52 protein-coding genes and 3 tRNA genes (1 of these 55 cut by a window edge) are annotated in these 57,671 nt (G+C 53.5%); 45 read left to right on the top strand and 10 right to left on the bottom strand.

Features of this window, described 5'->3' with window-relative positions; translation table 11 throughout:
- Nucleotides 1-552 precede the first annotated feature (552 nt).
- Entirely contained in the window at nt 553-894 is a 342-nt protein-coding gene (locus MKX76_RS13660) for a DUF5665 domain-containing protein (RefSeq protein WP_007129485.1), read from the top strand.
- A 90-nt stretch (nt 895-984) separates the two neighbouring features.
- Here MKX76_RS13660 and MKX76_RS13655 read toward each other — a convergent pair whose 3' ends face one another.
- Nucleotides 985-1,725: a TraR/DksA C4-type zinc finger protein gene (locus MKX76_RS13655; protein ID WP_007129486.1), complete on the bottom strand. Its 741-nt coding sequence runs from the start codon at nt 1,723-1,725 to the stop codon at nt 985-987.
- A gap of 221 nt (nt 1,726-1,946) precedes the next feature.
- Between MKX76_RS13655 and lspA the strand changes: the two genes are divergently transcribed.
- The 21 genes from lspA to MKX76_RS13550 all read left to right on the top strand — a co-directional run bounded on the left by lspA (nt 1,947) and on the right by MKX76_RS13550 (nt 20,912).
- The gene (lspA, locus tag MKX76_RS13650) at nt 1,947-2,456 is read left to right on the top strand and encodes a signal peptidase II (RefSeq protein ID WP_007129487.1); all 510 of its coding nucleotides are present in this window, start codon (nt 1,947-1,949) and stop codon (nt 2,454-2,456) included.
- Entirely contained in the window at nt 2,456-3,424 is a 969-nt protein-coding gene (locus MKX76_RS13645) for an RluA family pseudouridine synthase (RefSeq protein ID WP_251536967.1), read from the top strand. Before lspA ends, MKX76_RS13645 begins: the two co-directional genes overlap by 1 nt.
- 188 nt (nt 3,425-3,612) lie before the next feature.
- Nucleotides 3,613-3,765: an RAxF-45 family protein gene (locus MKX76_RS13640; RefSeq protein ID WP_007129489.1), complete on the top strand. Its 153-nt coding sequence runs from the start codon at nt 3,613-3,615 to the stop codon at nt 3,763-3,765.
- A 150-nt stretch (nt 3,766-3,915) separates the two neighbouring features.
- Complete coding sequence (gene abc-f, locus MKX76_RS13635) at nt 3,916-5,880, top strand: ribosomal protection-like ABC-F family protein (protein WP_341033962.1); 1,965 nt, start codon at nt 3,916-3,918, stop codon at nt 5,878-5,880.
- 127 nt (nt 5,881-6,007) lie between these two features.
- On the top strand, nt 6,008-7,261 hold the full coding sequence (locus MKX76_RS13630) for an LL-diaminopimelate aminotransferase (RefSeq protein WP_341033961.1): 1,254 nt from the start codon (nt 6,008-6,010) through the stop codon (nt 7,259-7,261).
- Between the two features lie 320 nt (nt 7,262-7,581).
- On the top strand, nt 7,582-8,142 hold the full coding sequence (gene pyrR / locus MKX76_RS13625) for a bifunctional pyr operon transcriptional regulator/uracil phosphoribosyltransferase PyrR (RefSeq protein WP_007129492.1): 561 nt from the start codon (nt 7,582-7,584) through the stop codon (nt 8,140-8,142).
- Between the two features lie 2 nt (nt 8,143-8,144).
- Nucleotides 8,145-9,059 carry an aspartate carbamoyltransferase catalytic subunit gene (locus tag MKX76_RS13620; RefSeq protein WP_341033960.1) on the top strand — a complete coding sequence of 305 codons (915 nt, stop codon included), beginning with the start codon at nt 8,145-8,147 and terminating at the stop codon, nt 9,057-9,059.
- 123 nt (nt 9,060-9,182) lie between these two features.
- The gene (locus MKX76_RS13615; protein WP_341033959.1) at nt 9,183-10,481 is read left to right on the top strand and encodes a dihydroorotase; all 1,299 of its coding nucleotides are present in this window, start codon (nt 9,183-9,185) and stop codon (nt 10,479-10,481) included.
- Between the two features lie 59 nt (nt 10,482-10,540).
- Nucleotides 10,541-11,677, top strand: coding sequence for a carbamoyl phosphate synthase small subunit (locus MKX76_RS13610; protein WP_341033958.1), 1,137 nt, complete (start codon nt 10,541-10,543; stop codon nt 11,675-11,677).
- Between the two features lies 1 nt (nt 11,678).
- Nucleotides 11,679-14,885 (top strand): carbamoyl-phosphate synthase large subunit, encoded by a 3,207-nt coding sequence (carB, locus tag MKX76_RS13605; protein ID WP_341033957.1) that lies wholly within the window; start codon nt 11,679-11,681, stop codon nt 14,883-14,885.
- Between the two features lie 19 nt (nt 14,886-14,904).
- Nucleotides 14,905-15,642 (top strand): orotidine-5'-phosphate decarboxylase, encoded by a 738-nt coding sequence (gene pyrF / locus MKX76_RS13600; protein ID WP_007129497.1) that lies wholly within the window; start codon nt 14,905-14,907, stop codon nt 15,640-15,642.
- Nucleotides 15,639-16,280: an orotate phosphoribosyltransferase gene (gene pyrE / locus MKX76_RS13595; protein ID WP_007129498.1), complete on the top strand. Its 642-nt coding sequence runs from the start codon at nt 15,639-15,641 to the stop codon at nt 16,278-16,280. Before pyrF ends, pyrE begins: the two co-directional genes overlap by 4 nt.
- Before the next feature lie 242 nt (nt 16,281-16,522).
- Nucleotides 16,523-17,335, top strand: a complete 813-nt coding sequence (locus MKX76_RS13590) for an alpha/beta fold hydrolase (protein WP_341033955.1) — start codon at nt 16,523-16,525, stop codon at nt 17,333-17,335.
- A gap of 99 nt (nt 17,336-17,434) precedes the next feature.
- Complete coding sequence (locus tag MKX76_RS13585; RefSeq protein ID WP_028406168.1) at nt 17,435-18,016, top strand: TetR/AcrR family transcriptional regulator; 582 nt, start codon at nt 17,435-17,437, stop codon at nt 18,014-18,016.
- A 115-nt stretch (nt 18,017-18,131) separates the two neighbouring features.
- A complete protein-coding gene (locus MKX76_RS13580) occupies nt 18,132-18,281 on the top strand; it encodes a hypothetical protein (RefSeq protein ID WP_210095545.1) in 150 nt (49 codons plus the stop codon).
- 4 nt (nt 18,282-18,285) lie between these two features.
- Nucleotides 18,286-19,050 carry a hypothetical protein gene (locus tag MKX76_RS13575; protein WP_210095544.1) on the top strand — a complete coding sequence of 255 codons (765 nt, stop codon included), beginning with the start codon at nt 18,286-18,288 and terminating at the stop codon, nt 19,048-19,050.
- A 336-nt stretch (nt 19,051-19,386) separates the two neighbouring features.
- A complete protein-coding gene (locus tag MKX76_RS13570; RefSeq protein ID WP_007129503.1) occupies nt 19,387-19,551 on the top strand; it encodes a hypothetical protein in 165 nt (54 codons plus the stop codon).
- Nucleotides 19,552-19,633: 82 nt separating this feature from the next.
- A tRNA-Met gene (locus MKX76_RS13565) sits at nt 19,634-19,710 on the top strand.
- Nucleotides 19,711-19,764: 54 nt separating this feature from the next.
- Nucleotides 19,765-19,838, top strand: a tRNA-Ile gene (locus tag MKX76_RS13560).
- Nucleotides 19,839-20,452: 614 nt separating this feature from the next.
- A complete protein-coding gene (locus MKX76_RS13555) occupies nt 20,453-20,608 on the top strand; it encodes a hypothetical protein (RefSeq protein WP_007129505.1) in 156 nt (51 codons plus the stop codon).
- 115 nt (nt 20,609-20,723) lie between these two features.
- On the top strand, nt 20,724-20,912 hold the full coding sequence (locus tag MKX76_RS13550) for a hypothetical protein (RefSeq protein ID WP_028406165.1): 189 nt from the start codon (nt 20,724-20,726) through the stop codon (nt 20,910-20,912).
- Between the two features lie 140 nt (nt 20,913-21,052).
- Here the strand turns inward: MKX76_RS13550 and MKX76_RS13545 are convergent, their stop codons facing one another.
- The 3 genes from MKX76_RS13545 to MKX76_RS13535 form a co-directional block, all read right to left on the bottom strand.
- Entirely contained in the window at nt 21,053-22,261 is a 1,209-nt protein-coding gene (locus MKX76_RS13545) for an MFS transporter (RefSeq protein ID WP_007129507.1), read from the bottom strand.
- 174 nt (nt 22,262-22,435) lie between these two features.
- On the bottom strand, nt 22,436-23,032 hold the full coding sequence (locus MKX76_RS13540; protein WP_007129508.1) for a TetR/AcrR family transcriptional regulator: 597 nt from the start codon (nt 23,030-23,032) through the stop codon (nt 22,436-22,438).
- A gap of 173 nt (nt 23,033-23,205) precedes the next feature.
- Nucleotides 23,206-23,973: a polysaccharide deacetylase family protein gene (locus MKX76_RS13535; protein WP_028406164.1), complete on the bottom strand. Its 768-nt coding sequence runs from the start codon at nt 23,971-23,973 to the stop codon at nt 23,206-23,208.
- 191 nt (nt 23,974-24,164) lie between these two features.
- On the opposite strand from MKX76_RS13535, the gene MKX76_RS13530 reads away from it, so the two are divergent.
- The 4 genes from MKX76_RS13530 to MKX76_RS13515 all read left to right on the top strand — a co-directional run bounded on the left by MKX76_RS13530 (nt 24,165) and on the right by MKX76_RS13515 (nt 26,578).
- Nucleotides 24,165-25,046: a glycoside hydrolase family 25 protein gene (locus tag MKX76_RS13530; RefSeq protein WP_341033953.1), complete on the top strand. Its 882-nt coding sequence runs from the start codon at nt 24,165-24,167 to the stop codon at nt 25,044-25,046.
- Nucleotides 25,047-25,252: 206 nt separating this feature from the next.
- A tRNA-Leu gene (locus tag MKX76_RS13525) sits at nt 25,253-25,338 on the top strand.
- 130 nt (nt 25,339-25,468) lie between these two features.
- Nucleotides 25,469-26,155 (top strand): uracil-DNA glycosylase, encoded by a 687-nt coding sequence (locus MKX76_RS13520; protein ID WP_028406163.1) that lies wholly within the window; start codon nt 25,469-25,471, stop codon nt 26,153-26,155.
- Between the two features lie 27 nt (nt 26,156-26,182).
- Nucleotides 26,183-26,578 (top strand): hypothetical protein, encoded by a 396-nt coding sequence (locus MKX76_RS13515; RefSeq protein ID WP_007129512.1) that lies wholly within the window; start codon nt 26,183-26,185, stop codon nt 26,576-26,578.
- A 102-nt stretch (nt 26,579-26,680) separates the two neighbouring features.
- On the opposite strand, the gene MKX76_RS13510 is transcribed toward MKX76_RS13515, so the two are convergent.
- Nucleotides 26,681-27,757 (bottom strand): AI-2E family transporter, encoded by a 1,077-nt coding sequence (locus MKX76_RS13510; protein WP_007129513.1) that lies wholly within the window; start codon nt 27,755-27,757, stop codon nt 26,681-26,683.
- Nucleotides 27,758-27,873: 116 nt separating this feature from the next.
- The gene (locus tag MKX76_RS13505) at nt 27,874-28,212 is read right to left on the bottom strand and encodes a L,D-transpeptidase (RefSeq protein WP_007129514.1); all 339 of its coding nucleotides are present in this window, start codon (nt 28,210-28,212) and stop codon (nt 27,874-27,876) included.
- Between the two features lie 190 nt (nt 28,213-28,402).
- Between MKX76_RS13505 and MKX76_RS13500 the strand changes: the two genes are divergently transcribed.
- From MKX76_RS13500 to MKX76_RS13455, 10 genes are all read left to right on the top strand, one after another.
- Complete coding sequence (locus MKX76_RS13500; RefSeq protein WP_028406161.1) at nt 28,403-30,226, top strand: cache domain-containing sensor histidine kinase; 1,824 nt, start codon at nt 28,403-28,405, stop codon at nt 30,224-30,226.
- Nucleotides 30,219-31,730 (top strand): response regulator transcription factor, encoded by a 1,512-nt coding sequence (locus MKX76_RS13495; RefSeq protein WP_007129516.1) that lies wholly within the window; start codon nt 30,219-30,221, stop codon nt 31,728-31,730. The genes MKX76_RS13500 and MKX76_RS13495 overlap by 8 nt, the downstream gene beginning before the upstream one ends.
- 126 nt (nt 31,731-31,856) lie before the next feature.
- Complete coding sequence (locus MKX76_RS13490; RefSeq protein WP_028406160.1) at nt 31,857-33,338, top strand: extracellular solute-binding protein; 1,482 nt, start codon at nt 31,857-31,859, stop codon at nt 33,336-33,338.
- A 149-nt stretch (nt 33,339-33,487) separates the two neighbouring features.
- Entirely contained in the window at nt 33,488-34,417 is a 930-nt protein-coding gene (locus tag MKX76_RS13485) for an ABC transporter permease (RefSeq protein WP_167324103.1), read from the top strand.
- 54 nt (nt 34,418-34,471) lie between these two features.
- Nucleotides 34,472-35,368: a carbohydrate ABC transporter permease gene (locus MKX76_RS13480; RefSeq protein WP_034273797.1), complete on the top strand. Its 897-nt coding sequence runs from the start codon at nt 34,472-34,474 to the stop codon at nt 35,366-35,368.
- A gap of 28 nt (nt 35,369-35,396) precedes the next feature.
- Nucleotides 35,397-37,694, top strand: a complete 2,298-nt coding sequence (locus MKX76_RS13475) for a glycoside hydrolase family 3 N-terminal domain-containing protein (RefSeq protein WP_341033951.1) — start codon at nt 35,397-35,399, stop codon at nt 37,692-37,694.
- A 5-nt stretch (nt 37,695-37,699) separates the two neighbouring features.
- Nucleotides 37,700-40,918 (top strand): alpha-mannosidase, encoded by a 3,219-nt coding sequence (locus tag MKX76_RS13470; protein ID WP_341033950.1) that lies wholly within the window; start codon nt 37,700-37,702, stop codon nt 40,916-40,918.
- Between the two features lie 38 nt (nt 40,919-40,956).
- A complete protein-coding gene (locus MKX76_RS13465; RefSeq protein ID WP_007129522.1) occupies nt 40,957-42,276 on the top strand; it encodes a glycoside hydrolase family 125 protein in 1,320 nt (439 codons plus the stop codon).
- Entirely contained in the window at nt 42,273-45,410 is a 3,138-nt protein-coding gene (locus MKX76_RS13460) for an alpha-amylase family protein (protein ID WP_341033949.1), read from the top strand. Before MKX76_RS13465 ends, MKX76_RS13460 begins: the two co-directional genes overlap by 4 nt.
- 23 nt (nt 45,411-45,433) lie before the next feature.
- Nucleotides 45,434-48,172, top strand: a complete 2,739-nt coding sequence (locus tag MKX76_RS13455) for an alpha-mannosidase (protein ID WP_341033948.1) — start codon at nt 45,434-45,436, stop codon at nt 48,170-48,172.
- A 214-nt stretch (nt 48,173-48,386) separates the two neighbouring features.
- Here the strand turns inward: MKX76_RS13455 and MKX76_RS13450 are convergent, their stop codons facing one another.
- Nucleotides 48,387-48,548, bottom strand: a complete 162-nt coding sequence (locus MKX76_RS13450) for a hypothetical protein (RefSeq protein WP_007129525.1) — start codon at nt 48,546-48,548, stop codon at nt 48,387-48,389.
- Between the two features lie 113 nt (nt 48,549-48,661).
- Between MKX76_RS13450 and MKX76_RS13445 the strand changes: the two genes are divergently transcribed.
- Entirely contained in the window at nt 48,662-49,045 is a 384-nt protein-coding gene (locus MKX76_RS13445; protein WP_007129526.1) for a VOC family protein, read from the top strand.
- A gap of 98 nt (nt 49,046-49,143) precedes the next feature.
- Here MKX76_RS13445 and MKX76_RS13440 read toward each other — a convergent pair whose 3' ends face one another.
- The gene (locus MKX76_RS13440) at nt 49,144-49,620 is read right to left on the bottom strand and encodes a L,D-transpeptidase (RefSeq protein ID WP_007129527.1); all 477 of its coding nucleotides are present in this window, start codon (nt 49,618-49,620) and stop codon (nt 49,144-49,146) included.
- 227 nt (nt 49,621-49,847) lie between these two features.
- Between MKX76_RS13440 and MKX76_RS13435 the strand changes: the two genes are divergently transcribed.
- From MKX76_RS13435 to MKX76_RS13420, 4 genes are all read left to right on the top strand, one after another.
- Nucleotides 49,848-50,498 (top strand): TetR family transcriptional regulator, encoded by a 651-nt coding sequence (locus MKX76_RS13435; RefSeq protein WP_341033945.1) that lies wholly within the window; start codon nt 49,848-49,850, stop codon nt 50,496-50,498.
- Nucleotides 50,499-50,502: 4 nt separating this feature from the next.
- Nucleotides 50,503-51,042 (top strand): GNAT family N-acetyltransferase, encoded by a 540-nt coding sequence (locus MKX76_RS13430; RefSeq protein WP_341033943.1) that lies wholly within the window; start codon nt 50,503-50,505, stop codon nt 51,040-51,042.
- Between the two features lie 71 nt (nt 51,043-51,113).
- Nucleotides 51,114-51,899: an ABC transporter ATP-binding protein gene (locus tag MKX76_RS13425; RefSeq protein WP_341033942.1), complete on the top strand. Its 786-nt coding sequence runs from the start codon at nt 51,114-51,116 to the stop codon at nt 51,897-51,899.
- Between the two features lies 1 nt (nt 51,900).
- Complete coding sequence (locus tag MKX76_RS13420; RefSeq protein ID WP_341033941.1) at nt 51,901-53,562, top strand: hypothetical protein; 1,662 nt, start codon at nt 51,901-51,903, stop codon at nt 53,560-53,562.
- On the opposite strand, the gene MKX76_RS13415 is transcribed toward MKX76_RS13420, so the two are convergent.
- A complete protein-coding gene (locus tag MKX76_RS13415) occupies nt 53,528-53,818 on the bottom strand; it encodes a hypothetical protein (protein ID WP_144866490.1) in 291 nt (96 codons plus the stop codon). The two genes, MKX76_RS13420 and MKX76_RS13415, sit on opposite strands and share 35 nt — an antisense overlap.
- Nucleotides 53,819-54,621: 803 nt before the next feature.
- On the opposite strand from MKX76_RS13415, the gene MKX76_RS13410 reads away from it, so the two are divergent.
- From MKX76_RS13410 to MKX76_RS13400, 3 genes are read left to right on the top strand one after another with little or no spacing between them, the layout of a single operon-like run.
- Nucleotides 54,622-55,305 (top strand): hypothetical protein, encoded by a 684-nt coding sequence (locus MKX76_RS13410; RefSeq protein WP_144878385.1) that lies wholly within the window; start codon nt 54,622-54,624, stop codon nt 55,303-55,305.
- Nucleotides 55,241-55,804: an accessory gene regulator ArgB-like protein gene (locus tag MKX76_RS13405; RefSeq protein ID WP_186311185.1), complete on the top strand. Its 564-nt coding sequence runs from the start codon at nt 55,241-55,243 to the stop codon at nt 55,802-55,804. Before MKX76_RS13410 ends, MKX76_RS13405 begins: the two co-directional genes overlap by 65 nt.
- Nucleotides 55,767-55,907: a cyclic lactone autoinducer peptide gene (locus tag MKX76_RS13400; protein WP_077565134.1), complete on the top strand. Its 141-nt coding sequence runs from the start codon at nt 55,767-55,769 to the stop codon at nt 55,905-55,907. Before MKX76_RS13405 ends, MKX76_RS13400 begins: the two co-directional genes overlap by 38 nt.
- Before the next feature lie 169 nt (nt 55,908-56,076).
- Here MKX76_RS13400 and MKX76_RS13395 read toward each other — a convergent pair whose 3' ends face one another.
- Nucleotides 56,077-56,316, bottom strand: a complete 240-nt coding sequence (locus MKX76_RS13395) for a DUF5316 family protein (RefSeq protein ID WP_232239379.1) — start codon at nt 56,314-56,316, stop codon at nt 56,077-56,079.
- A gap of 927 nt (nt 56,317-57,243) precedes the next feature.
- On the opposite strand from MKX76_RS13395, the gene MKX76_RS13390 reads away from it, so the two are divergent.
- Nucleotides 57,244-57,671, top strand: partial view of an ATP-dependent DNA ligase gene (locus MKX76_RS13390; RefSeq protein ID WP_144866493.1) — the start only. The gene runs 430 nt beyond the window's last position; the window shows 428 of its 858 coding nt (coding positions 1-428); its start codon is at nt 57,244-57,246; its stop codon lies off the right edge, out of view.

The raw sequence follows: 57,671 nt of genomic DNA, 5'->3' as shown, positions 1-57,671 counted from the left end.
AAGTACCTAAAAGGGACTTGTTCCGGTCAGAGAGGGCGGTTTCCGCACCAGAAGTACCTAAAAGGGACTTGTTCCGGTCAGAGAGAGCAGTTTGCGCACCAGAAGTACCTAAAAGGGACTTGCTCGTTCCCGAGAGGGCAGTTTTCGTACCAGAAGTACCTAAAAGGGACTTGTTCCGGTCAGAGAGAGCAGTTTGCGCACCAGAAGTACCTAAAAGGGACTTGCTCGTTCCATAGAGGGCAGTTTTCGTACCAGAAGTACCTAAAAGGGACTTGTTCCGGTCAGAGAGGGCGGTTTGCGCACCAGAAGTACCTAAAAGGGACTTGCTCGAACAACGAAGGCGGTTTTCCCCTCCAGAAGTAACCTCTTGTTTTGGTTCGCTGCCGGCAATCTTTGAAGAATGATACGGTTGCAGCGGACGTATACTATCCATGTATTTTTTGTGGGATGCGACGAATACGACGAGCATGTTATGCACTATTTTGGGAAAAAGGGAAACGACTAAGCCCGCAATAGCCGAGGCTGTCCAGTGTATAAGGAGGTAGCGGTGTCATGGCGGAACGCAAGGATACGAAGGATCCAGCGGAGCATGCGGAAATGAACGAGGAGGAGCGCTTGAACGCCATCCACCGGATGCTTACGGATATCGCACAGCAGCTTGAAAAGTCGAGGATCGCGGATTATACGCAGCTTCTAAATCGGCCATGGCGGCTGATCGGAACCAACTTGCTGGCGGGGACGGCACGCGGGGTGGGAATTGCGCTTGGGTTTACATTTTTCGCCGCTACGATCATTTATGTGCTTCAAGCCCTTGGTGCGCTAAATCTCCCGATTATCGGGGACTATATAGCGGATATTGTGCGCATTGTGCAGCGGCAGCTGGAGCTTCGATAAGGCGGCGGGCATTTAGGAGGCTTGGGCGTATGTACAGACCGGCAGCCAGAGGTATTCCGTAAGCTTGCTGCCGGTCCCGCTCACGAGCAATTAGATAAGCGAATCGTCGTCGGACTCCGCATGAGGATCCAGCAGGTAGCTTCCTTCGCCCCGATTCAGGTAGTCGATGTACTGCGGACTGCGGACGATGAACACTTCCGACCCGTCGATGTTGGTGGCCACGAAGTTTTCATACACTTCAACAAAACCGCCCAAATCATCCTCATGCTCAATATCCATTTCGTTATAACTGTCAATATTATTCCCTTCCGCTAAAGCAGGCGAGTTTGAGTTCCCCCAGCTCTCAACGATCTGCCAGGCGTCCTCGCCGTCGAAGGCCGCATACTCATGCTCGTCCATGCTGGACTTGCCGAAGGCGGGAGCCAGCACCTCTTCTTCAACCGGGCGGTCTCTGGAAATTTCCGTTTTCGGTGTATGCTCGACGCAATATTTGGTATCGGGAAGCACTTCAAGCCGTTCATACGGAATCGGCTGACCGCAGGTCTCGCAAGTACCGTATCGCCCGTGATGGATGGCTTCTAGCGCGAAAATGACGCGCTGCAGCTCAAGATCCACCCTGTCCTGAAGCGCAAGGTCCTTCCCCCTTTCGTAGACCTCGGTGCCCAAGTCTCCGGGATGGTTGTCGATATGGGATAACTCGCCCGTATTATCCCGCTCCGATTCGCCGAGCCCATGCTGGTCGTTGTGTACCATCCGTGATTCGAGCTCAGCCTTCCGTTCCATCAGTTTCTGCTGCAGGGTCCTTAGTTGTTCCTGAGTAAGATGCGACATGTTAGGCTCCTCTCCGGTCCGAAGTTGACCTTCTTGTTCTTACCTATATAGTGCGCTGTGTGGGTTCGTTTTACTGACGGAAAATGTTCACCCCATTGGAGAGGAATGGACGTTGTCCGAGCCCCTGTGCTACAATAAGACGAGTTACTGTCCGGTCCTGCGGGGAGCTTGTCGACTCGGGGACGAACCGGCAGATGTAAAGATCGGAGTGACATAAACGAGTGGTATATTATTTGATTGCATTGGTAATGTTTCTTATCGATCAGGGCACTAAATATCTGATCGCCTCGAGGCTGGAAATGTATGAGCAGATCCCGGTTATCGGCAATTTCTTCTTGATTACATCCAGCCGGAACCGTGGAGCCGCATTCGGTATTCTACAGGACCAGCTGTGGTTTTTTATCGTCGTAACGATAGCTGTCGTGGCCGGTATTGTATGGTATCTGCGCAAAATGACGAAGGAAGGCCGCAAATTGCTGCCGACAGCGCTTGCGCTTGTGCTCGGCGGTGCCTTGGGGAATTTTATCGACCGTCTGCTGATGGGCGAGGTTGTCGATTTTCTGCAATTCAATTTCGGCAGCTACACCTTCCCGATATTCAACATTGCCGATTCCTGTATCGTGATTGGCGTTGGCCTGATTATTCTGGATACCATTCTGGATGGAAGACGGGAGAAGCTCAATAAGCTCAATACATCAAGAGAAGTTTCTGGCACGGAAGGGAATGAGTAATGTTGCAGGACGGGCAGCGTACAGATCATGTGGTAGATTCGGACGAGCAGGAGCAGGACGTTCAGGAATGGATCGTCGACGCCGAGTCCGCCAAGACCCGGATCGATAAATACATCACCGATGGACTGGCTGAAGATGTGTCGCGATCTCAGGTCCAGTTGTGGATTGCCGATGGGCATGTCCTAGTCAATGATTCGCCGGTGAAAGCCAATTACAAGGTAAGCCAAGGAGACCGGATTGCGCTGACCATACCGGCCCCATCGGTCGTCGAGATTGTTCCGGAGGATATTCCGCTCGACATTGCATATGAAGACCGTGACGTTATCGTGGTCAACAAGCCAAGAGGGATGGTGGTTCATCCGGCCCCCGGCCATGTATCAGGGACCTTGGTGAACGCACTGATGCATCACTGCAAGGATCTATCCGGCATTAACGGCGAGCTCCGTCCGGGGATCGTCCATCGGATCGATAAGGACACCACAGGGCTGATCATGGCCGCCAAGAATGATAAGGCGCACGCGTCTCTGGCCGCCCAGCTGAAGGAGCATAGCGTGAACCGGCGCTATCTCGCACTGGTGCATGGCAACATCAGCCACGATCAGGGAACGATCGATGCGCCGATCGGCCGGGATCCGCAGGATCGCAAAATGTATACGGTCACGGACCGGAACAGCAAGCATGCGGTGACGCACTTTACCGTTGTTGAGCGATTCGGCGATTACAGCCTGCTCGAGCTGAAGCTGGCGACGGGGAGAACGCACCAAATCCGGGTGCATATGAAATATATCGGCCATCCCCTTGTTGGAGATCCGGTATATGGCAAGAGCAAGGGAATCAAGCTGAACGGACAAGCGCTGCATGCGGCCGTGCTCGGCTTCGTCCACCCTGCAAGCGGACAATATTTGGAGTTCTCGGCACCTATGCCGGAGGACATGGAAGAACTGCTGACGATTTTAAAGAGCCGTTAGCGGTTCTTTTTTTGTTGGTTCCTGCGGTGCTCCCAAAAAAGCTCAAAAGGTCAATGACAGTACAGACGCTGCCGGGGTCAGTGTCCAGGCTTTTTACCCTAGTCGGGCAGCCGTTCATACACAGACTTGCGCTATCATTTGGCAATATGGTATATTGTCGATAACTTGAATGAAGGAGGTGAGGCAGGATGAATATCGAGATGGTGAACAACCGTATTAGCCAGCTACCTATGGCAATGGCTGGCATTGTTCATGCTTTTTCCGACAACGGGAGAGGTCTGTCCATTTTTAAGCATACGGAATTCACCATCGAGAAGTCACCTGCCTGCCTGTACGGATGAAGCCTGATTAATCGGGCTGTTTAGTATCCTTAGGTCTCGCGGAGCTTGCTCTGCGGGACCTTTTTGCATTCCGGGCGAGGTCTTCTCCAAAATACGGATTCGGCATGGCTTTATCATTACAGGTCATGCCGGTACAGGAGGAAGCCTAGAATGAATATGATTGATGCACAACAGTTAACTTATTACCACGGCGCCAATCTGGTGCTGGACCATATATCGTTTGAAGTCCGCGAAGGCGAGAAATTAGCGCTGATCGGACGAAACGGCAGCGGGAAGACAACCCTGATGCGTCTTCTGGCCGGAATCGAGCAGCCGAGTGAAGGGCGTTTAGCGATCAAGAAGGATGCAAAGGTAGGATACCTGGAGCAGATTCCAAAGGATACGAAGGATTGGGCGGTGTGGGATGTCCTGTCCTACGGCTTGCGGTCTTTGAAGGAATGCAAGTCGGCGATGGCCGAGCTGGAGTCTCGGATGAGCGATCCGGCGGCTGCCGGGGATGCCCAAGAGCTGGAGCGGCTGCTCCGACGGTATGCGGTGCTCCAGGAGCAGTTTGAACGCGGGGGCGGCTATGAGATGGAGGCGAGCATCGACAGAATCGCATCGGGGCTCGATATTTCCCAGTCGATTTATGATCTTCCATTCAGTGCCTTATCGGGCGGGGAGAAGACCCGGGTGATGCTGGCTTCCCAGCTTATCGTGAAGCCTGATTTGCTCCTGCTTGACGAGCCGACCAATCACCTGGATTTGCGGCGCACCGAATGGCTTGAATCATTTTTGCGTGATTATTCCGGCACCTGTGTCGTCATCTCGCATGATCGGTACTTTTTGGACCGCGTGGCGACGCGAACCATAGAGCTGGAAGACGGGGAGGCCTTTACGGCCGCTGGCGGCTATACGGCTTATATGGAAGCGAAGGAGGCAAGGCTGCTCCAGCAGTTTGAGCAGTACCAAGAGCAGCAAAAGGTCGTCAAGAAGATGAGGGAATCGATTCGGCAGCTGGAAGAGTGGGGACGGATCGGCGGAAACGAGAAGTTCTTCAAGCGGGCTGCCTCGATGCGCAAGGCACTGGAGCGGATGGAGCCGGTCAAACGGCCGGTACTGCAGCGCAGATCGGCCGATTTCGACCTGAATCCTGAGGAACGGACGGGACGCCGGGTGGTGAGCTTTGAGCAGGTTGTTCACGCTTATGGTGATGAGCCTGTACTGCAAGGCGTATCGGGGCTGTTGGAATTTGGGGAGAAAATCGTGCTCATGGGGGCGAACGGCAGCGGAAAAACGACACTGTTCCAGGTGCTGCTCGGCAAACTCACCCCTGCTCAGGGCTCCGTTGAGTTGGGGGCCCGCGTAGACGCAGGTTATCTTGCCCAGGAAGAGAAGCCGGAGAATCCGCAGGAAAGCGTCCTCGAATTCTTCCGGCAGCATGCCGGGATCGGTGAAGGGGAGGCACGCGGCAAGCTAGCCCGTTTCCTGTTCTACGGTCCGGCGGTTTTCAAGGCGGTGGGCCAGTTATCCGGAGGGGAATGGACGAGGCTGAGGCTGGCTGTACTGATCCATCGAAAGCCGAATCTGCTGCTCTTGGATGAGCCGACCAATCACCTCGACATCGAATCCCGGGAGGCGCTGGAGGATGCACTGCAGGAATTCACGGGCACCATTCTTGTCATCTCCCACGACCGGTATTTCGTCAATCGGATCGGCGAGAAGATATGGGAGCTGGAAAATGGCCGTTTGACTGCCTACCTAGGGGGCTACGATGATTTCCGTGCCAAGAAGGAGCAGCTTGCTTTGGTAAAAGCGGAAGGAACCTCAAAGACAGAGGCAAGCGATTCGGTGAAGCAGCCGGCGCAGCAGCTGTCCGCCGAGGATCGGCGCAGAAAGAAAGCTTCAACGGCTAATTCAATTATAGAGCCGTCTGCTATGGACCGAATGAAGCGGTTGGAGAAGGAAATCGCGGAGCTCGAAACGCGAATCCAGCGTCTGGATGAAGCGATTGAAGGAGAAGCTAATCCGGAGAGCGAGGAGGACTTCGCAACATTGGAGGAACGCTGGAAGGAGCGGGAGTCTTTATCGGCGATGCATGACCGTCTGCTGGCAGAATGGCTTGAGCTCTCGTGATGCTGAAGCATTTTCCCAATTAGAAAAAGTACAAATCATCTGATACAAAATACATGGCTCCAGCAGTCCATTTACGGCATATTTAAATTAAAAATTGGATTGTATGAGCAGGAGATGAGTACAAACGATGAGCATCGATAAATATCAGGAAACGTATATTCAACAAAACTTTGCCGATCGAATCGGCGGTGCTAACTACGGTAAAGACACAGCCATTTATAAATTCGAGAAGATCAAAAGAGCCAAAGCTGCCGCGAAGCTGGAGCATCCCGATACGGAGCTGATCGATATGGGCGTCGGCGAACCGGACGAGATGGCTGACGCGGGGATCGTAGCGAAGCTGGCCGAAGAAGCGGCTAAGCCGGAAAACCGCGGTTACGCCGATAACGGAATTGCCGAGTTCAAGGAAGCCGCTGTCCGCTATTTGAAAAACGTATTCGGTGTGGAAGGGATCGACCCGGCCACGGAGGTGCTGCATTCCATCGGCTCCAAGCCGGCGCTTGCCATGCTGCCGTCATGCTTTATCAATCCCGGCGACGTCACGATTATGACCGTTCCGGGATACCCTGTGCTCGGTACGCATACTAAATATTTGGGCGGCGAAGTATATAATGTAGAGCTGAAGAAGGAGAATGATTTCTTGCCGGACCTCAGCTCCATTCCGGAAGATATCGCACGCCGGGCGAAGCTGCTATATCTGAATTACCCGAATAATCCGACGGGGGCAAGCGCAACCTACGAATTTTTCGCCGAGGTCGTTGAGTGGGCCCGCAAATACGGCGTTGTCGTGGTGCATGACGCTCCATATGCTGCGCTGACCTTTGATGGCCTGAAGCCGCTCAGCTTCTTGTCGGTGCCGGGGGCGAAGGATGTCGGTGTGGAGCTGCATTCCTTGTCCAAATCCTATAACATGACCGGCTGGCGCATCGGATTTGTTGCCGGTAACCCGCTTGTCGTCAAAGCGTTTGGCGATGTAAAGGACAACAACGACTCCGGCCAGTTCATCGCGATTCAGAAGGCTGCCGCTTACGGCCTGGACAATCCGCAAATTACGGAGAAGATCGCAGAGAAGTATTCCCGCCGTCACGATATGCTGGTGGACATGCTGAACGAGCTTGGCTTTACGGCCGAGAAGCCGAAGGGCTCCTTCTTCCTATATGTTGAAGCCCCTAAAGGCATTAAAGGCGGACGCCGCTTTGAATCCGGCGAAGACTTCTCACAATACTTGATCCGCGAGAAGCTGATCTCGACGGTACCTTGGGATGATGCCGGCCATTTCGTACGGTTTTCCGTAACCTTTATCGCGAACGGGGAAGAGGAGGAACGGCGCGTCATCTCTGAAATCCGCAGAAGGCTCAGCGACGTCGAGTTTGAATTCTGATTGGTAAAATTTTGGGTTTGGTTCATGACTTTATTCGACATGATCGCAGTTGACAACTCTTATGGGGTCTGTCATAATGAGATCAATCGAATAGCACCTTTAAATCAGTCCCGTGAGGCTGGCAAGGTAACGTGAACCGAGGTTCATTTTTGTGGAGGCATAGCTCTGTCTGCGGACGGATGCTGCTGCTGCCTGCCTATCTCTGTGAGATCAACTCCTTGCCCAGCGGGCAAGGAGTTTTTTTTGTGGTGTATGAATCTGGTTAATTTCAACAGACTGGTTAAGGGCTAATCCAAGAAGTGAATAAGGAGGAAACAAGGATGAGCAGTGAACAGCATGTCATTATGGACGAGACGGCGATCCGCCGTGCGCTGACAAGAATTGCCCATGAAATATTGGAAAAGAACAAGGGGATTGAGGATTGCGTGCTGGTCGGTATCCGTACGCGCGGCGTTTTCCTGGCGCAGCGAATTGCTGAGCGGATGAACGACATTGAAGGCACCCCGATTCCTTGGGGGGAGATCGACGTTACCTCTTACCGGGATGACCGTGACAGCAAAGGAGCGGCTGCCGGCGCAGGCGAAGGGGCCAAGCAAAGTTTGGCGCATCTGGACATTCACGACAAGAAAGTGATTCTGTTTGACGATGTGCTGTACACCGGACGGACGATCCGGGCAGCGATGGACGCCTTGATGGATTGCGGCCGTCCGAGAATGATCCAGCTGGCGGTGCTGGCAGACCGCGGTCATCGCGAGCTGCCGATTAGACCGGATTATATCGGGAAGAATGTTCCGACCTCCAAGCAGGAGGAAATTACGGTGTCGCTGAGCGAAATCGACGGTAAGGACGAAGTGACCATCAGCCACAGAGAGGAACGATAATTATGACGACAACGGCCATTTCTTTGAAAGAACGCAGCCTGCTGGGATTAAAGGATATCAGCCGGGATGAGATCGCATCGATCCTGGACCGTGCAGCTTACTGGGAAGCGCAAACGGACAAAGTGATTCCGGTTCTCCAATCGAAATTTACAGTGAACATGTTCTTCGAAAACAGCACGAGAACGAGATTTTCCTTCGAAATGGCCGAGAAGCGTCTTGGGGCCGAGGTGATGAACTTCGCGGCGGCCGCTTCGAGCGTCGAGAAGGGAGAATCCATCTACGATACGGTACGCACGCTGGAGTCGATGGGCGTCGACGCGGGGGTGATCCGGCTGAAGCCTGCAGGCGTTCTGCAGGAGCTGGCCGAGCGGGTATCGATCCCGCTCGTCAATGCCGGCGACGGAAACAATGAGCATCCGACGCAGGCGCTGCTGGACCTGTATACGATGCGAAAGTGCTTCGGCGAGCTGAGAGGGCTGACCGTATCGATCATCGGCGACATCAAGCACAGCCGGGTGGCCCGCTCCGACCTATGGGCCCTGCAAAAATTCGGCGCGAGCGTACAGTTCTGCGCACCCGAGTCGATGCAGGCTCCGGAGCTCGCGCAATATGCGCCTTACGTTTCGATGGAAACGGCGCTGAAGGCCGACGTGGTCATGATGCTGCGGGTTCAGCTGGAGCGCCACAATGAAGGGCTGTTCAAGTCGAGCAGCGAATACCGGGAGCAATACGGGCTGACGGAAGAGCGGGCCGCGCAGCTGGCCGGCCATACCATTATCATGCACCCGGCACCGGTCAACCGGAATGTGGAGATCGACGATGCGGTGGTGGAAAGCCCGAGATCGATGATTTTCAAGCAGATGTCCAACGGGGTTCCGATCCGGATGGCGGTTATGGAACGGGCGATGAAAGGGTAATTGAAGCGGCATAAAACGGTAAGAAATGAAATCTGGATTAATAAATATACACAAATATGAATTTTTATTATACAATATACAAAGAAGCGAATCGAAGCTTCGCTTTCGGAGGGGAATCTTAAGATGCAGATGCAAGTCATTAAAAATGCAAATGTGATCAATGAGCAGGGGCAGCTGGAACTTAAACATATCGTAATTGCAGGCGGGTTGATTGAAGCGGTGGTCAGTGAACTGACGGATCTGCCGCAAGATTCCCGCGCACAAATCATCGATGCGGAGGGCAAGCTGGTCACGCCGGGATTCATCGATATGCATGTGCACTTAAGAGAGCCGGGCTATGAGCATAAGGAAACGATCGAAACCGGCAGCCGCTCGGCGGTTAAGGGCGGATTCACGACGATCGCCTGCATGCCGAATACAAGACCGGTAACCGATACGCCGGAGACGGTGAAGCTGATCCTCGATAAAGCGCGCGAAGCGAATCTGGCGAAGGTGCTGCCATACGCCGCCATCACGAAGAACGAGCTTGGACGCGAGCTGACGGATTTTGAAGCCTTGAAGGAAGCCGGGGCCATTGGATTTACGGATGACGGCGTCGGCGTTCAGAATGCGCAAATGATGAAGGATGCGATGAGAAAGGCCAAGGTGCTCGGCATGCCGGTCATCGCCCACTGCGAGGATGACTCGCTGGTGAAAGGCGCTTGCGTAACCGAAGGGAAGTTCGCTGAGCGCCACGGTTTGAAGGGAATCCCGAACGAATCGGAGGCGATTCACGTCGGGCGCGACATTTTGCTGACGGAAGCTACGGGCGTGCACTACCATGTGTGCCACGTGAGCACGGAGCAGTCGGTCAGACTGATCCGCCAGGCGAAAGCGATCGGCATTTCCGTAACGGCCGAGGTCTGCCCGCACCATCTGGTGCTGTCGGATGAAGATATTCCGGGCCTTGACGCGAACTGGAAAATGAATCCCCCGCTGCGCTCGCCGCGCGATGTAGAGGCTTGCATCGAAGGGCTTCTGGATGGAACGCTGGACATGATCGTAACCGATCATGCGCCGCACAGCGCCGAGGAGAAAGCGAAGGGGATGGAGCTGGCACCGTTCGGCATCGTCGGATTCGAAACAGCCTTCCCGCTGCTCTACACGAAGTTCGTCGCCACGGGGAAATGGGATCTGGCGCTCCTGGTACGCCGGATGACCAGCGACCCGGCTCGCGTGTTCGGACTGGACAGCGGCGTGCTGAAAGCCGGCGCCGCTGCGGACCTGACCATGATCGATCTGAATGCGGAGAAGGAAGTGAACCCTGACACGTTTGCGACGAAAGGCCGCAACACCCCGTTCACCGGATGGAAGCTGAAGGGCTGGCCGGTTATGACTTGGGTCGACGGCGAAGTGAAGTGGTCCGAACAAGGCGGGTTTTAGTAACACTTAGGCAATTGACCTATAAAATATATTACACATAGATGACAGGAGTGATCGGGATGCAGGCAAGATTGTTACTGGAGGATGGAACGCTGTTCGTCGGGAAGTCCTTCGGCGCGGATGCTGAGATGACCGGAGAGGTCGTATTCAATACAGGAATTACAGGATATCAGGAGGTGCTGAGCGATCCTTCGTACTGCGGACAGATCGTTACGATGACGTACCCACTGATCGGAAACTACGGCATAACGCGGGATGACTTTGAATCCATTCGGCCGTTCGTGCACGGATTCGTCGTTCGCCGACATGAGCCTGTTCCCAGCAACTGGCGTGCAGAGTACAGCGTCGATAATCTGTTGAAGGAATACGGCATCCCAGGGATCAGCGATATCGACACCCGGATGCTGACCCGGATTATCCGCCACCACGGTACGATGAAAGGGATTCTGACCACGTCTAGCAAATCGGTGGAAGAGCTGAAGGAAATGCTCGGACTCACCACGATCGATGAACTGCGGAATCAGGTAGCTAGAACATCCACGCCGCAAATGTTCTCGAGCCCGGGCTCCAAGGAGCGGATCGTCCTGGTCGACTTTGGGGCAAAAAGCGGGATCCTGCGCGAGCTGACCTCCCGCGGCTGCGATGTGATCGTGGTCCCTCATGACACGACCGCCGAGGAGATCCGCAGACTGCACCCGGACGGAATTCAGCTGTCCAACGGTCCTGGGGACCCGAAAGACGTTCCTTATGCCGTGAACATGGTGAAGGAGCTGCTCGGCGAATATCCGATCTTCGGCATCTGCCTGGGTCATCAGCTGTTCGCGCTGGCAGCCGGCGCCGATACCGAGAAGCTGAAGTTCGGGCATCGCGGCGGCAACCACCCGGTAAAAGATCTCGCCAGCGGTCGCTGCTACATCACATCGCAGAACCATGGCTACACGGTGAATGAAGAATCCGTCAAGAGCACGGAGCTCGAAGTGACTCACATCAACAATAACGACAAGACGATTGAAGGCTTGAAGCATAAGAAATTCCCGGCTTTCTCCGTACAATATCACCCGGAAGCTGCACCTGGCCCGCACGACAGCAGCTACTTATTCGATCAGTTTCTTGAGATGATTCGAGAGCACAAGCAGAATGAAGTCCGGAAACCGCGCCAGGCGATTCTGGCCGCAGCCGTGAAAGGAGCTCGCTAATATGCCAAAAAATGAATCCTTGAAAAAAATACTCGTCATCGGCTCCGGTCCGATCGTAATCGGTCAGGCCGCAGAATTCGACTATGCCGGCACACAAGCTTGCCAGGCGTTAAAGGAAGAGGGCATCGAGGTTGTGCTGATTAACAGCAACCCGGCCACGATCATGACGGATACCAACATGGCGGATAAAGTATACATCGAGCCGATCACGCTGGATTTTGTAACCCAAATCATCCGCCAGGAGCGTCCGGACGGCCTGCTGCCAACGCTGGGCGGCCAGACCGGCCTTAACATGGCGGTGGAGCTTGCACGCGCCGGTATTTTGGAACAGGAGAACGTGAAGCTGCTTGGAACGCAGCTGGAATCGATCGAGAAAGCGGAGGACCGCGACCTGTTCCGCGAGCTGATGCGCGAGCTGGAGCAGCCGGTGCCGGAAAGCATGATCGTCACGACGCTTGAAGAAGCGCTGGCATTTGCCGACGAGATCGGATACCCGGTCATCGTACGTCCGGCTTATACGCTTGGCGGCACGGGCGGCGGGATCTGCGCGAATGAGGAGGAGCTGCGGGAAACGGTGAGCTCCGGTCTTCGCTACAGCCCGATCAGCCAGTGCCTGATCGAGAAGAGCATCGCCGGCATGAAGGAAGTGGAGTATGAGGTTATGCGCGATGCGAACGATAACTGCATCGTCGTCTGCAACATGGAGAACTTCGACCCGGTCGGCGTTCATACGGGAGACAGCATCGTAGTTGCGCCGAGCCAGACGCTGTCAGACCGCGAGTATCAAATGCTCAGATCCGCTTCGCTTAAAATCATCCGCGCCTTGAACATTGAAGGCGGATGTAACGTACAGTTCGCGCTTGACCCGAACAGCTACCAATACTATGTCATCGAGGTTAATCCGCGGGTCAGCCGCTCCTCGGCGCTGGCTTCGAAAGCGACGGGCTATCCGATCGCGAAGATGGCGGCCAAAATTGCCATGGGTTATACGCTGGATGAGATCGTCAATCCGGTAACAGGACAAACCTATGCCTGCTTCGAGCCGACGCTTGACTACATCGTCAGCAAAATTCCGCGCTGGCCTTTCGATAAATTCACGCAAGCGAACCGGAAGCTTGGAACGCAGATGAAAGCAACGGGTGAGGTCATGGCGATCGGCCGTACCTTCGAGGAGTCGATTCATAAAGCGGTCCGCTCGCTTGAGATCGGCGTTCACCGCCTCTACCTGAAGGGTGCGGACGAGCTGAGCGACGATGTCCTGAAGCAGCGCCTCGTCAAGGCCGATGATGAACGTATATTCCTGATCGCGGAAGCGTTCCGCCGCGGCTACGGGCTGCAGGAAATTCAGGATCTGACCCATGTCGACTGGTGGTTCCTGGACAAAATCGAGCGCTTGATCAAATACGAAGACCATATCCGCCAGGAGGCTACGCTGACCTACGAAACCTTGTTTGAAGCGAAGCGTCTCGGCTTCACGGACCGCGCGATTGCAGAGCTTCGCGCCGAAGGCAAGGCGAGCACGCATACGACCGAGGAATCGATCCGCTTCCTGCGCCGTGAGCACGGACTGCGTCCGGTATACAAGATGGTTGACACCTGCGCAGCCGAGTTCGAAGCATCGACACCTTACTATTACTCGACGTACGAGACGGAGAACGAAGTGATCGAATCCTCCAAAGAGAAGGTAGTCGTTTTGGGCTCCGGCCCGATCCGTATCGGTCAAGGCATCGAGTTTGACTACTCCACGGTGCACGCCGTATGGGCGATCCAAAAGGCCGGTTACGAAGCCGTCATTATCAACAACAACCCGGAAACGGTATCCACGGACTTCAACACGTCCGACCGTCTCTACTTCGAGCCGCTCTTCTTCGAGGATGTCATGAATGTCATCGAGCAGGAGAAGCCGGTCGGCGTTATCGTGCAGTTCGGCGGACAAACGGCGATCAACCTGGCTGCTCCGCTCGCGAAAGCCGGCGTCAAAATTCTCGGCACAAGCCTCGAGAGCATCGATGAGGCCGAGGACCGCAAGAAATTCGAGGCGCTGCTGTCCAGACTGAACATTGCCCAGCCGAAAGGCAGCACGGTAACGTCGGTGGATGAAGCTGTAGGAACTGCCCAATCCCTTGGATATCCGGTTCTTGTTCGACCATCGTATGTACTAGGCGGACGCGCGATGGAGATCGTTTACTCCGACAGCGAGCTGCTGAGCTACATGGAGCAGGCCGTGAAGATCAATCCGGAGCATCCGGTTCTGATCGACCGCTACATGCTCGGCAAGGAAGTCGAAGTGGACGCGATCTGCGACGGCGACACGGTACTGATTCCGGGAATCATGGAGCATGTGGAGCGCGCAGGCGTTCACTCCGGCGACTCGATCGCGGTTTACCCGCCGCAATATTTGACGCAGGAACTGAAGGATAAGATTGCGGAAATTACGATCAAGATCGCGAAAGAATTGAATACCCGCGGATTGGTAAACATCCAGTTCGTTATCTATAAAAACGATGTGTACGTCATCGAAGTGAATCCGCGCTCTTCAAGAACGGTGCCTTTCCTGAGCAAGGTAACCGGCATCCCGATGGCTAACCTTGCAACCCAGGCTATCTTGGGCGGCAAGCTGAAGGATCTCGGCTACGAGGAAGGCATGTGGCCGGAGAGCGAGCATGTATCCGTTAAGGTACCGGTCTTCTCCTTCGCGAAGCTGCGCCGGGTTGAGCCTACGCTCGGTCCGGAAATGAAGTCGACCGGCGAGGTGATGGGCCGGGACGTGAAGTATGCCAAAGCGCTGTACAAGGGCTTGATCGGAGCCGGAATGAAGATTCCGTCCACCGGCGCGATCATCGCAACGATTGCAGACAAGGACAAAGCCGAAGCGGTAGATCTTCTGAAGGGCTTCCATAAGCTAGGTTACAAGATTGTGGCTACCGGAGGCACGGCAGCCGCACTGAAGGAAGCCGGACTTGATGTGACGACCATCAATAAGCTGTCCGAAGGCAATCCGAATATCCTTGACATGATCCGGACGGGCGAAGCGAACTTCGTCTTCAACACACTGACAAAGGGCAAGACGCCGGAACGTGACGGATTCCGGATCCGTCGGGAAGCCGTTGAGAACGGCGTAGTATGCATGACCTCGCTCGATACGGTTCGCGAGCTTCTGACGATGCTGGAGACGATCAACTTCTCCTCTGAAGCGATGCCGGTCTAAAGTCGGGAGGAGGAACTAGATGAACGCCAGCTATCAAGAAATGGCGGGCCGCCTGATGGTGGCCCTGGATTTTCCGGATGCCGCCCGCGCGATGGAACTGGTGCGCCGGTTGGAGGGAATTCCATGTTACATGAAGGTGGGCATGCAGCTCTTCTACGCTGCAGGTCCGGACTTCATAAGAGAGCTGAAGGCAGCAGGATACTCCGTGTTCCTGGATGTCAAGATGCATGATATTCCGAACACCGTTAAAGGCGGCTCGCACAGCGTTACCCGGCTTGGCGTGGATATGTTTAACGTCCATGCCGGCGGCGGGCTGGCGATGATGCAGGCGGCAATAGCCGGGGCGGAAGCCGCAGTGGCGGACACCCCGGGCCTTGCCATGCCTACGATCATCGCGGTAACGCAATTAACGAGCACGAGCCGGCAGGTGATGAACGAAGAGATCGGTATCGCAGGTCCGGTGGAAGACACCGTCGTCCGATACGCAGAGCTTGCCCGCCAAGCCGGACTTCACGGCGTTGTCGCTTCTTCGCTCGAAGTAGAGGCCATAGCCGCTGCCTGCGGGAAGGCGTTTAAGACCGTGATTCCGGGCATCCGGCCGGCAGGCTCGGATGTGGGCGATCAGAAGCGGGTGCTGACACCGGGAGAGGCGATCCGCAAGGGCAGCCACTATCTGGTTGTCGGCCGTCCGATTACGGCTGCTTCGGATCCGCGGCAAGCCGCCGAACAAATTATAGAGGAGATGATTCAAGCATGAGCACACTCGCGAATATTCCACAACAGATCGCATCCTATTTGCTGAAGATCGAGGCGGTATCGCTTCGTCCGCATCAGCCGTTCACATGGACATCGGGCATCAAATCCCCGATCTACTGCGACAACCGGCTGACGATGTCCTATCCAGAGATTCGCGAAACCATTGCTGAGTCATTCGCGGCGGTCATCCGGGAGCAGTATCCGGAGGCGGAAGCGATCGCGGGAACCGCAACGGCAGGCATTCCTCACGCTGCATGGGTATCCCAGAAGCTGAATCTCCCCATGTCCTATATTCGCGACAAAGCGAAAGGCCATGGCAAGGAGAATCTGATCGAAGGCCTGATCAAGCCCGGTCAAAAGATCGTTGTCATCGAAGACCTCATCTCCACCGGCGGCAGCTCGCTGAAAGCTGCGCAAGCGGTGAAAGATGCAGGCGCACAGCCGCTGGCTGTACTGGCTATCTTCAGCTATCAGCTGGATAAAGCGGTACAAGCCTTCGCCGAGGCAGACATTCCGATGCAGAGCTTATCGAACTACACGGCGCTGATCGATGTAGCGCTTAGCGAGAATCGGATTCAAAAGGAAGATGTGGAGCTGCTCAAGTCTTGGAGAGCGAATCCGTCGTCCTTCGGAGTATAAATGCAATCGTTAATGCCTTCAGGGGCTGTTCCGGGTCAGTAGACTTGGGGGCAGCCCTTTCTTTTGCTTTCACGATATTGAGCTCCTCTGTTTCAACGTTGCTCTACCCTTGTTGGAGTATTTTATAGCTAACGGAAATAGGCTATCATATTTAAAGAAGTATAAAATAATCGGAATTACTCGATGATTATTCGAAATAATTGTACTATAATTAAGTTATAAGTACATTTTTGGAGTTGGATATGGGGGTGGGGAGTCTGAACCTGTACGTTAAGGAAAGCGGCAACCAAGACGCTTCGCGGATGATGGTGTTCTTACATGGGGGCGGCGTAAGCGGGTGGATGTGGAACAAGCAGGTATCTTTTTTTAAGGACAGCTGGTGCTTGGTCCCTGATTTGCCCGGCCATGGCCGGAGCAGCGGAGATCATGTCTCTTTTTCCATAAAAGAAACCGCGGAACAGATCTGTGATCTCATTTCGGCAAAGGCGGACGGCAGAGAGGTTGTTGTTGTCGGCTTTTCATTAGGTGCGCAGATCCTTGTGGATATGATGTGCCAGAACCCTGAGCTTATCCATTATGCCGTCGTAAACAGCGCATTGCTGCGTCCGATGCCGGCAGCCCTTCGGATGATCGTACCGTCCGTCCGGCTCAGTTTCCCGTTGATGAGAAGAAGATGGTTTTCCAAGCTGCAGGCCGGTACGCTCTACGTTGGCGAGGATGATTTCGAGCAGTACTACGCCGAATCGCTTCAGATGAACCAGAAGCTGCTCGTTTCCGTGCTGACGGAGAATATGTCCTATTCGCTCTCGCCGCAGATCGCGGAGTCGAATGCGAGGCTGCTGGTTACCGTCGGGGAGAAGGAGCGGGGCATCATGAGAAAATCGGCGGAGGATCTGGTAGGGCACTCCGACCGTGCTGTCGGCGTCGTGTTTCCCGGCATCGGGCACGGCATACCGCTCGCCAATCCCGAGCTGTTTAACCATGTCGTTGACGGCTGGCTCGGCACGGGGGCCGTCTCTTCAGATGTAGACTCCATCCGGGCGAATCCGCGATAAGCACAGCCAGATGATATCTGGGTACCTAGAGGTCACTGAAGGCGTTAACTACGGGGAGTATTTTAAAGCGCATTACGAAAGAGGAGGACAAGCCACTTTATGAAGGCGAAGAAAGAAGCTGTGCTTGAAGCGGGGAAGCGGTTATTTTTAGAACAGGGGATCTTGCAGACGAGCATGGAGCAAATTGCCGAAGCCGTTCCGGTGTCCAAAATGACCCTCTATAACTATTACCACAGCAAAGAGGGGCTTCTGGATCAAGTCGTAGACCGGCTGATTGAGGAGATGATGACATTATACCGCGGCGTGATGGACCAGGCGGAGAATCCACTAGAGGCGTTGACAAGCTTGTATCAGGATCAGGAGGCATTCCGGAAGATTGCCTCGCAGAAGTTTGTGACCGACCTGGCCAAGTTTCCGGATCAAATGGAGAAGCTGAGGAAATTCAATGAGAAGCATGTTGTGCCGGAGTTTGAAATGCTGATCTTTAAAGGCCAGCAGCTGGGACAGATTCGGAAGGATATCTCGCCGCAGGTGCTTGTTGCTTTTCTGGCCTTCATTAAGGAGTTCTCCGCCCGTACGGAGTGGTACGCCGGTCTGGGCAGCTTGAACGCGATCAGCGAGCAGCTGATGACGATTCTGTATTACGGAATCATTCAGAGAGACGGGCCGCAAGAACATTGAACGAGCAAACATATTCCGGGTAGGTACTCTTCACGGGATGTTGTTTCGCGGCGTCTCGCGCTGGGCTCGTTAATCGACCGAGTGAAATGCTAGTTTCCTTGGAGGATTGTCCGAGATGGCGAAAATACGTGTAGGGCCTGAAATATTAAGCCGGCAAGGGGCGGAGACGGGAAGAAGATACCGTGACCGAAGGCTTGAAGAGGGGGGCGGAGAAGATCGGTTCAACGATGGCCGGCTGGTTCAAATAACTATGGGGAGTGGATGAGGAGATGAACATTTCAGAGGAGGAACGGTTTCATTTTCGGCTCATTCCGGCAGAGCAGATCCGTGGAGGCATCGTATGCTTTCTGTTCATTCTGCTTATTCCGGCTCTCGTAACGCTGGCGTCGCCGATAATGTCGCCTTACTTCTATGCGGCTTGTGCGATCTGGGCTGTGATGCTCATATGGGGAATCGGGATCGGGAGCAATCCTTACCGATCGGAGGTCGCGTTTGTGCTTTTCATGGGCGTATTCAGCCTGGCGCTGGCGTTTACCTGTCAAATTGCTGTTCTTAAAATGATGTACGATCTGGCCGGATTGACCGGCATCGGTTATGGCGCAAGTTCGCTTGGCGGTATGGTGCTGCTGTTCGGCGTGTTCTATACGCTGCACTTCAGGGCTCTACAGAAAGGTGCTTACCAATCGATGGAACGAAAGGGCGGAGTCGGCAAGGCGGGGAGAGTGGCTCTGCTGTGTGCGGGCATCGGCTATGCGGCTTACTATATCGCAGTCGCTGTCATCGGGGATATCGGCAGCTTTGTGATGGGGATGGCCGCCTTCACGGTGCTGCTGGTCCTTGGCATCTATATGGCGGTCGTCTTTATTCACCGCTATCTCTTTATCCGGCAGCATATGGATAAGCTGAAAGCCCACTACCCCGTTCTGGGAATGCCGAAAGAGCAGCGCACGGCGGCGCATTTGACGAAGATGAACGGCGGGAGCGGTCAGCAGCCGGCTCATCGTACACGCAAAAAAAGGAGGGGATCGAGATGAAGGAGCAATCGCTGCTTCCGAACGGCTCTATCGTCATTTTGAAGGAAGGCGAAGGCGGAGCCGATGAATTTGATAGCATGTTGCGTCCGTGGAACAGGAGCTGATGAGCATAGAAGCCTGGTTTTGCCGAGGCTGACGGTCAGCGATAGCGTAAACTAATGGAAAAGTCCTGAATTGCAGCCGTCATCCAATAATCGCGCAGTAAGGCATGTGCAGCGGTTGATGTGATGATGGTTTTGTCCATGCACTCGCTTTTGGCGGTAAAGCGGTTTTTTACAGGAATACTGGACATAATATACTTTGTCTAGATGATCTTGGGAAAAGGAGCAAGCGGAGATGAACTGGGTATATTATGGAAAGCTCTATACGAGCAAATTTCAGGCCGGCTGCTTTGCCAAACGGCTGGAGCAGGATGCATGGCTGTTCGGCTATAATGATCCCCGTATCGTTGAAGTGTATCGATCCAAAAAAGGCCGCTATGGGGTTCGCTTCCTCCCTTAATGAAAATTCCACCAAAACATACTTGACGAGCACCAGTGAAATAGTGTATATTTATTCTTGTCGCTGTTTATGACAGCATTGTCGCGGGGTGGAGCAGTCCGGTAGCTCGTCGGGCTCATAACCCGAAGGCCGCAGGTTCAAATCCTGCCCCCGCAACCAATTTATTTCATTCGATGTATGACGTCCTTATGAATACGTGTACATGATTACTCAGGGCCCTTAGCTCAGTTGGTTAGAGCGGTCGGCTCATAACCGATTGGTCACAGGTTCGAGTCCTGTAGGGCCCACTCACACAAAACCCTTGCGCAGCAAGGGTTTTTTTCTATTTACACAGATAACATTCATGGACTGACGTGTTGGCCTTTGCAGGATACAAGCAAGGAAGGCAATGGGCGAAAGGGATCGAGAAGACCTACTTTTTGAAGCCAAGATTTTATTCTGTATATGATGGGTTAGTTTGTATTTGAACAAATATTAAGTAATCCGTAAGCCAAAATACCGCATCCCACGATAAGATACAGCCAGCCGATCCTTCTAATCATTAGGATATATTCCGGGTCTGGCGACGTGTCCCCCTGCTTCAGCTTCCATGCTTTATACCTCGTGCTCCAGGCGGGGCGCCATATTCCCAACCAACCGCGAGCGATAAAAAAGATGGCAAACAGAATCATCGCGATAACAGACATGGTTCACCTCTCTATATAAAATGCAGCTTTAGCCTGCATAACGGCAATACAAAACCCAAGCGCATTTCTTATCTGAAATTATACCATGATCTGGAAGCCCCGCGGAGCTTTCGTGACAAGCGGGTCGTCTATGAATCGAAATCCTGCCGCCCGATGCAACGGTTGATCCCAATACTGCGTATAAACCATAAAGAAGCCTGAGGGAGGAGACTTTGATGGGCAATGAGTTTTATGTAGGCTGGGGCACGCTCGCCTTGATCAACGCCGGACTGGCCCAAGGGAAAAACCGAAGCGGCCTGAACTGGTTTCTTTTATCCTTATTCCTGGGACCTGTCGCAACTTTTCTTATTGTTATCATGGGTAAGGAATAACGGGTGTTTCATCCGCTCGCCGATACCCCCAAAAATTTGAAATTGTGGACAGCTTACGTTACATTTTAAAAGGGAAAATGGAAAATCATTCAATGAACGGGACGGGGGATCAAGCGTGTCAGAATGGCTGCTTAATCAATCGTGGGGGCTGCCGGTATTGGCGGCTTTCCTGGCGGTTGTGCTGGTGTTCGAGATAAGGAAGGCCATCAAGGCCTTTAAGGAGAAGAAACGATTTGAGCTCGGGATGGCGGTAGTGTTTGCGGTAGTCGCAGGCTTGGCCTTATTTGTTTTATTTTATTTCTAGGTTGTTCGGTTGTCCGATCAAGATCATATCGTTGCAAAAAAAAGCAAGCTGCCTGAGGATTTGTCCTCGGCAGCTTGCTTAGGTTTGATGTTATTTCGCTTCGGGTACCCCAAAGCTCCCGACAGGAAGCCTAGCCTGAGTCATCCGCGTTCCTGAACTGCGGTTTCTGTCGCCGTCCAGGCTCTTCCGGCTCTCATAGCAAGAATGAAGCATAGGATCAGGACAATCGATGCCGAAATATACGGATAATTGATATCAAGGTCGAATAAATAACCTGCGACCAGAGGCCCTGCAATATTGCCGAGACTGGTGTAGGCCGAGTTCAGACCGGCCACATAGCCTTGCTGGTCGCCGGCCAGCTTCGACATCTGCGTTCCGATGGCCGGACGCAAAATATCGATGGACAGGAATACAAGGAACGTCACCAGGAAAATGAGCCAGTACTTGTGCACAAACAGCGTGAGCAGGATGCAGATGCCGGCTGTAATCAGACTGATCGTAATAACTCTCTTCTCGCCGAACCGGTTCAGAATCCAGCCGAAGATGGTCGCCTGGACAACAGCCCCTGAGATCGATCCGAATGTAATGATCATGGCGATATCCGTCGGCGTGAAGCCGAACTTATGGTCGACGAACAATCCGAATACCGTTTCGTAGTTGGCAAGACCAAAAGACAGTACGAATACGATGATAAGACTCAGGAAATACGGCTCCCGGTAGGAACGCGCCAACTGGACCGCAAGGCTAGGCTGCTTTTGCCCAGGCGAGGCTTGTACCTGCTTCTGAGCGGCCGATTCCGGCAGCATCAGCAACGTGATCAAGGCGGCAACCGCGCCTGCAACGGCAGCGGCATAGAATGGTACGCGAATGCCGAATTCGGCGATAAAGCCGCCGATGCCGGGACCGATGATGAATCCGGTCGTAATGGCAGCGTTGATGAAGCCCATGCCTTTAGCCCGTTCTTCTTTCGATGTAACATCGGCCGTATAAGCCATAACGGCAGGCATAATCAGCGCTGCGCCAATCCCCCCCAGCATTCTCGAAGCAAACAGCAATACAGGCGAATTTGCGACCCCGAACAGCCATTCCGAAAGGGCGAACACGAGCATTCCGGCAATAATGATTCTTTTGCGGCCCATATTGTCGGACAGCCTTCCGGCGAGCGGAGAGAACAGCAGCTGTGTGAGTGAGAAGGCGGCAACGAGCATGCCTACCGTGCCTCCGCTGATATGCAGCTCCGACATGTAGGTCGGCATGATCGGGATGACAAGCCCGATGCCGGTAAAAACAAGAAAGATATTAAACATGAGGAGCAGAATGGCTCCATTATGACGTAGTAACAATGACATGATGACATTTCCTCCAAAAGTTGAAAATTCCAGTGTGCATAAAATGGTTCCTTTTTATATACTGACTGTTCGGTTTGTATGAATGTGTAACCGGGTGCCTGAAATAAACCGACTGTGCTTGTAAGAGACAGGGGAAGCAGCCCGCCTGTTTGACGGATCGCCGCAGCGGCAGAGCTATTTTTTGGCAATTCCGTGCAGAAATACATGCATGGCCGAGTGATATACCGGAAGCGCGTCGGACAGCTTGGTGATGCGGGTTAACTGGCACAAGCCGGCGAGCAGGCTTTCGAAAATGATGGACAGATGCTCGACATTATGTTTCTCGAACTCGCCCGACTCAATTCCCTGCAGCAGCAATTGTTGATTGAATTCCAGCCGCTTATTGAAAATATCGGAAATCTTCTGTTCAACGTCTTCGGTCGCAGCTTCATTATTCGTTATAAATTCATCGAGCGCCTTGGTGAAGGGATGGTTAAGGTCATCCTTCACCAGCTGCTCCGCCATGCGGAACAGTTTATCCATGGTGGTCGTGTACTGCTCTTCCGTGCTCATCCATTTCTGAAACCATTCCAAGTCCCATTCCTCTATAAGATGAAGAAAGAGGCCTTCCTTGCTCTTGAAATGATAATAGATATTTCCTTTGCTGCTTCCGGTCGCGTCAACAATATCCTCGATGGACGTGGATTTATATCCTTTTTGCATAAACAGGGCTTTTGCGGCTTCCGCAATCCGTCGCTTGGTATCTTCGCTTTGCTGCTGCTTTTTGTTCATTGGCGCCTCCCTGTATGAATTCAACGATTATTTTATTATACTGAACGTTCGTTCTGTATCTTATCACGAGGTACGGGGACATTCAAGAGAAAAGTGTGCGGCCAGCGTCCCGAATGTAAAAAACCGCCATCATGGATGGCAGCGTCACGGATTGCGGCATATCGTCCTTGGACTTAATGGTTTACCTCAATATGCTTATGCGATTTTTCGTGGTAGGACAACAGCTCGGTTACAGTAACAAACGAAAAGCCCCGTTCCTTAAGCTCCGGCAGAATCTTTTTGAGCGCTTCGACCGTCTGGTCGCTGCCCGGTACGAAATCATGCATGAGTACGATGTCGCCGTTGCGGGCGTTCTTCAAGACTGTCCGCACGATGGCATTCGCGCCAGGTTTGCGCCAATCCAGCGTATCCTGATGCCAGGACCACAGGACGGTAAGCATTCCGACCTCCTTGCTCGCGCTGACGATTGCATCGTTATATCGTCCTCCGGGCGGGCGAAACAAGACAGAGCGGATCCCCGTCGCTTGATAAATGGCATCCTGTGTCTTGGTCAATTCCTTCCTCAAGGCATCTGCCCCAATATTATAGAACGGAGGATGGGAGTAGGAATGGTTGCCGATCTCATGACCTTCATCCAGCGCACGGGCAACGATTTCGGGATGCTTCTCGACGCGGCTGCCCACCACGAAAAATGTCGCTCTGGCATCGTACTGCTTGAGCAGGTTGAGAATTTGTTCCGTATGCTCCTTATCAGGGCCGTCGTCAAAGGTAAGGGCGATTACTTTATTGCTGGTCGGCACCTCCCATACAATATCGCCGCGCTCCTCGTAGTAATCCCTCTTCTTGGCCGAGGAAGGCATTTGATTGGCATCGGCATGACCGTGAATAACGCCGAATGCTGCGATCAAGGTTAGAAGTAAAGCAATGGCTTGTCTGTTCATGATGTCCCGTTTCCTTTTCTATGCATGTATTCTTGGCATCTGGCAGCGGGCTGCAATTCCTCCTTATCCTTTGGAGAATCTGCTCAAAATATTCCGGCACCCGTCATAACCCGGCGGCAAAAAATCCCGAATGGTGCTCGCCCTATCCGGTGCTTCAGCATATGGTAATAGGAGAGAAGGAGTGATGACCGATGCAATCCAGAAGCGTTTCGCATGCGCGAGGAATCGATGTAAGCCGGTGGCAGGGAAGCATTGATTGGAAGCAGGTTCGGGAAGCTGGGATATCATTTGTTTTCATCAAGGCCTCTCAAGGGAGCTCGCTGGAGGACCCGAAATTTGCAGAAAATGTGCAGGGAGCTAAGGCCGCGGGCTTGCTGGTCGGTGCCTATCATTTTCTAGGGGCGGCGAGCGCTGCGGCGGCAAGGCAGGAGGCGAAGCATTTTGTGGAAACGATGAAAAAAGCAGGCCCGCTAGCCTGGTTCGATCTCCCGCCGGTGCTTGATTATGAGAATAATCCGGCAGGGATCAGCCGCGCAGCCATCAATCAAGCTGCCGCTGCCTTCCTTGAAGAAGTGGAACGATTGACAGGAAGGCAGCCCATTCTATATACCGGCAACGCGTTTGCGGCCAATTTCGATGAGTCTTTGGGCAGGTATGACCTGTGGATTGCAAGGTACAGTGAAACCCGAGTCCCGGATGACCGTCCCGCTTGGAACAAGTGGACCTTCTGGCAATACACCGATTCCGGACGGATTAACGGCATAACGGGAAAGGTCGACCTCAATGTTTATGCCGGCACCTTGTCAGATCTGAAAGCGTACGCCTCCCAGGGGAACACTGGAAATGGCGCGGCAGGCTCGTCTGGAGGGATTCGTGAAGTCAGTCCTTGGGCTGAAGCGAGCTGGCGGGAAGCGGTGGAGAACGGCTTTTTCGACGATGCCCGTCCCGGTGACCCGATGACGCGTGAAGAGGCAGCCGTTCTGGTGAACCGGCTGCTGCGCGAGCTGCGGCAGCGGATTGAGGCACAGGAGAGACGCATCGAGTCGCTTAAACGGGGAACAGTCATATTATAAGGAAAACATCGTTGAAAAGCAGGTGATGCGTAAAATAATAGAGTTCATATATTGACATCATATGGTTAGGCATGGTATTATCATTTTTGTCGCTGAGACGAAAAACTCGCACGAATAATGTATGAAACTTCCGTTGTTCGGCATGAATCCCATGCGGTGATTCGGCATTAAGCGAAGTTAAATCGCTTGACAGCGCAGCAATATTTGCCGGGGTGGCGGAATTGGCAGACGCACAGGACTTAAAATCCTGCGGTAGGTGACTACCGTACGGGTTCGACCCCCGTCCTCGGCATTATGACTCAACGCCCGAGTATTTATGAGAATAAGTCGGCCCCCTGCAGGGTGCCGGCTTATTTTTTAAGATACCCATACACATATTTCGAAGTCCAGCCCAGGGATGTAGGGAGAGTAGGAGCATGCGGTTGTTTAATAATGATTGGGACCTGATCCTGCAGGAAGAGACGGACAAGCCGTATTTCAAAGAACTGCTTGAACGGATCGACGAGGAGTATCGGCTGCATACGGTCTATCCGCCGAGGGATGAAATTTTTCGTGCACTTCAGGAGACGCCATATCAGTCCACCAAAGTGGTCATTCTCGGACAAGATCCATATCACGGACGGGGACAGGCGCAAGGACTTAGCTTTTCGGTCCGGCCAGGAGTTACAATCCCCCCATCACTGCGCAACATTTACAAAGAGCTGGCAGCCGATCTGGATGCCCCGATTCCGGATCATGGATCCCTGATCGCTTGGGCCAAGCAGGGCGTTCTATTGTTGAACGCCGTGCTCACCGTCAAGGAAGGAGAGCCCAACTCCCATAAAGGGCTAGGTTGGGAACAGTTCACGGACGCGGTCATTTCGAAATTGAATGAACGGGAGCAGCCAACGGTTTTCATTCTTTGGGGAAGCTATGCGCAGAAGAAAGGGGCGTTTATCGACCGAAGCCGGCACCTCGTTCTGGAGAGCGCCCATCCGAGCCCCTTTGCTGCACGTAAAGGTTTTTTCGGTAGCCGTCCATTCTCAGCTTCAAACGCATATTTAATCCAGCACGGGATGGCCCCGGTCGATTGGGTCATTCCTAGCACCACGGACATTGGGGATGAATAATCCGTAAGAGATGAAGAGGTGACCTTCATGAAGCATTGGATTGGCCGTCATGTAGTCATTGAGCGTTTAGATGGGGGCAGAACGACGGTGGAAGGCATTCTGAAGGGGTGGGATCCGGTGCAGGAGAAGGCGATCCTTGGACCGGACGAGCTCGCGATTCCGTTTCGCGCCATTCACCGTATCATGCCCAAAACAGCTTATCCGGTATTGAATTCCATCGGGTATTCGGTGCATCATACCATTCAATTCGATAATGCCGTATACTTCGGATCATGCGTCATGGTGTGGAGAGGGAACCGGCTGATCCATCCGAAGGCCGTTCTCGCATCCCATGACGAGGAAACCGTGACGCTCACAAGCGGACAGCGGCTCCGCAAGGACGAGCATCACTTTGTTGTCCGCTCTCTCCGGGGCAACGCGTAAGCGGTACGCAGATTACGAAATGAAACGAAAAGATGTCCCCCAGGCCCTGATTTCCTAAGTGGAATAAGACCTGAGGACATCTTTTTTTGCGTGCGCGGGGCTCTATAATTCATCCACTTTCTCGGCCAAGAACATTTCATAAATCCGCACCACAATGATCTTGATGATCATATAGGCTGGGATGGCGAGCAGAATGCCGAGGATGCCGAAGAAGTCGCCGCCGACGAGTATAAGAACAATGGTTGTCAGCGGATGGATATCGAGCTGCTTGCCATAGATCACCGGCGTCAAAATATTATCCTGAATCTGTTGAGCAATAATAATGACGACAAGGGACCAGATGGCAATGGAGGGCGATTCGATAAAACCGATAATGACGACGGGGATGCTTGCAAGCACCGCGCCGATGTATGGAATGAAATTCAGGAAGAACGAAACGACCGTCAAGAGCAGCGAATAAGGAAGACCGATGATCAAAAATCCGATATACATGAGCAGGCTCAGAATAAGATTCAAAATCACTTTACCGATAATAAAGCTGCTGAGCGCGCCGTCGATCTCGACAAGAACCTCCTGCCCGTCGCGCCGGTAGCGTCTTGGCAGCACGCTGAGCAGTTTAGGGGGGAGCTTCCCGCCTTCCTTCAGCATGTAATACAGAATAATCGGGATCGTTGCAATGATGACAAGCACGCTGGACACAACGGTAACCAGATGATTGACAGAATTGCTGACCCAATTAATGATTCGGTTCATGTATTCGGTCAAGGATGTCGCGAGCTCCGATTCGGTCGGGATAAAGCGGGACCAGTACGGCGCCTGCTGCAGCTGGTCAAGCTGATCCTGCATGTCCTCGACCAGAAACGGCATATGGCTGATGAAATTCTCGATCTGCTCCCGCAATGTCGGCCATACGACGATGCCGAAGATGGCCATCAGGCCGGCGAATACGAAGTACAGCATGAGCACGCCGATCGATCGTTTGATTTTTCGCCGTTCCAGGTAGTCCACAATCGGCCTAAGCAGGTAGTAGAAGAAGCCGGCGATTGCCACCGGAAAGATCAGCATATTGAACATGGAAACGATCGGGCGGAACAGGAAGCTGACTTTGGAGCCCAAGTAAATGATCAAGAGCAGGGCGATTATACCGAGGCATGTACGAAAATATTTGCTCTGCATCATGGCAATCCCTCCATAACGGCGAATAATAGTTAAGGTAAAGTACCGTTTAACAGTTGTATTTAACCCATTTGGCGGGATTTGAAATCATCGGAGGATTGCCGCTTGTTATTCGTAAGCTATTTTCGAATGGTGACACGGGTATGGACAGGCACGAGGGAAGCGAGCTCAAGCACATCCTTGTTATACATACGCACACAGCCGTGGGAAACCGATCTGCCGATGGATGAGGGATCGTTCGTCCCGTGGATGCCGTAATGCGGCTTGGACAGTCCGAGCCAGTAGGCGCCATAGGGCCCGCCGGGATTGGGCTGCTTGTTCACGATCGTATAATTGCCCGGGGGCGTCTGGGTTGCCAGCTTTCCGAGAGCCACCGGGTACGTATGCACGACGATATCTCCGTCCAGCAGATGCAGCCGGTAATCGGATATATCCACGATAATGCGATATTTCGGCATCAGCATTCTCCTTTCTTCTGATCATGCTATGAGAGCAAGGGTGCATCCGCCCCTCGAAGCCCCAAAATAGGCAAATGCTGACTTCACCGAATTGGCGAATATTTCAATTATTGCGCTTCCCCTGCCGATGTTATAGTAAGTACAGATAGACCATGCAAAGGCGCTAATTTCACAGGAAGGGGATCACCTCATGTCTCCTGCAGGATTGTACCGGAAATATATTAAAAACAATATGTTCACCAAAATATTGCTGCTGATCGCCGTGATTGCGGTCATTACGATCGTGGCCTTATCTTATTTAATGTACTATTTCTTGTTTCAGTCTGCTGTCCGCAGCGAGCTGGACGTTCAGCGTGGAGCTGTGGAGCGGGTCGAGCGGTATGTCGATCAAAAGTACGAGAACGTGCAGTCCTATGTTAATGAGCTGTACCGGAACAGCTCGCTCGGTCTGGACGCTTCCTATTTCCTCATGAGTTCGTTTAACGAGTACATGGCGAAGCGGATGGACCGGATCGTCGACAGCACCCAGTCCAATACGGACAGCGTGCTGGCATACTTCAAGCAGAGGCTCGACGATGATCCGGATATCCAGAACATCATGCTGTACAGTGCCGAGGAGCAGTATGTATACGTCTACAAGCAGGGGAGCATGACCCGGCTATATCAGGCCAACGCTACGCGATCCTATATTCCTGATGTGATGGCGATGGAGACCCAGAGCGTCACGCTGCCGAATCTGTGGCTGCGGAAGCTGACCGGAGATGCCAGCGTGCCTTTGATATCCATTCGCAGTCCGATCAATGACATGACGACTTACAAGAATCTGGGCCAGCTGCTTGTGCTGTATCGGACGGAGGCGCTGGATAAGGTCCTGCGAAGCAATGAAACCGAGATGAAGGGCTATGTCATGATCCTGTCGGGGGACGGCCAGGTCATGTTCGACTCTTCGGGAAAATATTACGGACAGAAATATCCTTACACGGACCAATTGGGGAAAGTGAAAGATACCGCTGCGCTGGAAGAGGAATCGTATGTGACCACAGCCGTGCACAGTCAAGCGGGATACACGGTCGTCGGCATTACGCCCAAACGCGAAATTGCCGGTGCCTTCGAAGGACTGCGGAACACGATCATTGCGACGGCGCTGCTGTGCATTGTGGTTGCCGTGTCCATTCCGTCGCTCATGATCGTCAACTACTCGAAGCGCACCAATAACATCATCCGGTTCATGCGCAAGGTCGAGAAGGGCGATTTTGTGGCCCGGATCCAGGATGCGAAGGAGGATCAGCTCGGACAGATTTCCAGCAGCTTCAACGAAATGCTAGACAAGCTGACGAGGTATATCGACCAGGTCTATAAAGCGGAGATCAACCAGAAGAACGCCGAGCTGTCGGCGCTGCAGGCGAGAATCAATCCGCATTTTCTATACAATACGCTTGAAGTGATCCGGATGAGGGCCTTGTCGCAAGGGGCTCAGGATGTCGGGGACATGATCTACAGCCTGTCTATGCTGTTCAAGAATATCGTTCAGCATAAAACCAGATACACGCTCAAGGATGAATTGGAGGCATGCCGGCTCTATTTGGAGCTGTTCCGCATACGGTACAAGGACAAATACATTTATAAAATGTACTGTGACGAGCAGATCAAGGATGTGCCGATGATCAAAATGTCGCTGCAGCCTCTGATCGAAAATTATATTGTCCACGGCCTCCGGAGCGAGCGGGACGACAATGTCCTCTCAATATCCGCGGAGCTGAAGGATCAGGAGATTTGGATCGAGATTCGGGATAACGGTAAAGGAATAGAGCCGGAGCAGCTCGAGGAGATCAGATCCCGGCTTGCGCTGGCCGAATCGAGCGGGGAGTCATTCGGTCTGCGGAGCGTGAACGATCGTTTGAAGCTGACGTATGGACAAGCCTACGAATTGGACATCCAAAGCGAGCCGGACGAAGGTACGGTCGTAACGATCCGTATTCCGGTTACAGAAGAGGAGCTGAACCGAGTTGTATAAAGTTTTTATCGTCGATGATGAGCCGTTTATTATTGAAGGATTATATGATGTCGTGGATTGGTCGAAGTATGGAATTGAGATTGTAGGGCATGCGGAGAACGGGCGCCAAGCGCTGGACAAAATGATGATTATCCCGGTCGACATCCTGATCACGGACATATCCATGCCCGTAATGACCGGACTTCAGCTCATCGAGGAGGCCAGAAAGCTCAATCGTAATCTGAAAGTCATCATCCTAAGCGGCTTTGACGATTTCGCTTACTTGAAGGAAGGGATGCGGCTCGGCATCGAAAACTACTTGCTGAAGCCGATCAATCTGAAGGAGCTGGAGGAGACGATTGCCAGCACGATCGACAAGATGAACAACGCCCGCAGGGAGATGCGGCTTGACGAATATGATATGAACATCCTGCGAAGCAATATATTGTATCGCTGGATTACGGATCGCATCGAGCCGGAGGAGCTAAACGAGCGGGCAACCCTGCTCGGTTTGAACCTGAATATGCCTTACCTGATGGTATCCATCCTAAGGGCGGATTTCCCTCCGCTGGAGACGATGCTTCGCGATTTGATGGAACGGGAACAGGGCGTGATGTACTTCCGCGACAATGACGGGGACCATGTCTTGATCTTCATGATGAGAGACCCGGATACGGAAAAGGCAAGGGCGGTCCGGCTGCTTCAGCAGGTGCGGGAGCAGTGCTACGACGAGGAAATCTGCATCTCGCTGGGGAGCGTGCAAAGCCTCGGCGCAAATTACCCGGACAGCTATCTCCATGCCAAGGAGGCGCAGGAATACTATTTGCTGCTGGAGCAGCCGGCTTATGTGGACTACGTGGATGTTCAGCTGAAGAAAGGAGAGGCCTCCGAATCTTATAACGTGCAGTGGCCGGAGTATGCCAAGGGCATCGCGGCAAGGGATAAGGATACGCTGTTCCGTCTGATCGACACGGATTTTGAAGGGCTCCGTCACACGCAGGGAATGAATCCGGCAATTTTGAAGAGCATTGCTGTCGAGATGGTCATTCGGCTCAAGCTGGAGCTGAACGATATTCAATATACCGCTGCACCCGATTTTGTGAAGAATACGGTCCATGAAATTATGGAGTCCATCTCGATCGATGATCTGATCGCGGCCGTCAAGGGCGGAGTCGGCGGTCTCGTCGATTCGCTTACGAATGATGTGAAGAGTCCGGTCATCCAGCAGATTCTTCATCATATCCAGCTGCGGTACAATGAGGATCTGTCCCTCAAGGTGCTCGGTGCCCAGTACCACATTCATCCCGTTTATTTGGGCCACCTATTCCATAAGGAGACGGGTGACAGCTTTACCGAGTATATTAACCGGTACCGGATCGACAGAGCGAAGGAGCTGCTGCGGACAACCCCGATGAAAGTCCAGGATATTGCGAAGCAGGTGGGCTATTGGGAAACCGGTTACTTCTATAAACAATTCAAAAAATTCGTTGGCGTATCGCCAAGAGATTTTAGAGGAATGCTCTGATTGATCGAATCAGAGCTTTTTCTTTATTTTCACCAGTAATCCTTTAATTTTTCGCCTATATGAAACTGCTTTCATCAGATAATCTTAATGGTGTAGAGATACTGAGATTCAAAAGGGAGGATTCACATGAGTAAATCGAAGAAAAAATGGCTCTTGCCGCTGACGCTTTTGTTATCCGCTTCGATGCTGTTGTCGGCATGCGGAGGCAAGAAAGAAGGAAGCGCTGGCAGCACTGAAGGAACGGCCGAAAAGCCGGTTGAGCTGATCTGGTACACGATCGGAACGCCGCAGAAGGACGTCGACAAGGTTGAAGCTGAGATCAACAAATATACAGCTGAAAAAATCGGCGTTACGATCGACATGAAAATGATCGATTTCGGTGACTACAACCAGAAGATGCAGGTTATGGCAGCATCCGGCGAACCGATGGACATCCTGTTCACAAGCTCCTGGGCATTCGATTACGTGCAAAACGCGCGTAAAGGCGCATTCCTTGAGCTCGACGAGCTTCTGGAAACCCATGGAAAAGGCATCAAAGAAACGATTGACCCTGCGTTCCTGGAAGGCTCCAAGGTCGATGGCCACAACTACGCGATCCCTGCCAACAAAGAGCTTCCAGCACAAGAGGCATGGCGCTTCAACAAAACGCTGCTTGATAAATACAATCTCGATATCTCCAACGTAAGATCGATGGAAAGCCTTGAGCCGCTGCTCAAAACGATCAAGGAGAACGAGCCGAACGTCGTTCCGCTGGCGATCAGCAAAGACTTCGGACCACTGCTTCCATTCGATTACATCATCGAGAAAATGCCGATGGCCGTTTACCTGGATGACAAGGAAGAGCTGAAGGTTGTAAACTTCCTTGAAATGCCGGAAACATTGGAAACGCTCAAATTGATGAACAAGTACTACAAAGCGGGATACATCTCCCCTGAAGCAGCAACAACGACTTCTACGCAGGATCTGATGACATCGGGCAACTGGTTCGCCGACCGTGCCGCTACACAGCCGTTCGCGGACAACCTGTGGAGCCAAAGCTACGGCTATCCGGTCGTATCGACGCCTGCCGGCGATGCCACGATCTTCAACTGGTCCGTTATGGGCTCCATGCAGGCGATCTCGGCCAACTCCGAGCATCCTGAGAAAGCGATGGAGTTCCTGAACCTGCTCAACACCGACGTATATCTTCGCAACCTGGTGGATTCCGGTATTGAAGGCGTTCACTACAAGAAGCTTAGCGAGAACGTAATGGAGAACCTGCCGGAGTCGAAAAACTACGACATGCCGACCTTCTCCCTCGGTAACGTCATGCTGACGTACCTGAACCCTGAAGATCCTGAGAACAAATGGGAAGAGTTCAAGAAGTTCAACGAGTCCGGTAAGCCTGCACCGCTGCTTGGTTTCAACTTCGACCCAACCAAAGTGTCCACAGAGCTCGCTGCAGTCAACAACGTAAAAGAAGAGTTCTGGGCGCCGCTGATGACAGGCACGGTTGACCCTGAAGAGTATCTGCCTAAAGCGAACGAGAAGCTGAAAGCTGCGGGTCTTGATAAAATCATCGCCGAGGCGCAAAGCCAAATCGATGCATGGAAAGCAAACAACAAGTAATAGAATTCCCTCGGCCTTCCGGCCTGCTGTTCGCCCCTTGATGGGCGGCAGGCCGGCCTTAAGGGCCGAAACACTGGACGGGGCGGCGGAATATGACCGCCCTTCTTTTGTCATTTCATACTTCACGAGGAGGGGTAAGCGTGAGAGCAATCGGACAGTTTTTCAAAAATCTTATGACAAACAAAGCCATGCTGTTCATGGTTTTGCCGGGGACGCTGTGGTTCCTCTTATTCTCATATTTGCCCATGTTCGGGACGATTATTGCGTTTAAGGAATACCGCTTCAGCCGGGACGGCTTCTGGGCCAGTATCGTAAACAGCGAATGGGTCGGATTCCAGAACTTTAAATTTTTGTTCAGCACAAACGATGCGTACATTATTACACGGAACACGGTGCTGTATAACTTTGTCTTTATTATTCTAGGGCTGCTCTTCTCGGTGGCGCTGGCCATCGTGTTGTCCGAAATCGTCAACAAGCGTCTGGCGAAGGTGTACCAGACCGGCATGTTCCTGCCATACTTCCTGTCCTGGGTTATCGTAGGATACTTTGCGTTCAGCTTCCTGAGCATGGACAAAGGGATGCTCAACCAAATTCTCGGCTGGTTCGGCATGGAACCGGTGCAATGGTACTCCGAGGCCAAGTATTGGCCGATCTTCCTGACGCTGATCAGCTTGTGGAAATCGGTAGGATATAACAGCGTTGTGTATCTTGCTGCGATCATGGGGATTGACAAGTCTCTGTACGAAGCAGCCATGATTGACGGCGCGAACAAGTGGCAGCAGATCAAGGCGATCACGATCCCGATGCTGAAGCCGCTGATGACCATTCTGACGCTTCTTGCGATCGGGAAAATATTCTACGCCGACTTCGGTCTGTTCTACCAGGTGCCGAGAGATTCGGGAACCCTGTATTCGGTAACGAACGTAATCGATACGTATGTATACCGCGGTCTGAAGACAACCGGAGAGATCGGAATGAGTACGGCTGCAGGCCTGTACCAGTCGGTTGTCGGATTCATCCTCGTCCTCGTATCCAACTATATCGTACGGAAATATGACCGGGATAACGCATTGTTCTAAGACTCGCAGCTTTCAAAGAAGGAGGTATGTAATGTGTTTAAAGCAAGAAGCAAGATGAAGGATTTCCACCACCTGTCCACCGGATGGAACGTTGTGTTCAACTTGATCGCCGGCATCTTCTCGTTCCTGTGCGTGTTCCCGTTCCTGTTCGTCATGATCATTTCGTTCACGGACGAGGCGTCGCTGGCGCGGAACGGTTATCAGATTTGGCCGGAAAAATGGAGCCTGGAAGCCTACAAGTACGTATTCCAAACAGGGGATACGCTGCTCCGTTCCTACGGCGTAACGATCTTCGTAACCGTTGTGGGCACGCTGATCAGCTTGTTCATTATTTCGCTCTATGCCTATGCCATTTCCCGCAAGAGCTTCAGATACCGTAATTTCTTCTCGTTCTTCGCATTTTTCACGATGCTGTTTAACGGCGGCCTGGTGCCGACCTATATCGTGGCGACCCAGCTGCTGAACCTGAAGGACACGATCTGGGCGCTGATTCTGCCGCTGGCGCTGAACGCCTTCTATATTATGATTCTCCGTACGTTCTACAGCACGAGCGTTCCGGACGCCATCATTGAATCCGGAAAAATTGACGGTGCAAGCGAGTTTAAAATATTCTATAAACTGGTGCTGCCGTTGTCCTTGCCGGGCTTGGCCACCATCGGCCTGTTCAGCACACTGGGCTATTGGAACGACTGGTTCAATGCGCTTCTGTATATCGATGACCCGAATCTGGTTCCGCTGCAATCGATGCTGATGCGGATCGAAACCAGCATGCAGTTCATTTTGCAAAATTCCCAAAATTCATCGCTGAGCATGGCTGCACTTCAGAGCATGCCGCAGGATACGTCGCGGATGGCGATGGTCGTACTGGCCACGGGCCCGATCATTCTCGCCTATCCTTTCTTCCAGCGTTACTTCATTCAAGGTCTGACGATCGGCGCGGTGAAAGAGTAAACTACTGGACGCGAGCGGAGGAGATAAGATGAGTTATAAAGATCCCAGCAAGCCTATTGCCCAGCGGGTAGAGCATCTACTAAGCCTTATGACGGTGAAGGAAAAGGTCGGTCAGCTGGTCCAGCCCTTCGGCTGGAAAACGTATGAGTCGAAGGATGGCAAGATCACGCTGGCCGAGTCGTTCAAGGAGCAGGTGAAGGAAGGGGGCGTCGGTTCCTTATACGGCACGCTGCGTGCCGACCCATGGACCGGCGTCACGCTGGATACGGGCCTGTCCCCGCGTGAAGGAGCAGAGGCTGTGAACGAAATCCAGCGCTATGCGGTCGAGCATTCCCGGCTCGGCATTCCGATCCTGATCGGGGAGGAATGCTCGCATGGGCATATGGCGATCGGGGCGACGGTATTCCCTGTGCCGCTGTCGCTCGGCAGCACGTGGAACACCGAGCTGTATCGCGAGATGTGCCGCGCCGTAGCGCTTGAAACGCGCAGCCAGGGTGGGGCGGTGACGTACTCGCCGGTGCTTGACGTCGTGCGTGATCCGAGATGGGGACGTACGGAGGAGTGCTTCGGCGAAGATCCGTATCTGATCGGGGAATTCGCTGCCGCATCGGTTGAAGGGCTGCAGGGCGAATCTCTTGACGGAGAGGCCAGCGTGGCAGCCACCCTGAAGCATTTCGTCGGCTACGGAAGCTCGGAAGGCGGCAGAAATGCCGGCCCTGTCCATATGGGAACGCGCGAGCTGATGGAAGTGGACATGTATCCGTTCAAGAAGGCCGTTGAAGCGGGCGCTGCCTCCATCATGCCGGCTTATAACGAAATTGACGGCGTTCCTTGCACCGTGAACGAGGAGCTGCTGGATGGCGTGCTCCGCAAGGAGTGGGGCTTCGACGGCATGGTCATTACGGACTGCGGCGCAATCAATATGCTGGCCGCGGGACATGATACGGCCGAGGATGGCATGGACGCGGCCGTATCGGCGATATCAGCCGGCATCGATATGGAGATGTCCGGCGAGATGTTCGGCATGTATCTTGAGCGTGCGGTCGAAGAGAAGCGGCTGGACGTCTCGGTGCTGGATGAGGCTGTGCGACGGGTATTGACGCTGAAGTTCAAGCTTGGCTTGTTCGAAAATCCTTATGCCGACCCGGCGCGGGCGGAGCAGGTGATCGGCTGCTCCCGTCACCGGGAGATGGCCAGACAGCTCGCGGCCGAAGGAATCGTGCTGCTTAAGAATGAAGGCAGCACGCTGCCGCTCTCCAAAGAAGACGGCGTTATTGCCGTGATCGGACCGAATGCCGACCAGGGCTATAATCAGCTCGGGGATTACACCTCGCCTCAGCCTCCGTCCCGCGTCGTAACGGTGCTGGAGGGCATCCGCGCGAAGCTTGGAGGGGACAAAGGGCGCGTGCTGTATGCGCCCGGCTGCCGGATCAACGGGGATTCCCGCGAAGGCTTCGAGCTGGCGCTTTCCTGCGCCGGGCAGGCCGATACGGTTGTATTGGTGCTCGGGGGCTCAAGCGCCCGCGATTTCGGCGAAGGCACCATCGATCTGCGGACAGGTGCCTCCAAGGTTACCGGCAATGACTGGAGCGATATGGACTGCGGGGAAGGCATCGACCGGATGACGCTCCAGCTGTCCGGCGTCCAGCTGGAGCTGGCCCGGGAGATCCACAAGCTTGGGAAGCGTCTGGTTGTCGTTTACATCAACGGGCGGCCGATTGCCGAGCCGTGGATCGACCGGCATGCAGATGCCATTCTGGAGGCTTGGTATCCGGGGCAGGAAGGCGGCCACGCGGTCGCGGACATTCTGTTCGGGGACGTGAATCCGTCCGGAAAGCTCACGATTTCGATTCCGAAGCATGTCGGGCAGCTTCCCGTGTACTATAACGGCAAGCGGTCCCGCGGCAAGCGATACCTTGAGGAGGATTCACAGCCGCAATACCCGTTCGGTTACGGACTCAGCTATACGGAGTTCCGGTATTCCGATCTTCAGGTGACCCCGCAAGCGATAAAAACGGGCGAAACCGCGGTCGTCACGGTGAATGTGGAGAACAGCGGCAGCGTAGCCGGAGCCGAAGTCGTGCAGCTATACATTAATGATGCGGCAAGCCGATTTACAAGACCGGCCAAGGAGCTCAAGGGCTTCCGTAAAATATACCTTGAACCCGGAGAGAAACAGCGAATCGAATTTACTGTCGGCCCCGAGCAGCTTCAGTATATCGGGCAAAACTATCAACCCGTCGTTGAGCCCGGCTTGTTCCGGGTCATGGTCGGAAGGCATGTGAACGACACGCTCAGCGCGGATTTGACCGTGCAGGAGGACTGATGCCCATGGAGAGAATCAGACGGTTTATTCGCGAATTGTCGGAGCGGCAATGGCTGGAATCCGTTTCGTTGAGAGATTGGAGCATCACCCGGTCCACCTACGTGGTGCCGGGGGTGTACGAGAATTCGGCGCCTTACACGGAAGGTGAAGACTTCGATCGGTTTCCGAGCAAGCAGGGAACGACGTATTTCTTCCGCCGCAGACTGGAGCTGCCGAAGGAGTGGCTGGAGGAAGCGGGAACGGTAGGGCTTATATTCGAGTCCGGCGGTGAGGGCCTGCTGCGCGTAAATGGAGCGTCTTATCAAGGCCTGGATCGCAACCATACCTTTGTCACCCTTGATCCCCAGCGGACGGGCACCCGGATGGAGCTCGAAATCGAGCTGTACGATCCGATTCCGGAGCCGGTTGACCCGCTGAATCAGCAGGCGGTTATTCAGCCGCCGATTACGCGCGTTTCAAGCCAGCTCGTGAAGGTGAACCGGCCGGTCCAAAGCTTGATGTACACCGTTACCATCGTGAGAGATTCGCTCAGGCTGCTGCCGGAGTCCGATATGAGGCGCATCCGGCTTATGGAAGCGCTGCATGCGTCCATGGACGCCTTCGTCAGCATGGATGAAGGCTCAATCCGGGAAGGTGCCGCGGTAACCGAGCTGGAGCAGGAGCTTGTCCGGAGGGTCAAGCTCATCGGAGGGAACAGTGAGGGCACCGAGCATATGGTCGGACAGTCGCACATCGACATAGCCTGGCTGTGGCCGGTCCGCGAAACGGTGCGTAAGACGAGCCGGACCTTCTCGACGGTCGATGCGCTTATGACCGAATATCCGGAGTATCGTTACGCCCAGAGCCAGCCGCTGCTCTATCAGTTCCTGAAGGATCATGATCCCGAGCTGTACGAGCGGGTGAAGGCCAGAATTAAGGAAGGACGCTGGGAGCTTGTCGGCGGAATGTGGGTCGAGCCCGATCTCAACATTCCGAGCGGGGAGTCGCTGATGCGGCAGATGCTGTACGGCCAGCTCTTTTACCAGGAGGAGTTCGGCAGACGCTCGCATATCGAATGGCTCCCGGACACGTTCGGTTACTGCGCCTCCTTGCCTCAGATTTTGATGCATGGCGGCATCCGTTACTTCATGACAACGAAGCTCGGCTGGAATGATACGAACGTTTTCCCGTATGACCTGTTCCACTGGGTCGGCATTGACGGAACGCCGATGCTGTCCTATCTGAATCACGGCGTGAACGAGAACACGCTGCCGAAGGACGTGCACGATCATTGGCAGTCCTACCGGCAGAAGGCCGTTCATCCCGAGCAGATGCTGCTCTACGGGCATGGCGACGGCGGAGGCGGTGTAACCCGCGAGATGCTGGAGAACATTCAGCGAGCCGACCTGATGGTCGGGCAGCCTGCCAGCAAGTACAGCACGGCAGCGGAATTTTTCGATGGTATCGAAGAGCGGCAGCCGAAGCTCCCGAAATGGCGGGGAGATCTGTATCTTGAGCTCCATCGCGGTACGTACACGACGCATGCCCGCAACAAGCGGCATAACCGCAAAGCCGAAATCCTGTACCGGGAGGCGGAGCTGTGGGGCACCATGGCATTCCCTGCACTGAATCCAGGCGAGCGCAAGGGCATGCTCCGCGCGCTGCATGAAGGCTGGAAGCTGATTCTGCTTAACCAGTTCCACGATATTATTCCGGGGTCGGCGATAACGGAATCGTATGTCACGTCGGAGAAGGAATACAAAGAGGTATTCAAGCTCGGACAGACAAGCCTTCATACAGCTGTGAAGGCGGTAGCGGAACAGATCGATACCGAAGGGGAAGGAATCCCTTACGTTGTATTTAACGGGCTCGGATGGACCCGGAATGCCGTGATATCCTTGACGGAGGATCAGGGGCTTGCCGGATTTGCGCCGCATGATGCGGACGGAACGCCGCTTCTGTACGATATGATCCCCGGGGAGTCGGATGCAGAACCGAAGAGCATGCATGTTTACGTTCCCGCCATTCCGGGCTTTGGATACACAACGATTTGGCTCAAGGCTACCGGCGCTAGCGGATCCGGCGAAGGCTCGAATGATGACTTGATCAATGGACGGAACGATGATCGGAACGACAAGCCGAACGATGGACCGGATGGTGGAGATGCGGGTTCGGCGCTTGCAATAGCGCAGATTCAGCTTGGCGACGTTTGGGAGACGAAATATTACCGGATCCGGTTCAATCACCGCGGCGAAATTACGAGTCTGTGGGACAAGGAAGCGCAGCGTGAAATCGTGAAGCCGGGCGAGTCGGCGAACCGCTTCCATTTCTTCCATGACCGTCCGACGCTGTGGGATGCGTGGGATATCGATACCCGCTATGAAGATCAGCCGGCCGGCGACGCCGAACTGATCGGAAAGCAGCTGGCGCATCAAGGTGACGTTCAGGACGTGCTGCGCTTTAGCTGGCGCATCCATGAATCTGTCATCACGCAGGACATGATCCTGTATCACCATGACAAGCGAATCGATTTTCAGACGCATGTCAGCTGGAACGAATCGCACAAGCTGCTGAAGGTCAGCTTTCCGATCGACGTCGTGGCCGACAAGGCGACCTATGAAATCCCGTTCGGCACGATCGAACGCCCGACCCACCGGAATACGAGCTGGGAACAGGCTCAATATGAGGTGTGCGGCCACCGGTTTGCGGACGTATCCGAGCATGGATACGGCGTCAGCTTGATCAATGACTGCAAGTACGGCTATGACATCCAGGACAGCACCATTCGGCTATCGCTCCTAAGAGCATCGAAATGGCCGGATCAGACGGCCGATCTGGGCGAGCATGTATTCACTTATTCGCTCTATCCGCATGAAGGAGATTGGAGACAAGCAGGAGTTGTACGCAAGGCTGCCGAACTGAATCACGAGCTCCCTTGCTTGAAGACGAGTCCGAAGAAAGGCACCCTTGCGCCGGTTCATTCATGGATCGAGCTGGAAAGCGTGCATGTCGTGCTGGATACGGTTAAGCCGGCAGAGGACGGCAGCGGTTATATTCTGCGTCTCTACGAATCAGCCGGAGGCCGGGAGGAAGTGAGGCTTGAATGGCCTCACGCTTATGAAGCGGCGTACCTTTCCAATGCGCTTGAAGAGGAGCTTGAACCGATCGTTTGCGAAGCCGGCAGCTTGAAGCTTGAATTTAAGCCGTACGAGATCCGAACGATCAAATTTAGAACTATGAACTAGGAACGACACATTACTGAACAAGAAGGAGCCAGAACAACATGGAACAATTCAGACTCCCCAAAATCCCGATGCCTGCACTCGAGCTGCCGGCATCAATCCAGGCCGTGCTAGAGGAAGCCGAGGAGAAGCTGGCGCACCGTCCGAAGCTGCTGCGCCTCTTCAAGAACTGCTTTCCGAACACGCTGGAGACGACCACGAAGCTGATGGACGACGGCACGACCTTCGTCATCACTGGCGATATCCCTGCGATGTGGCTGCGCGATTCGGTGGAGCAGGTCGTCCACTATATCCCGTTTGCGAAGGAAGATCCGCAGCTCCAGCGTATATTGAGCGGGTTGATCAAACGTCATTTTCAATATATTCATATCGATCCTTACGCGAATGCTTTTAATGAGTCGGCCAACGACTGGCATTGGAACACGACGGACGTAACCGACATGTCGCCATGGGTGTGGGAACGGAAATTCGAGATCGACTCGCTTTGCTTCTCCGTCCGCCTGGCCTATCTGTATTGGAAAGAAACGGGACTTACGGACGTGTTCGACGCGAACTTTAAATCTGCAATGCTGAAAATCGTGGAGCTGTTCAAAACCGAGCAGCGCCATTTCGAAAAGTCGCCGTACCGGTTTACCCGCAACAACGGCATCCCGACGGATTCTCTTCGCAATGATGGTCTCGGCATGCCAGTCAATTATACGGGCATGATCTGGTCCGGCTTCCGCTCCAGCGATGACGCATGCGATTTCCACTACAATATTCCGGGCAATATGTTCGCGGTCGTTGCCCTGCGCCAAATGCAGGAGTTCGCCGAGTGGGTGTTCCGGGATATGGCGCTCCTGGACGAGCTGAAGCGCCTTGAAGCCGACGTTGACCACGGCATTCAGCTGTACGGGATTTACCGTCATCCGGAGTTTGGGCCGATCTACGCTTACGAAACCGACGGATTCGGCAATTACTGCCTCATGGACGATGCGGGAACGCCGGGCTTGATGTCAATTCCGTATCTTGGATACGTTACGGCGGATGATCCGATCTATCAGAACACCCGCCGGTTCGCGCTTAGCAAAGAAAACCCGTTCTATTACGAGGGCACCGCGGCCAAAGGCATCGGCAGTCCGCATACGCCGCCGGGCTATATTTGGCATATGGCATTATCGATGCAGGGGCTGACGGCACAGACCGCCGAAGAGAAGCTGGAGATGATCGCGCTTCTTGAAGCGACGGATGCCGATACGGGCTTCATGCACGAAGGGTTCCATGCCGATAATCCGTCCGAATTCACCAGATCATGGTTCGCCTGGTCCAACAGCCTCTTCTCGCAGCTGGTCTATCAGGCGATGAAGGCGGGGATTCTATGAGCGGGCGTATGATCGTATTGTATGATCCGGCATTCCCGGCGGCGGAAGCCGCCGGGCTGCCGGCTTCTGCAGCAAGTCTGGAATCGTTTGGCCTCGTGTGCCGTGCCGATGAGCTTGCGGAAGCGTTGTCTGCAGCGGGACCGGGGGCAAGCCTGGTCAACCTGCACGCTCCGTATTTTCCGAAATCCGCATGGCGCTCCATCCTGGATTTCCTTCGGAACGGAGGCGGTCTCGTAAGCATCGGGGGCGCGCCTTTCAAGCGCCCGGTACGTTTCGAGGACGGCCGCTGGATAATCGAGCATGAGCAGACGGCCTATCATCAGCAGCTGCATATCCATGAAGCGCTGCCGGTCGATTGCGGGCGCGTGGACCGTTTGGAAGCCAGCGACGAAATTCCCTTGATGGAGAACAGCCGGGAGCTGCTGCAGGTAGCGGATACATGGAACCTGGTTCCGCACGTAACCAAGAGCAGCGACCTTCCGCATCAAATGGGTTCGGCAGGCCCGATGGACACCCGCATTTATGCGCTGCTTAAGGGAATGACGGCCGAGGGCCGCGATGTCGCCGCTCCTGCGGTGCTGTGGGAGCATGTAGGCGGCCCGTACGCCGGCGGCCGCTGGCTTCTGGTGAACCAGCCCCTCTCCCCTCGCTTCTGGGAAGAGGGCGGGGGAGAGGAGGTACGCCGGTGGGCTGCATTCACGGCTGCCGGCGTGACGGAGCTGTGGATCAAACCGAACTACGCTTCGTATGAAGCCGGCGAGCGCGCCGTCCTTACACTGCAGACGCAGAGACTGGGACGCGCTCTGCCTATCGCCGAGCCGCAGGATTGGACTTTCCGCATTACGGTGACCCATGAGCAGGATGAAGCATTGCGCTGGGCCCGGGATCATCAAGCAGGCGTTAACGGTCAGTTCCATGTGGAGCGGATTTCGGTTCCGCTTGATATCAAGCCGGGCGCTTATCGCGTTGTATGTGAAGCCCAAGGTCCGGACGGTGAGGTTCGCAGGCTGAAACAGGGCTTCTGGGGAGCGGATGCGGAGCTGCTTCAGGCAGGAACGCCGGTCAGCTGCAACCGGGATTATTTTATCAAGGACGGACGTCCGCTGCCTGTGGTGGGCATGACCTACATGACCTCCGATGTGGCGCGGAAATTCCTGTTCCTACCGAATACCGATGTCTGGGACCGGGATATGGCGCAGATGAGCAAGGCCGGCATTAACTGGATTCGCACGGGCATCTGGACGGCCTACCGGAACGTGATGCAGGTCGACGGACATGCATCCGAAGAGGTGCTGCGCTCGATCGACGCATTTCTGATGACGGCGAAAAAGCATGATTTGCAGGTGACCTTCACCTTCTTCTCCTTTACGCCGGAGACATGGGAAGGCACGAATCCTTATTTGGATCCGCGCAGCGTTGAAGCGCAGAAACGGTTTATCCGCTCGATTGTGTCAAGACATAAGAATACGAAGAACGTGGATTGGGACTTGATCAACGAGCCGTCCATGTTCGATCCTCCGCGCATCTTCTCGGATGGGCCGCGTTCCGCGCGGGATTCCTATGAACAGCAGGCCTTTGCCGAATGGCTGAAGGCGCGCCACGGCTCGATCAATCGGCTTCAGGAGCGTTGGAATATGACGCCTGAGCAGCTTCCTTCATTCGAAGCGGCGGCTGTGCCGGAGCCCGAGGAGATCAACTTCGATGTGCAGGATATGCACCAAGGCAAGAAGGGCACGCGCTGGCTCGATTATGTGCTGTTCTCCATGGAGATGCACAACCGCTGGGCCAAGGAGCTGTATTTGACGATCAAGGATGTATGCCCGAACCATATGGTGACCGTGGGGCAGGACGAGGCCCTCGGCGCGCAGCGGCCGTCCCCGTTCTTCTATGCGGAAGCGGTGGATTACACCACGGTGCATTCCTGGTGGCTGAACGATTATTTGATTTGGGACGGCATTTTTGCCAAAACGCCGGATAAGCCCAATCTGATTCAGGAAACGGGCATTATGTATGTTGAAACCCCTGACGGCCGGGCGAAGCGGAGCGAAGCCGAGCTGCGGAACCTGCTTGAGCGTAAATACGCATACGCATTCTCCACGGGAGGTGCGGGGGCGATCCACTGGATCTGGAATACGAACTTCTATATGGATAATGCGAATGAATCCCATATCGGGGCGCTGCGCGCTGACGGCACGGAGAAGCCGGAGGCGGACGTCTCCTATGACTTCGGAGCGTTCATGGCCGGAATCCGGGATCTGTTTACCGGCCGGAAGCTGGAGGAGACCGCCGTGGTATTCCCGTACTCGAACGATTTCTCGAACCGCAAGCTGGCCTTCGAGGCAACGACCAAGGCGACGCGGGCACTGGCTTATGAGCTGAACGCGCCGTTCCGCGCCGTCGGCGAATACGATCTTAGCTCCCTGCGGGATCAGCCGGTGAAGCTGATCATTCTGCCAAGCGCCCATAATGTGGACGACCAGGCTTTCGACGAGCTGATCGACATCGTTAAAAGTACGGGTGCAACGCTTCTGGTAACCGGTCCGATCGGGCTGGACGCATATTGGCATCCCGTGAACCGTCTAGCCGACGAGCTCGGTGTACGTGAGCTGGCTAACGTCCGCCGCGAGGAAAGCGTCCGCATCGGCGATCGGCTGATGGCCGTATCCTACGGCCACCGAAAGATTGCCGAGCTGGCGAAGGAAGTGCCGGCCGCAGGCATTGCGGGCAGCGCTTCAGGTTCGGCTGCCGGATATCCGGTGCAGGAAGTGAAGCTCGGACAGGGACGACTCCTCTGGTGTCCGCTGCCGGTAGAACTGAATGACCGAACCGATACGCTCGTTGCGCTGTACCGCTATGCGCTGGAGCTGTCCGGTCCGGATACGGGACTGGTATGGAAGCAGGGCGGCGAGTGGTCCGGCGTTTATGGCCGGAAGCTATCGTTTGATAAAGGTGCGCTCTTCGTATTCGGATCGGAGCAGTCGTGGGACGCTCCGGTTGAAGTGATGGATCCGGCGACCGGACGCAGCTATTCGTTTACGCTTGAGGCGGATCGTTCGGTATTGTTCGCGGTCGATGCAGCCGGCGCGCTGCTGGCAGTCTATCGGGAACGTGAAGTTGAAATTACCGTATCCTAGCGGTAACAAGGGGGACGCGAGAGATGGAACAATCGAGAAAAGCACATATCATTTCACATACGCACTGGGATCGAGAGTGGTATCTGCCGTATGAGAAGCATCACGTCCGGCTGATTCAGCTGATGGACAGCCTGCTGGAGACGATGGAGAAGGATTCCGAGTACCGCAGCTTCTTCCTTGACGGCCAGACCATCATCATCGAGGACTATCTGCAGGTTAGACCCGAGAAGAAGGAGCAGCTGCTGAAGCTGATCGCGGACGGCCGCATCATCATCGGCCCGTGGTATATTCTGCAGGATGCGTTCCTGACAAGCAGCGAAGCCAACGTGCGGAACATGCAGATCGGGCACCAGGATGCGGAACGCTACGGCTCGGCGGCTAAAATCGGCTATTTCCCGGATACGTTCGGGCTGACGGGACAAATCCCGCAGCTGATGCGTCAATCCGGGATCGACAATGCCTTTTTCGGACGCGGCGTGAAGCCGACGGGCTTCAATAACACCGTCTCCGACGGCGGCTATGAGTCGTCGTTCTCCGAATTAATGTGGGAGAGCCCGGACGGCTCCAAGGTGCTGGGCATTCTGTTCGCGAACTGGTACAGCAACGGAAACGAGGTTCCCGTGGATGAAGAGGAAGCCCGCAAATTCTGGGACCGCAAGCTGGCAGATGCCGAGAAATATGCATCGACACCGGAGCTGCTATACATGAACGGGTGCGACCATCAGCCGATCCAGCGCGATCTTGCGGAAGCGATCCGCACGGCAAGAAAGCTGTATCCGGACACGGAGTTCATCCATTCGAACTTCGATGATTATTTGAAGACATTGCGGGACAAGCTGCCTGAGGATTTGTCCTCCGTGAAGGGCGAGCTGCGCAGCCAGCGGACGGACGGCTGGGGCACCCTGGTCAACACTGCCTCGGCGCGCGTCTACCTGAAGCAGATGAACCAGCGAGGGCAGACTTTGCTTGAGAAGGTTGCGGAGCCGCTTGCATCCCATGCAAGCCTGCTCGGCCTGGAGTACCCGCACCACCTGTTCACGTATGCCTGGAAAACGCTGATGCAAAATCATCCGCATGACAGCATCTGCGGCTGCAGCGTGGACGAGGTTCACCGCGAAATGGTGACGCGCTTTGAGAAGAGCCGGCACGTGGCGGAATCGATCGTAGCGGACAGCGTGCGCGTGATTGCGGATTCGGTGGATACGTCGGCTTTCACGCAGTATGGCGAGGATGCACTGCCGCTGGTCGTATGGAATACGACCGGCTGGAGCCGGAGCGGAACGGTTACGATCGAGCTTGACGCGGGGCGCCTCTATTTCCGCGAAGGCTTTACGCTGGAAGAAACGAGCCGCCGGATGAAGGAACTGGACCTGTCGGGCCGCGTACTCGTTAATGACAAGGGCGAGGCATTGCCTTGCACGGTGGAGGATCTCGGCGTGCAGTTCGGCTACGATTTGCCGGACGACCGGTTCCGTCAGCCGTACATGGCGCGCAGGGTCAGATTGACCTTCGAGGCAAGTGAAGTGCCAGCTGTCGGCTTCGCTACGTACGCTTGGGTCAAGAGCGGTGCAGCCGCTCCGGAGGGAGCTTCGCTGATCAGCGGAGAGAACGTATTGGAGAACGCATGGCTGAAGGTTGAAATTGCTGCAGACGGATCCTTTACCTTGACCGATAAAAAGGGCGGACAGGTGTACCGCGACCTCGGCGTTTATGAGGATACCGGGGACATCGGCAACGAATACATGTACAAACAGCCGAACGGCGAAGCAGCGCTTACGACGAAAGGTCTTCCTGCGCAGATCCGGGTGGTAGAGGATACGCCGTACCGGGCTGCCATCGAGATTGTGCATGACTGGGAAGTCCCGGCATCGGCGGACAGCAGATTGGAAGCGGAGCAGATCGAGCTTGTATACTACCCGCAGCGCAAGGCACAGCGGGTCACCGAGACGGTTCCGATGAAGATTCGTACCGTCGTTGCTCTGAACAAGAGCGGCCGCGGGGTTGAAATTGAGGCCACCCTCGATAACCGGGCGAAGGATCATCGCGTGCGTGCCTTGTTCCCGACCGATCTAGAGACGAAGACCCATTTGGTCGACTCGATGTTCGAGGTTGCCGAGCGCAGCAATGTGCCGGCTGAGGAATGGACCAATCCGAGCAATACGGCCCACCAGCAGGCATTTGTCGATGTAAGCACTTCGGAGGCCGGACTTACCGTGGCGAATCAGGGCTTGAATGAATACGAGGTGCTGCGCGACGGGCGCAACACGATTGCGGTGACGCTGCTTCGTTCCGTAGGCGAGCTTGGCGACTGGGGCTACTTCCCTACGCCGGAAGCCCAGTGCATCGGCGAATTCACCGTTCGCATGGAGGTCATCCCGCATCAGGGCGATGGCATCGGCTCCGGCGCCTACGCCGAAGCATACCAGTTCCAGGTGCCTTGGACGGCCGCACAGACCGGCATTCATGAAGGATCGATTCCGACGACGTACGCGCCGCTCGGCTGGAGCCGCAGCGACCGGGAGCTGGCCTTCTCTTCGATGAAGATCAGCGAACGGACGGGCGACCTGATGCTGCGCTGGTTCAACATGGCCGGTACGCAAGCAGAGCTCGGGCTGCAATCCGAACTGGCTTGCGAAGGCGTCTATAAGAGTACGATTCTGGAGGATGAGGGCGATGTTCAAGCCTTCAGCACAGACGGAAGCTATTCCATGACGGTCAAACCTTATGAAATCGTCACTTTGGGCATAAAGACCGCCCGCTAAGCAAGAAACTCACCGTTGAGCATGAAGCGATGCGTTGTCAAGGGCAAGGCCCGTCTGCGAATGCAGTAGCTCGGGCTTTGCCACATATGAATAAAGGAGCTGTCCCTATCCGGGTTTCGTAAAACCTGGCTTAGGGGCAGCTCCTTATTCGTTAAACGGGACGGATTTTTCAAAAGCTCTTATGGTTCAGCTCGTCTCTTAGGACAAAATAAGCCTACTGCTGTTCGCTGCCGTCCTGCTTTTTCTCGTAGGCGATCAGCGTAATCTCCTTGCCGGTGAGCTCCGCAATTTTCGTTTCCGCATCTTCAATCGCCTTCAAGGTGCCTTCGTTTCCGTTTAACGCAGCGATTTTATATTCATTCGTGTGAATATCCATCTACTCGCTCCTCCTCTGTAATTCCTTTGCGGGTCATTAACGTTATATAAGTTTTCCTGTACAATGAACAATCATACAATCAAATGCACAATTGCAAGGAGGGGATATCATTCATGATTCAATTCGAGCGAATTCATCATGTCAGCTTGGCGGTCAGGGATTTGGACAAGGCAAGGGCATTCTACTCGGATATCCTGAAGTTCCGGGAAATCCCGCGTCCGCCGTTTCAATCGAAGGGAATATGGTATGAGGTTGGCGATCAGCAGCTGCATTTGCTGGAGCATCCGATCAGCGACACGCTGCGGGAACGGGGAATCGATACGACGGACGGTCATTTTTCGATCTGGGTGAAGAGCTACAGCGAAACGAAGACGTGGCTTGACCGGATGGGCGTTGAATATGTGGCTAGCCCCGACAGCGTAGCAGGTTTTGCCCAAATCTTCGTATTGGACCCGGACCGGAATATCATCGAATTCGGAGCCGAATACGGCTCCTAGGCACCAGCCTGGAATGCGAAGCGGGCAAAGCAGCATCAACATATTTAAAAAGCCGTACGCGATTACAGGTCACGTCCGGCTTTGGGGTAAAAACGGTATTATTTTTGAATGAGGACGGGCGTGCTCATCTTAACCCGGTCATACAGCCAGATGACGTCTTTATTATGCATGCGGATGCAGCCTGCGGAGACGTACTTGCCTATGGAGCCGGGGTTATTCGTTCCATGAATCGCGTATGCATAGCTGACTTTTCCGTTTATTTTTACATTAATGCCAAGCCAGCGGGCTCCGAGCGGATTCCGCGGATCGCCGCCCTTGATGCGTTCCTTGTAATAGGGGCGGTTCTTCACCTTCTCGTGAATCTTGAACAGGCCTTCCGGCGTATAGGAGGGCTTTTTTCCTGTGGCTACGGAAAACGATTTAATCAGCTTGCCTTTTTCGTAATACATCAGTTTGTTGCTGGATTTGTCAATGACGATGAACTGTGCGTACCGGGTGTATTTGCTGTCCAGCTTCTGTCCGGAAGCGGCGTGGGCTCCTGACGGGAGAAGAAAAATCAGCAGAAGCGCAAACACGAGTACGCGGTAGATCCCCCTTATGATGTTGCATCACCTCTTTTCGCTCTCCCCCATATATATGCAGCATTTCGCGAATGTTGACGGATTTGTCGGAAGCCATTCATAGAACAAGCCGTTTTCAAAGAATGGTCCGTTCTTGATTGAAAACGACATCAATGTCGGTTATACTGAATACAAATAACGACAATAATGTCTATTTTAAAAAAACGGAGATGATATTTCCCATGTGCCCGAGGGTCAGCGACGAGTACAAAGAAACGAAGAAGCGGGAGATCGCGGCTGCCGCAAGACGCGTCTTCATCCGGAAAGGCTTCGCCCATGCCGTCATGCAGGACATTATGGATGAGGCCGGCATATCGCGCGGTGCGCTGTATGCTTATTTTGACAATCTGGAGCATGTCTTCATGGAAGTGCTGCGATATGACGATGAGGAGCTGTTTCAGTGGACCGGGCCGGAACTGCAGTCCCCGGTATGGGGGATGCTCATGAAGTGGCTGGGTGAAATCGAGCAGGATCTGATGAAGCTTCAGCATTCGCTGGTGCGGGCGCGGGCAGAGTTCTTTCTCTCCTCCGCCTATGTGAAGGACAAGAAGCATTATCCGTATATCCGGCAGCGTTACGAGAATGCCGTCGATGCGATCAGCCGGGTGATTCGGGCCGGGGAGGAGCGGGGGGAGTTCCAGCCGCTGCAGGATGCGCGGAGCCTTGCGGGGTATATCCTCTCTTTTCTCAACGGCCTGATGCTGGATACGTATCAGCTTGGACCGGATGCGACCTGGGCGGAACAGCAGCTGGATGTGTTCCGGAACACACTGAAGCTAATGCTGAAGCCCTCGAGTACGGATGGTTATCCCGATTTATCCATAGGAGAGTGAAAAAATGCTATTTCAATCCGAACGTTTGGTTTGCCGAAAAATGACCATAGAAGATGCCGAGCTGTATCATGCATGGAGAAACGACCAGGAGGTTATGGAATCGACGAGTCCATTCCTGGACGCGTACACGATGGAGGAAACCAGAGATTTTGTGCAGCATGTCATCATGGGCTCAGCCTCGTCGAAAAGCTATCTGCTCCTGCTGAAGGAGTCGGGCAAGCCGATCGGCATCATGTCGCTTATCCAGATCGACCTCAAGAACCGCAACGCGGAATGCATCCTCGACATCGGAGACAAAGACTGCTGGGGGCAGGGGTACGGCGCCGAAGCGATGCGGCTCCTGCTGGATTATGCCTTCCTTGAAATGAATCTGCACCGGCTGGGATTGCGCGTATTCTCGTTTAATCAACGGGCGATTCGTTTGTACGAGAAGGCTGGCTTCACGCGTGAAGGCAGTGCGAGACAGAGCCTGTTCCGGGGCGGTAGCTGGCATGACATCATCTATATGGGAATTTTGCAAAGCGAATATGTCAAGAAAGGTTGATTTTGATCATCTTCCATAATAAGGTAAAGGCATGCGTTAAAAATTATGGGGGAACAGGAGAACGAAAAATCATGTCTACGGAAGAAGTGCTGTCGATTCAGGATCTGAGGATGAAATATGATGGACGCTACGTGCTTAACGGAATTGATCTTCATGTGCGCCGGGGCGAGATGATCGGGTATATCGGTCCGAACGGGGCCGGGAAGAGCACTACCGTCAAGATTATGCTTGGCTTGGTGGAGGGATATACCGGAACGGTCCGGATCTTTGGGCAGGATATTGCCGATGGCAGCGTCGAGTACAAGCGGAGAATCGGATATGTGCCCGAGGTCGCGGAGCTGTACGATCAGCTGACGCCGGCGGAGTATTTGACGTTTACCGGCGAGCTGTACGGGCTTTCGTACGAGGAAGCCTATGAGAAGGCAGGAAGTTTGATGGAGTGTTTTGATCTGGGAAAGGTCTATCACTCGCGGATTGCTACCTTTTCCAAAGGGATGCGCCAGAAGGTGCTGCTCATATCCAGCCTTCTTCATGACCCGGATCTGTTGTTTCTGGATGAGCCGCTGAGCGGCTTGGATGCGAACAGCGTCATGGTGGTCAAAGAAATTTTGGCCAAGCTGTCGGCCGCGGGCACAACGATATTTTACTCCTCTCACATTATGGACGTCGTGGAGAAGATCAGCAGCCGGATCGTGCTGCTTGCCGATAGCCGCGTTGTAGCGGACGGAACGTTTAAGGAGCTTCAGCAGCAGTCGCAGGAAGGTTCCTTGGAAGAGGTGTTCAACCAGCTGACCGGATTCCATAACCATGGAGCGATTGCGGACCGGTTCGTTTCGATCATTCGGGAGGGCTCTTGATATGCTGCCGCAGGAACCGTCCTTTCGGACGCTGCTGCTGCTGGATAAATTCAAAGGGATCCTGACCCGAATGGGTGCCGATTACGGGATGCTGCGCCGCATTTTGCAGGTGAAGCTGCTGATGGATTCGCGCCGGGTGCCCATCATCTTATCGAATACGAACCGGAAGGAGGAAGATGCGGATAAAAACCTATTCATTCGGTCATTGTGGCTGTACGGCTTGATGGGGATCGTACTCGCGCCGTTCGTGTACATTAGCGATCCAAACTATATGATGGCAATGAGTGTCGTGGCTGCCATCCTTATGTTTTTCATTATGACCTCCATGATTTCGGACTTTTCGTCGGTGCTGCTGGATGTGCGCGACCGGAGCATACTCATGACGAAGCCGGTAGACGGGCGTACGGTCGGCCTTGCAAGATCCATCCATGCGGGCATTTATATGCTGCTGCTCACAGCCTCGCTGTCGGCCGCTTCGCTCGTGACCGGCTTATTGATCAACGGCGTGATGTTCTTCCTGATTTATCTTATCGAGCTTATTCTGATGAATCTCCTCATCTTGGCGGTTACGACGCTTGTTTATCTGCTGCTGCTCAAGTACTGGGACGGGGAAAAGCTCAAGGATTTGATCAATTACGTTCAGATTGGCCTGTCCGCGGTCATAGCCATCGGTTATCAGTTCGTGATCCGTTCGTTCGAGCTGGTCGATTTCAATATTTCATTTACGCCGGCTTGGTGGCAGCTGCTGCTTCCACCGGTTTGGTTCGCGGCCCCGTTTGCGTGGCTGCTTGGCGGGGAAACGGACCCTTGGATTATCGCTTTCTCGCTTATGGCCGTAGCCGGCCCTGTCGTGCTGCTGCTTATCTATCTCCGCTATATCCCGTCATTTGAATTATTTCTGGAGAAGCTGTCGCACAGTGACGCGGGATCGGGAAAGGAACGGGGACGCGCGGACCGGGCGCTTGCCAGATGGTTCTGCAGGACGCGTGAAGAACAGGCATGCTTCCGATTGTCGGCCAGCATGATGAAGAGCGAACGGGAATTTAAGCTTAAGGTTTATCCCTCGCTCGGCTTATCGATGATTTTGCCCTATTTGTTTTTCTTTACGGCGCTCAGGGGCTCGACACTGGCGGAAATCCGATCAGGCTCGTCTTTTTACGTCCTATACGCCATGCTGGTCATGATCATAACGACCGTGATGATGCTAAAATACTCCGGTAAACCAAAAGCGTTCTGGCTATTTCGCGCAGCACCGCTCTCATCGCTGGGACCTCTCTACAGAGGAACGCTCAAGGCGTATGCCGTGAAAATGTTTTTGCCGCTGTTTGCGGTCAATGCTGCGATCTTCCTGAGCCTGTTCGGCATGCGGATCGTTTGGGATTTGGTCATCATCCTGCTGACCGGGCTTGCGCTCATTCCTGTAGCTGCCAAAGCCATGCTGCGGACGCCGCCGTTTGCGAGAGCCTTTAGCGTTACCCAGCAAAAAGACGGCTGGATCGTGTTGCTGTCATTTCCGGTGCTGGGCGGACTTGGAGGATTGCATTATGCCAGCAGCATGGTTCCGTTCGGAGTTCCGGCCTATATCCTTCTGCTGCTGTTCGCGAACGGATGGCTGTGGACGAAGCTTTTCACCAAGGCCGGCCGAACAAGCATTCTTGAATGAAGATCAGAATGGGATGGAAGGTATATTTCATGAGTTCGGGCAGGAAGAGGGGAGCATCCGGAGTAAATCCGAAGTCACCCTCGCTCCGGACGCTGGGCAACAGGTCCTCTGTCGGTGCCTCCAGGTTATAGGCGTCACGGAGCCTCTGTTCCGTTTCGTTGTCGATCGGGCGGGAATCCATGGCATAGCTTGTTCCGATGCCGGACAGGAGAATGGCCAAGAGAAAAAGGATGGCGGCGGATTTTCGGAAACGCATATATGAACACGCCTTTCAAATGAAATCGGGTGTCCTAGAAGCAGAGTCGTGCTTCAGGGCACTTTTTCTTTATATCGTAACTGATAAATGAGATAAGCGATACTAAGCTATCTCCTATCCACCGGGCTGAACGCAAGCCGAGAAGCCCATCTCGGCGGTAGTTATTGTGCAGATACGGTATTTTTGCAGATGTGAAATTGTTTGTGCAAAAAGATTGAATAGGATTGAACGGGAACACATGTTCTTGTATAATAGGTATAAGGATATCCTGCTAAGTCTCTTGCAACCGGTTTGCATCTTTTATATTTACCAACATCATTTCACGCTCCATGGTTTCAGCCTTCACGAAATCATCTTCTTCGTCTTCCGAGAGGGATACATTTCTACAGATTGCTCTTCTGACGCCACATTTGTATTAAATTACCTGTTAAATCTGCAGCATTGCCTTATATAATAATACTTAGATTTTCACAGTGAATGAAGTGAGGGTCGTCAGGGTCAGTTCAATGGAATATGTTCTGGACAAGCTAACATTTATGCCAAACTTCAACATCGATACATGTTTATTGATTTGTGCTTTCCATCAGAGATTCCCGGCATTTTTAAGAAAGCGGTAGTCGCCACCGGAATAGGCCTCAAGAACATGCATCATATGTGACGTCTCGATTCGATATCCACATGTCTTTTCTTCAGCCGGCATCACGAATTCGGTGGTGGGATTGTTGGCAGGCTCCAGGGTTCGGGTTGAGGAGTGGCGTAGAATCATTTAACCATTCTTAAGCTGCAAGGAGGAATTGTCCTGTATGGAAGCTGTCTTATTTATGTTTTTTTCAACATTAGAAACACTGGCGATTCATTGGCTGATCATGAGCCTGCTGCGGATCCCCATATCCCAGCACCTGGGTCAAGCTCTGCTGGTTATGACCTTGGCGAATGTTCAAAGCCTGATCTTGCGCAATGAGTATCATTTGGATTTTCTAGTTCCGTTAATTACCCTTCTGATCTTCCTGTTCTTATACTCGACCATTATCAAGATTCCTGTCATCTGGTCTGCCGTTTGCACGATGATCGGTTACATGCTGTATGCCGTGATTCAGGTTGCCTATTTGTCCTTGATATTCGGCTCGGTTGAGACTGTGCAAACCGATCATGTTGACGGATACATTCTTCAGGTGCTGAGTGCAGGAACAGGACTGTTGGCCGCCTGGGTCATGTATAAACTCGGTATCGGCTTTCATTTTAATATCGAGAGGACACGTTTGAAATTCGAGCATGTTCTCTTGATTGTCCTCATCGCGATCGTGCTCGTCTTGGTCGCCATCTTGTTTTATCTGAACCATTTGTGGCTTCATTTTGTTTTCTTTGCCAGTACTTTTGGAATCTTCTTGTACTATGCCATCCAATCGGAGGAGCGGGATCGCCATGTTGTTAGAGGAAACCGCCAAACGGATCGCAGAGAGGATCAAACGACAAGTACCCGACCATAAATCGACTCTCCCCGTCTTGGCACATGCTGTTGCCATTGTGTTAAATGTGGTGCTGATCGTATCGCTAACGATGCTGATCGCATGGTTGACCGGCAATACGGGGCAGGCGGCTCTATCCCTGATCGGCTTTGCCGTCCTGCGGCAGTTCTCGGGAGGGATGCATTTGAAATCCGGAGCCGCATGCATTGCCGTGACAACCGGATTGTTCACCCTGGTGTCCTTTCTCGAGCCGGGCCTTTTATACATACAACTTCTGAACTTGGCAAGCTTGCTGCTTGTCATCCGCTTTGCCCCGAGCCGAATTAAGGACCAATCCCGTATATCCAGCGTGCATTACCCTAAACTTCGCCTGATCAGCTGTTTGATTGTGGCGGTGAATATTGTGATTCAATCTCCAACGTTAGCGATCGTATTTTTCATCCAAGCGGTCAGTTTAGTTCAATGGAGAGGAGGAGGCTCTTATGTCCCGGATCGGCAAAGCGAAACACCGCTTCTATAGCGGTGTCGCATCGGCCCTGACGATGGTTGCGGTGTTTGTTGTCAATTCCGCAAGCCCTTTATTTGTGTACCGCGGCGAGACACCGGAAGAATTGCTGAAATGAAGTGACGGCAGGGGACTCCTGCTGTCTCCCCTTGAAACATCCTGACAAGGAGCCGGATGCATGTATCCGGCTCCTGTTTGTTATGGATACGCCTAACGAATCTTTTTTTGAAGGATCCATAATAGGCTGGAAAGTAGGTGAGGAGCAGGATCGTTGGAACATTAAATGGTTATGTGGAAGCGGGGGTGCTTTTATGATCACTTAAAAAGATACACAATCCCGGCCGCTGATAGTAATACGATCCCGGCTCGGCTATAAAGAACCCATTGGCCGCTTTCTTTTTTGATGTCCGATCATCCTTCGAATCCGCATAAAAGTTCCCCCTTTGCTGGTATCCCGTCGTCCATGCGCCAGATAAGAGCCCCGTTACCAGGATGCAAGCAATACCTGCATATAAGAGCAGATCCATGATTGAGTTCCTCCCGCCATACTCTTTATCGTTTAGAACGCCTGTTAAGCGGGATTGGTTATGCATTTTTGAGGAAGTTGTTTCGGTGATTAATAATGGATGCAGCCTTGCCGTCAGATTTCTTGAGGAAGGGCGATGTGAAGGAAGAAGAATAAGGATTAGGAAGCTATAAGAAGGGGGATAAGGGTTAGAGCGTTTAAGAAACGGTTTTGCATGGGATTTTTCTTCTAATTATTGACCCATCGGAGGGATAGAAAGGAGTCACTTTTGGAGAGCTGTACAGGACAAAGAAATAGTTCATGGTCATAGCTACATACGAATAAGTACCCCGTCGGGATGGTTCAGTTGTGAGTTTTTTATTTTTTCATGCGCTTTAAGAGGATCATAACAATCCATACGAGCAGTATCGTATAAATGGAAAAACCAGAGTGATAAGTTTCATTTTGAGAAACCTCCAGAATTATCTTTGGATTCGGATTCAATTACTATAAGGTAATTATAACAGCTACGAAGGTATATACGGCATTCGGTATGATATTAGACGCATAGGAATGAGGGCAGATGAGTCCAAAGAAAATGGATCAAAAAGGAGAGCAGAGCCGTCTTTTGTTACCCTCTTGTCCCTAAATCCCTATCAACTGTGAAATGGGGGATATGAGCACGTGCCAACAAATCTTTGTGATCATTAATGTATAAACTTAACTCCGAATACTTCTTCAGTTTCCTGCTGCAAGTGTGGTGTGAGAATGACGGTCTAGCCTCTTTATACTTGATCCCCCCCCCCGCTGAAAGGATTGGTTAAAGATTGTCGTCCATTCGTGCTGTTCCCGAACAAAGAGTTTTGGATGATATTCATGTTGTGATTTACAATACTTACCGCCTCTCATAGAACATGCCAAAAGGTATAATCGATGGAGAGGTGTTCCTATGTTTATTAGCCCGATGTTATTAGAGACAGCAAGTGGCCCATTTAGCCACAATGATTATATATTTGAGCCCAAAATCGACGGGCACCGGCTCCTGTTCTCCCAGGAGGACGGCCGAATCCAGTTGTATACCCGGCATGAGACATGCTGCACGCGGCAGTATCCCGAGCTTCTGAAGCCGTTTGAACATGATATCCTTCTGGATGGTGAGGTTGCTTGTACCGATCCGCAGACGGGGCTGGTTGACTTCGAAAACGTCATGACCCGGTTCCAGGCCAAGAAGGAGCAGCGTATCCGGCAGCTAATGGACATATCGCCAGTGACCTATGTTGCGTTCGACATCCTGAGATACAAGGGGCAGGACCTTCGAGAGTTGCCCCTGCTGAGGCGTAAAGAGATTCTGGCAGGCATCAGCATGCCGAACAGACA

Origin of the sequence: Paenibacillus sp. FSL R5-0810 (genome assembly GCF_038002285.1) — a bacterium.
Lineage (GTDB): Bacteria > Bacillota > Bacilli > Paenibacillales > Paenibacillaceae > Paenibacillus_AQ > Paenibacillus_AQ lactis.
Note: the sequence above shows the minus strand (reverse complement) of the source record. Positions and strands in the feature narration are given on the sequence as shown.

Excerpts from the sequence above, each read along its gene's own strand:
- MKX76_RS13660 (WP_007129485.1), top strand. The coding sequence starts at position 553 with ATGGCGGAACGCAAGGATACGAAGGATCCAGCGGAGCATGCGGAAATG.
- MKX76_RS13655 (WP_007129486.1), bottom strand. The coding sequence starts at position 1,725 with ATGTCGCATCTTACTCAGGAACAACTAAGGACCCTGCAGCAGAAACTG.
- MKX76_RS13645 (WP_251536967.1), top strand. The coding sequence starts at position 2,456 with ATGTTGCAGGACGGGCAGCGTACAGATCATGTGGTAGATTCGGACGAG.
- MKX76_RS13640 (WP_007129489.1), top strand. The coding sequence starts at position 3,613 with ATGAATATCGAGATGGTGAACAACCGTATTAGCCAGCTACCTATGGCA.
- abc-f (WP_341033962.1), top strand. The coding sequence starts at position 3,916 with ATGAATATGATTGATGCACAACAGTTAACTTATTACCACGGCGCCAAT.
- MKX76_RS13630 (WP_341033961.1), top strand. The coding sequence starts at position 6,008 with ATGAGCATCGATAAATATCAGGAAACGTATATTCAACAAAACTTTGCC.
- pyrR (WP_007129492.1), top strand. The coding sequence starts at position 7,582 with ATGAGCAGTGAACAGCATGTCATTATGGACGAGACGGCGATCCGCCGT.
- MKX76_RS13620 (WP_341033960.1), top strand. The coding sequence starts at position 8,145 with ATGACGACAACGGCCATTTCTTTGAAAGAACGCAGCCTGCTGGGATTA.
- MKX76_RS13615 (WP_341033959.1), top strand. The coding sequence starts at position 9,183 with ATGCAGATGCAAGTCATTAAAAATGCAAATGTGATCAATGAGCAGGGG.
- MKX76_RS13610 (WP_341033958.1), top strand. The coding sequence starts at position 10,541 with ATGCAGGCAAGATTGTTACTGGAGGATGGAACGCTGTTCGTCGGGAAG.
- carB (WP_341033957.1), top strand. The coding sequence starts at position 11,679 with ATGCCAAAAAATGAATCCTTGAAAAAAATACTCGTCATCGGCTCCGGT.
- pyrF (WP_007129497.1), top strand. The coding sequence starts at position 14,905 with ATGAACGCCAGCTATCAAGAAATGGCGGGCCGCCTGATGGTGGCCCTG.
- pyrE (WP_007129498.1), top strand. The coding sequence starts at position 15,639 with ATGAGCACACTCGCGAATATTCCACAACAGATCGCATCCTATTTGCTG.
- MKX76_RS13590 (WP_341033955.1), top strand. The coding sequence starts at position 16,523 with ATGGGGGTGGGGAGTCTGAACCTGTACGTTAAGGAAAGCGGCAACCAA.
- MKX76_RS13585 (WP_028406168.1), top strand. The coding sequence starts at position 17,435 with ATGAAGGCGAAGAAAGAAGCTGTGCTTGAAGCGGGGAAGCGGTTATTT.
- MKX76_RS13580 (WP_210095545.1), top strand. The coding sequence starts at position 18,132 with ATGGCGAAAATACGTGTAGGGCCTGAAATATTAAGCCGGCAAGGGGCG.
- MKX76_RS13575 (WP_210095544.1), top strand. The coding sequence starts at position 18,286 with ATGAACATTTCAGAGGAGGAACGGTTTCATTTTCGGCTCATTCCGGCA.
- MKX76_RS13570 (WP_007129503.1), top strand. The coding sequence starts at position 19,387 with ATGAACTGGGTATATTATGGAAAGCTCTATACGAGCAAATTTCAGGCC.
- MKX76_RS13555 (WP_007129505.1), top strand. The coding sequence starts at position 20,453 with ATGGGCAATGAGTTTTATGTAGGCTGGGGCACGCTCGCCTTGATCAAC.
- MKX76_RS13545 (WP_007129507.1), bottom strand. The coding sequence starts at position 22,261 with ATGTCATTGTTACTACGTCATAATGGAGCCATTCTGCTCCTCATGTTT.
- MKX76_RS13540 (WP_007129508.1), bottom strand. The coding sequence starts at position 23,032 with ATGAACAAAAAGCAGCAGCAAAGCGAAGATACCAAGCGACGGATTGCG.
- MKX76_RS13535 (WP_028406164.1), bottom strand. The coding sequence starts at position 23,973 with ATGAACAGACAAGCCATTGCTTTACTTCTAACCTTGATCGCAGCATTC.
- MKX76_RS13530 (WP_341033953.1), top strand. The coding sequence starts at position 24,165 with ATGCAATCCAGAAGCGTTTCGCATGCGCGAGGAATCGATGTAAGCCGG.
- MKX76_RS13515 (WP_007129512.1), top strand. The coding sequence starts at position 26,183 with ATGAAGCATTGGATTGGCCGTCATGTAGTCATTGAGCGTTTAGATGGG.
- MKX76_RS13510 (WP_007129513.1), bottom strand. The coding sequence starts at position 27,757 with ATGATGCAGAGCAAATATTTTCGTACATGCCTCGGTATAATCGCCCTG.
- MKX76_RS13505 (WP_007129514.1), bottom strand. The coding sequence starts at position 28,212 with ATGCCGAAATATCGCATTATCGTGGATATATCCGATTACCGGCTGCAT.
- MKX76_RS13500 (WP_028406161.1), top strand. The coding sequence starts at position 28,403 with ATGTCTCCTGCAGGATTGTACCGGAAATATATTAAAAACAATATGTTC.
- MKX76_RS13490 (WP_028406160.1), top strand. The coding sequence starts at position 31,857 with ATGAGTAAATCGAAGAAAAAATGGCTCTTGCCGCTGACGCTTTTGTTA.
- MKX76_RS13480 (WP_034273797.1), top strand. The coding sequence starts at position 34,472 with ATGAAGGATTTCCACCACCTGTCCACCGGATGGAACGTTGTGTTCAAC.
- MKX76_RS13475 (WP_341033951.1), top strand. The coding sequence starts at position 35,397 with ATGAGTTATAAAGATCCCAGCAAGCCTATTGCCCAGCGGGTAGAGCAT.
- MKX76_RS13470 (WP_341033950.1), top strand. The coding sequence starts at position 37,700 with ATGGAGAGAATCAGACGGTTTATTCGCGAATTGTCGGAGCGGCAATGG.
- MKX76_RS13465 (WP_007129522.1), top strand. The coding sequence starts at position 40,957 with ATGGAACAATTCAGACTCCCCAAAATCCCGATGCCTGCACTCGAGCTG.
- MKX76_RS13460 (WP_341033949.1), top strand. The coding sequence starts at position 42,273 with ATGAGCGGGCGTATGATCGTATTGTATGATCCGGCATTCCCGGCGGCG.
- MKX76_RS13455 (WP_341033948.1), top strand. The coding sequence starts at position 45,434 with ATGGAACAATCGAGAAAAGCACATATCATTTCACATACGCACTGGGAT.
- MKX76_RS13450 (WP_007129525.1), bottom strand. The coding sequence starts at position 48,548 with ATGGATATTCACACGAATGAATATAAAATCGCTGCGTTAAACGGAAAC.
- MKX76_RS13445 (WP_007129526.1), top strand. The coding sequence starts at position 48,662 with ATGATTCAATTCGAGCGAATTCATCATGTCAGCTTGGCGGTCAGGGAT.
- MKX76_RS13435 (WP_341033945.1), top strand. The coding sequence starts at position 49,848 with ATGTGCCCGAGGGTCAGCGACGAGTACAAAGAAACGAAGAAGCGGGAG.
- MKX76_RS13430 (WP_341033943.1), top strand. The coding sequence starts at position 50,503 with ATGCTATTTCAATCCGAACGTTTGGTTTGCCGAAAAATGACCATAGAA.
- MKX76_RS13425 (WP_341033942.1), top strand. The coding sequence starts at position 51,114 with ATGTCTACGGAAGAAGTGCTGTCGATTCAGGATCTGAGGATGAAATAT.
- MKX76_RS13420 (WP_341033941.1), top strand. The coding sequence starts at position 51,901 with ATGCTGCCGCAGGAACCGTCCTTTCGGACGCTGCTGCTGCTGGATAAA.
- MKX76_RS13415 (WP_144866490.1), bottom strand. The coding sequence starts at position 53,818 with ATGCGTTTCCGAAAATCCGCCGCCATCCTTTTTCTCTTGGCCATTCTC.
- MKX76_RS13410 (WP_144878385.1), top strand. The coding sequence starts at position 54,622 with ATGGAAGCTGTCTTATTTATGTTTTTTTCAACATTAGAAACACTGGCG.
- MKX76_RS13405 (WP_186311185.1), top strand. The coding sequence starts at position 55,241 with ATGTTGTTAGAGGAAACCGCCAAACGGATCGCAGAGAGGATCAAACGA.
- MKX76_RS13400 (WP_077565134.1), top strand. The coding sequence starts at position 55,767 with ATGTCCCGGATCGGCAAAGCGAAACACCGCTTCTATAGCGGTGTCGCA.
- MKX76_RS13395 (WP_232239379.1), bottom strand. The coding sequence starts at position 56,316 with ATGGATCTGCTCTTATATGCAGGTATTGCTTGCATCCTGGTAACGGGG.